We start from the raw sequence: 55549 nt of genomic DNA on the forward strand, positions 1-55549 counted from the left end.
AGCTTCGACCCCTGCCTCCCCTGCGGCGTCCACATGTACCTCGGCAACGGCAAAACCCTCACCACCACCCACACCCCCACCTACGGAACCGACCAAGGCTGAACGCGCCAAGGCACCGGGGGAGACGAGGAGCAGACCATGGGCACGATCAGAGTCGGCAGGCGTGACGTGAAGCCCGACACCCCCGGGCACGTCTCCGGACTGCACCAGGGCAACTGGGGCCCGTACGAGCGGCAGGCCGGGCACCACCGGGACGGCACCTCCGACGCCCGGCGGTCCACAGGCATCCACTGGAAGAAGCACGACACGATCATGAAGGCCATGCCGAACATCTCGCCCGGATGACGGGGCGTGCCATGGTCCGGGACCGATGTCAGGAGCGGGTCAGTCGGAAGGGAGGTACGGGGATGACGGCGAAACAGTTGCTGGCGGCGGAGGCCGCCCTGGTGGGCGGGCTGGTGGTCGCGGTGCTGATCAAGGAGATGCCGGGGCTGCTGCGCGAGATCAGGATCTGGCGGATGTCCGGCCGCGGCTCCGGTCACGCCCACTGAGGGCCGGGTCGGTAGGCTGGCTGTCCGCGGGCGCGCACCGCCTCTCCCCTGCGCGGGCCGCCGTGACGCCCGCGTCGGACGGAGGGAGGCGGACCGTGGACCGGGACGACGAGCGCCACTGGTACGGGATCTTCTACTGCGACCGCGACGATCCACGCGTGGTGGTCCCCAAGCGCTACGGCTGGGGCCGCACCCTGAACTACGGCCGTCCGATGGCCTGGGTCTGGACCTTCGGCGCGCCCGCGGCCGTCGCCGTTCTGACCCACCTCGGCCGGCGCTGAAGGAGCGGCGGCCCGCGGGCCGCCGCTCCGTCGTCGCTCCTGGTCCGTCACCAGTAGTGACGGCGACCCGCGACCGCGTGCCCCATCGCCCCGAGGACCCACAGGACCAGGCCGATCACGGCCAGGATGATGCCGATGGTCCACAGGATCGAGATCCCGGTGACGAAGCCGACGACGAGCAGAATGACGCCGAGGACGAGCATGACCGCCTCCGTAGGGAGAAGTGCCTCACTGAAGCGGGTACCCCGAAACGGCGCTGTATCGCGCCACCCCGGTCGGCTTGTCCGGCTCAGCGGGGCCAGGTGGGCAGCAGCGTCCGCCGGTGCGCGGCGTTGATCACCCCGGCCGCCGAGGCGTACCAGGCGACCAGCCCCGTCGCGATCCCGAACCAGCCGCCGATCTGCGTGGCGACCTGCGGTGCCGGACCACCCTGGAACTCGCCGATCGCCAGGAGGACGAAGGTGATCGTCAGCAGTACCAGCACCGCGAGGACGGCGAGACTGGTACGCAGCGCGGCCACCGCCATGTAGGCGGTGAAGATGGCCCACAGGAGCAGGAACAGACCGAGGCCGTTGTGCGCGTTGCCGACGACCGCCACCCGCGGCACCAGCCACCAGTACGTCAACCAGAACGCCCCGAAGGAACCGAACACGGTCGCGCCGAAGGTGTTGCCGCGGCGGAACTCGAAGAGCCCCGCGACGAACTGCGCCAGACCGCCGTAGAACGCGGCGAGCGCGAGCACCGGGAAGATCGCGCCGGGTTCCTTGAGCAGGTTGGTGTTGAGGATGGACAGCAGGACGGTGGTCATCGCGAACCCGGCCAGGCCCAGCGGGGCCGGATCCGCGTAGGCGACCGGCCGCGGGTCGGCCGGTCGGGCCTCTTCGCGCACGGAGTCGCTGGTGTCGTCAGTCATGACCGGAATCCCTTCGACCTGAGGTCGGCAGAACCAGCCAGAGCCCGACGAGCGCAGGCACAGGACGTCCACGGGGCCGAACCCGCGGGCAGCGCCGGCGCTGCCCGAGTCTTCAGCTGTATCTGTTCACCACACGCGTACCCGTTTGTCCCAAGATCAGTCGGCGGACGGCAGGTGCCGGGGCGCCCGCACTCCTGGCAGAATTCCGGACACCCGCACGACGAGACGGGCGTCGTGCGGTCGGAACACCGTCACAAGGGTCGGCCCTGGGGGGAACGCACCATGAGTACCGAGATCTACTTCAGCAACAACCACCGCGACCTGTGCCAGGAGCACGGAACCGGCGCCGGTTTCCAGTTCGAGTTCTACTGCTCACGCTGCTCCGACACCTGGCGCTCCCCCTTCGAGCCCTTCCGGGCGGGCCAGATGGCGGGCTGGCTGTCGCGGGGGGTGAACGCGGCCTGGTCGGTCATCGGCGGCGGCGCCGCCCAGGGCGTCTCCAACGCGGCCGACGGGCTGGCCGGCGCGAACTACGGGAGTCAGCGGGACGCGGCGTTCACCCGCGCCATCGCCAACGCCCAGGGCCACTTCGACCGTTGCCCCCGCTGCACCGCCTACGTCTGCGCCCGCTGCTGGAACCCGGGCCTCGGGCTCTGCCTCACCTGTTCGCCGGACACCGCGGCGGAGGCCCAGGCGGCCCAGCAGCGCGGTCTGAACGACATGGTGGCCCAGCGCGCCTACGACGCCGGTCAGCAGCGCGGCCAGGACTACGACGCCACCACGCCACGCCAGTTGGTCTGCCCGCAGTGCCACACCGAGACCAGGGGCGCGGCCTTCTGCCCCACCTGCGGACACCGCCTCGCCCAGACCGACAGCTGCGCCTCCTGCCACCAGGACCTGCCCGACGGCGCGGCCTTCTGCCCCTCCTGCGGCACCCGCAGGTGATCACCGGCCCGCTGCCCCTGGACTGAGCGCACACGGCGACCGCGTACCGCACGCACGACATGCGGTACGCGGTCCGCGAACGTGTCGCGATCCACGGTGCGGCGGAGCGCCGGGTTGGAGGATGATCATCCTTCAACGAGCCCGCCCTTCCAGCCCGGTCGGCCGGGCCACCGCATGTGAAGGAGCAAGGGCAGCAGATGCCGGAGCAGCACGATCAGAACCCCGACATCGCCTCACGGTCCTTGCGCGGAGAACTGGCCCGCCGCTGCCGGACCGTCACCGAGGCCCGCTGGTTCGCCCTCGGCGTCTTCGCGGTCATCCTCGTCAACGCCGGGCTGCTGGGCGTGGAGACGTACTCCGGTCTGGCGGCCGAGTGGCACCACTGGTTACGGCAGGCCGAACACATCTGCCTCGCCGCCTTCACGCTGGAGATCCTCGTCCGGCTGCTGGCCTACGCCGACCGCCCGCGGGAGTTCTGGAAGGACCCGTGGAACTCCTTCGACCTGATCGTCGTCCTGTGCGCCTTCGTGCCCGTCGTACGGGAGAACGCCACGGTGCTGCGGCTGCTGCGGCTGGCGCGCGTGCTGCGCACCGCCCGCTTCCTGCCGCAGGTGCGGATCGTGCTGGGCGCCGTGGTCCGCAGCCTGCCCGGCACCCTGAGCTTCCTCCTGGTCGGTGCCCTGCTGCTGTACGTGTACGCCATGGTCGGCTGGGTCTTCTTCGGCCGCCACGATCCCGAGCACTACGGCTCCATAGGCCGGGCCGTGCTGACCCTGTTCCTGCTGATGACCCTGGACGGCATCGGCGACGCGGTGCACAGCGGCCTCGAGGTGTCGCGCTGGAGCCTGATCTACTACGCCTCCTACGTTCTGCTGGCCTCCTTCGTCCTGGTCAACGTCCTCATCGGCGTGGTCATCACGTCCCTGGAGGAGGCCCGGGAGCTGGAGCGGGACCAGCCCGACGAAGCGGCGGACGCCGGTGGCTCCCCCGACGTCCAGCATCATCTCGCCGCCCGGATCGCGGCGGCCCGCAGAGCCCTCGACGAACTCGAACGCGACCTCGGCCGGCCGGCGCCGCCACGGCCCCGGCAGGCGGCCATGGTGGTCCCGGCGGTCGTGGCGCGCGCGGCGTCCGGCTCCGCGAGGGCCCGGCAGCGGGCGTCCCGACGACGCAGGTGAGACGGCCGCGGGGCCTTCGGTGAGGGGGCCGGGGAGCGGGTGGGTCTTCTCACAATTCGGGCCGAAACGGGTTCGCAGTGACGGCGGCCACTTCACCTGGCGCCCATCTTGTCTACCTTCCCAAGCAGTTTCCCCCGTTTACCGACCCCTTGCGGAGGCCTGTCCGATCATGTCCCATCCGCGTTCCCTGTCGCACGCGAAGACCTCGGCGGCCCCGGCCGGGCGCCGGGTCAGCCGCGCCGCCGCCTGTGCCGGTGCCCTCCTGGCCTCGGTGGCGACCCTCTTCTCCCTCGGCGCGCTGCACGCGGCACCCGCGGTCGCCGCGCCCGGCCCGGCGGGGCAGACCCAGGCCGCCGCGTCCGTCCGGGCGGCGCCGCACCCGCAGAGCAAGGCGCGGGTGACGGCGGCGGTGCTCGACCTCGACGGCGTGAGCAGGAAGCCCCGGCTGTACGGCCAGGACGCCCCGTACGACACCGCCAGCATCATCAAGGTCGACATTCTCGCGGCGCTGCTGCTTCAGGCCCAGGACGCGGGCCGGCATCTCACCGCCCAGGAGCGCGGCCTGGCCGAGCCGATGATCCGCAAGAGCGACAACGCGGCGGCGAACGCCCTGTGGCGCGAGATCGGACGGGCGCCGGGTCTGCAGGCCGCCAACAAGCGCCTGGGGCTGACCTCGACCAAGGGCGGTCCGGACGGCAGGTGGGGGCTGACGCGGACGACGGCGAGCGACCAGATCCGCCTTCTGCTGTCCGTGTTCGACAGCGCCGGGGCGTCGGGGACCGGCTCCCCGCTGAACAAGGAGTCCCGGACCTACATCCGGTCGCTGATGAGCCGGGTCGCGAGCGAGCAGTCCTGGGGTGTCTCGGCGGCCGCCGGCGCCGAGTACGCCCTGAAGAACGGCTGGCTCCAGCGGACCACCTCCGGGCTCTGGGACGTCAACAGCGTCGGCCGGATCACGCTGGGCGGACACCACTACCTCGTCGCGGTACTCTCCGACGGCAGTGCGTCGATGAGCGACGGCGTCGCCCTGGTGGAACGGGCGGCCCGGCAGGCCGTGACCGCGGCCGCCCGGACCTGACGGGCACCGGCGCCGGAAACCCGCGAGGCCCGGCGCCGCTCCCCGGCCACCCCGACCTCCATGGTTAGTTGCGTCATTGCGCAACTGTATAGTCGTGCCGGGTGTCACCGGGCCGGATACGGGAGTCCGGAGGAACGAGACGGGGGGAGCTGCCATGGGCAGTCGAGTCGCATCATCGGGCCCGGACGGGGATCCGGTCAGCCGCAACCGGGAACTGGCGCTGCTGCTGGGTGCCGTGCTCATCTGCGGCTTCGGCCACGTGGGCAGTTCCCTCGCGATGACGGGCGGCCTGCCGCCCGGCCTGGCGTTCCACATCGCCGTGCTGGCCCTGCTCCCGCTGCTGTGCCACCTGGCGGTACGGCGGTTCGCCCCGCACGCCGACCCGTTGATCCTGCCCGTGGCCACCCTGCTCACCGGCCTGGGCATCGTCCTGATCAACCGCCTCGACATCTCCTACCAGGCCCGGTACAACTCGCCCACGGCGGTCGGCGGGCAGATCATGTGGGCCGGTCTCGCCGTGATCGGATTCATCGCGGTCGTGATCGGACTCAAGGACCACCGCCGGCTCCAGCGCTATCCCTACGTGGCCGTCACCGTGGGCCTGGTGCTGCTGATGGCCCCGGCCTTCTATCCCGGCGACGTCTACGGCGCCAAGCGGTGGATCTTCCTCGGGCCGCTGTCCTTCCAGCCCGGCGAGTTCGTGAAGATCGTGATCGTGCTCTTCTTCGCCGGGTACCTGACGCTCCGCAAGGACGCCCTGGCGCTGGCCGGACGGCGCTTCATGGGCATGTACCTGCCCCGGGGGCGACAGCTCGGCCCGATCGCGGCCGTGTGGGTCATCAGCCTGCTCGTCCTGGTCCTCGAACGGGACCTCGGCACCTCGCTCATCTTCTTCGGCGCCTTCGTCATCATGCTGTACGTCGCGACCGAGCGGACCAGCTGGGTGGTGTTCGGCGTCGGCATGTTCGCCGTCGGAGCCTTCGTCGTCGGCTCCTTCGAACCGCACGTCCACGGCCGGGTGGTCGCCTGGCTGCACCCCATGGACATCTACCTCCCCCCGGACCAGCGGCCGGCCGGGCTGATCTCCGACCAGGCGGCCCAGGCGCTGTTCGGGTTCGGCTCCGGCGGGATGCTCGGCACCGGCATCGGCCAGGGCCACCCCGAGCTCATCGGCTTCGCCGGGCGCAGCGACTTCATCCTCACCACCGTCGGCGAGGAACTCGGCCTGGCCGGAGTGACGGCCGTGATCCTGCTGTACGCCCTGCTCGCCGAGCGCGGCCTGCGTACCGCGATCACCGTGACCGACCCCTTCGGCAAGCTGCTGGCCGCCGGCCTTGCGAGCACGCTGGTGCTCCAGGTGTTCGTCGTCGTCGGCGGTGTCACCGGGCTCATCCCGCTCACCGGAAAGGCCCTGCCGTTCCTGGCGCAGGGCGGCTCGGCGATGGTCGCCAACTGGCTGCTCGTCGCCCTCCTCCTCAAGGTCAGCGACACCGCCCGCCGCCCCGCGCCCGAACCGTCGGCGGACCTGGACGCCGCCGAGACCCAGCTGGTCCGCCGCTGACCCGGTCCCCGGGGGTACCGAGGGCGCCGGGTCCTCTTTCTCGTTCAGTGTTCGAGGAGTTTCCTGGCCACGCGAGCCGCCGCCTCGCTCTCGGCCGCGGGCGGCGACAGTTCGCTCAGGGTGTCGAGGTCGGTGTCCTGCTGGAGCTCCCTCTCCCAGGCGGCGGCCAGGCTCTCCTGGTCCTCGCGTGACAGGCCCTGGACGTGCTCCCGGTGGCGCGGGTCGAGGGCGGTCAGGAATCGCTCGACGGTTTCGATGGGCATGTCACTCTCCTTGATCAAGGCGTGCCGGCCCGGCGTGTACGCCGAGGTCGGTACACCGGGTTACTCCCCACGTCGGACGCCTTCCGCGCCACCGTCCGGCACCGTGTGGCGGGTGAGAACAAGCCGCCCCGCACGCCGTGCCTTCCTCGTGGTCCATGTGGTCGCCTCCGCCAGTTGGCTGGGCCTCTCCCTCGGACTGCTCGCCCTCGCGATCGCCGCGGTCACCACGCGGTCCGCGGTGACCGTGGAGACCTCCGTCCGCGCGATGAAACTCTTCGCCGACTGGCTCCTGCTCCCCGTCGCGTTCGCCACCCTGTTCAGTGGTCTCGTGCTGTCCCTGGGTACCCCGTGGGGGCTGGCCCGGCACCGGTGGGTCTGCACGAAGTTCTGGCTGACGCTGGCCACGACCGCCGCCACGGTCCTCGTGCTGCGCCCCGGGCTGACCGCGACGGTCCGGGCCGTCGCCGCGGGCGAGCCGCCGGCCGACTCCCGCGGGATATTGATGGGCCCCGTCGTCTCCCTGACCGCGTACGTCTTCATGACGGTGATCTCCGTACTCAAGCCCTGGGGCCTGACCCGCCGCGGCCGCCGCCACCGCACCGCCCAGCGCGCGGCCCAGACCGCCGCCCGCCGGGGCGCACCGGTCTGACCGGGTCGCGAAGCGCCCCCGCCAAGGTCACACCCGCGCACCCGCCCGCACCGTGGACGTTGACGGCCGCACCGGGGCCCGCCACGGCGTCCGGGTCGGTGTGGTCGTCGTCGGCCTGCTGGTGATCGTCGCAGGGGTTGTGGGCGCTCTGGTACAGCACAGGGTGTGGTGGGCGGGGTCCGGGGCCGTGCTGGGTGCCGTCACGCTGTTCCTGGGCACGGGGGGCAGACGCGAGGGAGCGGTTCGGCACCCCGCGCCTGTGACGTGCCACGTGGGTCCACGGTGCCGGGGACGCACCGGCGGTGGCGTGCTGCGGGTGCCCGGCCGGGCCCGCCGCACGCCCGTCGGGACTCAGCCCCGTCCGTGCTGCTTGTCCAGGACCTTCAGCACCGCACGCGCCATGGCCTCCTCGCCCTTGGCGTTGGGGTGGGCCGGGGCCGCGGGTGAGGCCGGTTGCAGCGGCTCGATCCAGCGGTCCGCCGGGGACTTGCACATGTCGTGGCCGACCGTGGGCCCGTAGGTGTCGACGTACTCCGCGCGGTTCCACGCGGCCACCAGGCGGAGCATCGTGTTCAGCCGCTTCTCGGTGTCCCGCAGATAGGGGAAGTCCCGCGCGGCGAACGGCACCGAGGGGAAGCAGCCGCTGCCGTCGTCGGGCAGCAGGTCCGGGTAGCCGACGACGAGCACCCGGGCGTGCGGCGCCCTGGCGTGCACGGCCCGCAGCACGCGGTCCACCTTCGGTGCCGTCCGCGCGATGTCGAGCGTCAGCCGGTCGATGCCGGACGAGGCGTAGTGGCGCCGGCAGGGGTCCGACTCCGGCTGCTGGAGTCCGAGTTGGGCGCAGGTGGCGATGATGGAGCCGAACCCGACGTCGTTGCCGCCGATCTGGACCGTCACCAGGTCGGTGTCCTTGCGCAGCGCGTCGAGTTGGGCGTCGTTGGAGCCCTGCGGCTTCCACATCTCCTCGGTCGTCGCCCCGCCGCAGCTCACGTCCGTGAAGGAGGCCGCCTTCCGCTCCGCCGCGACGAGCGACGGGTAATTGCTGTCCGAGCGACCACAGTCGGCGTCGACCTGCCGCGGGATTCCGGGGCCGGAGGTGTAGGAGTCCCCGAGCGACACGTAGTGCGCGGCACGGCCGGCCCCCGCGCCGGGACCGGGCCCGTGGGCCGAGGCGGGCGCCGTGGATGCGGCGACGAGGGCGCACGCACCGAGCGCCGCCCCCACCGCGGCGCTCGGCCACCGCAGTCCTCTGACACCTTCCTGTCGGGTCATCAATTCCTCCCCCTGAGGCGGGACTTCGCGCGCGGCGAGCACCGGGAGGCCGCCGTCGCACGTTCGACTGGGCTTGTATACCGTCCGGTAAGTCCCCGGGGCCAGAGGTGTGAAGCGGCGACGGCGATCTCACGCCGGGATGGACAGGGGCAGTTCGGCGGTGATCGTGGCGCCCTCGGGCGCGGTGCGAACGGTCAGGGTGCCGCCGATCTGCTCGACGCGCTCGTGCATGGACTGGATGCCGACGCCGGGTGTCCACGGCTCGGCACAGCGGCCGGAGTCGGCGACGGTCACCCGCAGCCGGTCGCTGCCGAGCAGTTCCAGGGTGAGCGTGGCGGTGGTCACGGCGGCATGCCGGGCGATGTTGGTCACGGCCTCCACCGCCACCCGGTAGGCGGCGACCTCCACGGCCGCGGGAAGCTGCGGCAACCGCTCCGGGGCGTCGACCGTCACCGTGAGGGGGCGGCCGTCGGCGACCCGCAGCGGTGCGGTGCGCTGGCGGATGGCCTCGACCAGGCCGAGTTCGTCCAGGGCGCGAGGGCGCAGCCCGTAGACGATCCGCCGGATCTCGGTGATCGTGTCGCCCACGTCGGCGCGCAGCGCGCGCAGGGTCTCGACCGCGTGCTCGGGGTCGGTGGCGATGAGGTTGACGACCGCGTCCGCCGTGTAGGCGATGCCGGTCAGAGTGGGGCCCAGGCCGTCGTGCAGATCGCGGCGCATACGGCGTCGCTCCTCCTCCAGCGCGGTCACCGTGCGGCCCCTGGACAGGCGCAGTTGCTCGCTGAGCCGGGCCGCGTGCAGGGCCTGTGCGAGCGGCGCCGCGACCAGGTCGAGCACCGCGGCGGCCGCGCGGGGCAGCCGCAGATGTCCCGGCGGCAGTCCGACCACGAGATCGCCGACCTTCTCGCCGTCCGCGCGCAGGGCGGTGACCTGGACGTGGTCGGCGTCGACGGTGCCCGCGGTGGCGACCACGGTGTCCTCCTGACGCAGTTCGATGCCGGGCACGCCGAGCGTCGTACGCAGGGTGTCCAGCCACAGCGGGGGAGGGGCACCGGCGGTCAGGTCCGTGCCGAGCCGGGTCAGCGTCTCCACCGCGTCGGCCGACCGGCCGAACAGCATCTCGTCCATCACCGCCTCGACATGACGCCGGACCGGCTGGTACCCGGCGGCGATCGCGGCCGCCAGCAGCGGAGGCACGCCCTTGCCCGGCCGGGCGCCCACCGCCATCTCCCAGACGGCGGCGATGCCCTCGTACACCGCCGCGCTCAGCGCGAGCATGACGATGAGGACGGCGGCGCCGCGCATCACCACCCGGACGTCCACCGCGCGGGGCGCGACCAGCGCGACGGTGACGGCGCCCGGCAGCAGCAGGGACACCGCGCCGACCGTCAGCACGCCGGCCGGGAAGCCGAGCGTGAGGGAGTTGTCCACCGCGAACAGCAGCATCCCGGCCAGCGTCGTCCCGGCGGCGCCCAGCACCAGCCACAGCACGCGGCGCCGGTCGTCGCCCGAGGTGAGCTCGAACAGCACCCAGGTGCCGGCGCACATCGCGGTCCCGGACGCCACCCCGGCCGCGATCAGGGCCGGTTCGCCGCCCGTCCGCGACGCGGCCGCGCAGCCCGCGCCGCACACGGCGATCGACGCCTCCGCCCAGCGCAGTGTCCGCGACACCGGCCGCGCCTCGACGACGCGGAGGGCGGCCAGCGGCACGGTGACCGTCGAGGCCAGCACCACCGGCACCACGGCGAGGTCCGGGACACCGGCCGCGGCCGCGAGCGGCGCGCTCAGCAGCGCCGCCGCGGACAGTCCGAGCAGCCGGGAGGCGGCCGAGGCTCCGCGCCGGGCGGAGACCACGGTGTACGACGCCGTCAGCCCGAGGCCGACCACGAGGGCCCACAGGACCCATCCCCGGGCCGGGGACGGCGGCGCCCACCACAGGGACGCGAGCGCCACGCCGGCGACCGGCGCGAGGGCCGCCCCGCGCAGGGCGGCCGACGGGCGCGCGGTCATGAGGCGGAGCCGGAGGTGCCGTCGCCCAGCCCCCGCTCGCGGGCGAGCAGGATGGCCTCGGTCCGGCCGCTCACCCCCAGCTTGGCGAAGACGGCGGACAGATGATTGGCGACGGTCTTGACGGCCAGTTCCAGCTCGGCCGCGACCCGGGCGTTGCCGTGGCCGCGCGCCACCCGGTCGAGGATCTCCCGTTCCCGCGCGGTCAGTTCGGGGAAGGGGTCGGCCGGCCGGGGCGGTGGCCCGACCTGGCCGAGCAGGCGGGCCGCGACGCCCGGCGCGATGACGAACTGTCCGGCCGCCACCGACCGGATGGTCGTCAGGATCTCCTCCTGCTGGGCGCCCTTGAGGAGATAGCCGCGGGCCCCGGCGCGCAGCGCCGACAGCACCGTCTCGTCGTCCTCGTACATGGTGACGACGAGCACCGCGACGTCGGGCAGCAGCGCGGTCAGCCGCCGGGTGGCCTCCACCCCGTCCATGGCCGGCATCCGGATGTCCATCACCACCACGTCCGGGCGGCTCAACTGTGCCTCGCGCAGCGCCTCTTCGCCCGTGGCCGCCTCCGCCACCACCTCCACCCCGGACAGCGAGGTCAGCAGGGCGCTCATCCCGCGCCGCACTACGGGATGGTCGTCGGCGATGAGCACCCGGATGGGACGGGCCGCGGAGGTCATGTCCCGATGATGGCCGAGACCGGTTCCCGTCGGGGAGGCTCTTCTCCCGGGACGTACGGGAAAACCTCCCTGCCGCCGGGGACGAACCACCGATGCGCGCCGGAACGCCGCCGCCGCATGCTCACCGCACCGGGTCGCCGCACCGGCGGCCCCGAACTCCCGGACCGAGGAGCCCAGATGAGCCGGACCAGCCCTTCCGGAACCGTTCCAGGCCTCACCCGCAAGAACAAGGTGGGCCTCGTCCTCGCGGGCCTGCTGGGCCTGCTCGACATGACCAACTTCGTCACGCTCCCGGAGCCCGACGCGGACACCCAGGGCCCGCCGATGGCCGTCGCCGTCGCCGACGGCGTGCTGGGCGTGATCACGGTGCTGGCGGTCCTCTACACCTGGCGCACGCTGAACCGGACCGGCTCCCGCGTCGTGGCGGCCTCCCGGATCGTGTCGGTGGTCTCGGCCCTGCCGGCGTTCTTCGTCAGCGGAGTCCCGGCCGCGGTGGTCGCCCTGGTCGCGGTGTTCACGATCCTCAGCGTCGTCGTCATCGCCCTCGTCCTGACCCGCCCGGCCCCCGAGGCAGGTACCGCCTGACCGGCGCCGGGCGCACCTCGTGCCGCTCGGACGCCGGGGACGCATCCGCCACCGCAGGGGAGCGGCGGATGCGTCCCCGTGCCGTTCCGGCCGGGTCGCCGAGGGACGCCGCGAAACGCCGTACGCGCCCGACACCAGGGGGGAGTCGGGCGCGTACGGGGCGAAACGGTTCAGCGCCGGGCCGCGGCCCGGCCCTGGCTGAGCTGCGCGGTGAGGAGATGCGCGTCGAGCAGCGCGACGTCGGCGGTGCGGTCCGCCCGCGCGTAGCCGGCGAGCATGCGCTTGGTGAGGGTCAGTGCCTCCGGCGCGCGCCGCACGAGGGGCCGGACCCAGGCGTCGACGGCCGCGTCCAGCTCCTCCACCGGGGCGACCTTGTGCAGCAGACCGAGCCGGTGGGCGGTGCCGGCGTCGAACGGCTCACAGGTGAGCATGAGTTCGCGGATCCTGGCGGACCCGCCCTCGGCGACCAGGCGCCCCATGGCGCCTCCCCAGGCGGGCGGCAGCCCCAGGGCGATCTCCGGCATGCGGAACCGGCAGGTGTCCGCCCCCGCGCGCAGGTCGCAGAAGGAGGCCAGCGCCAGTCCGGCGCCCACGACCTTGCCGTGGAGCCTGGCGATGGTCACCGCGTGCGAGTTCTCCAGGGCGTCGCACACCCGGTAGGCCTTGTCCACGATGCGCCGCATGGCGCCGCCGGCCGGGTCCTGCGCCAGTGCCGCCTGGAACTCGTCGCGGTCGGCGCCGAGACAGAAGTCGTCGCCCACCGCCGACAGCACCAGCACCCGGATGTCGGGCCGGTCGTGGAGGCTGTTGAGCAGCGAGACGAGGTCGTCGAGAGCGGCGACCGTCAGCGAGCTGTCCTGTGCCGGCGGGTCGAGCGCGACCCGGAGGACCGGCCCGTCCTGCTCGACCCGTATCGCCTTGTAGGGGAAGCTGTCGAAAGTATTGGTCATTTCCATCATATGAGAGCGACATCCAGGTTCAGCGGGCGCCGGAAGGCCACACGCGGCGCCCACGTCGGCTGGCGCACGAGCGTGAGCCGCGGGAAGCGCCTGACCACGTGGTGCAGGAGGGTCTGGGCCTCCATCCGGGCCAGGGGCGCGCCGAGGCAGTAGTGAATGCCGCCGCTGAAGGCCAGGTGCGCCGGTTTGCGGTGCAGGTTGAAGAGTTCGGCGTCCTCGTGCTTGGCGGGGTCGCGGTTGGCGGCCCCCACCATGAGGTGGACCATCTCGTCCTTGCGTACCTCGACACCGCCCAGCTCGGTGTCCCTGGAGGAGACACGGCTGATCACATGGGTGGGCGGGTCGTACCGCAACGACTCCTCCACGGCGGCCGGCACGAGGTCGGGGTGGATGGTCAGCCGGTCCCACTGCCGGCGGTGTTCGAGGACCAGCAGGGTCATGGTCGACAACAGCGTGGACGTCGTCTCGAGGGCCGCCAGCAGCACGAAGAGCGCCAGGAAGTAGACGGCCTCGTCCGCCTTGTCCTGGTCGCTCTCCATGGCGTCCCAGAGCGTGATCCAGCGCGACACGGGGTCGTTGCCCGGGCGGGCGCGCCGCTCGCGCACCAGGTTCAGGAAGTAGGCGCGCAGTTCGGCCGTGGCCGCGTCGGACAGCGCCAGCTGACTGGCCGAGGGCAGCAGCTCCTGGGTGAAGACCTGGTCGTGGGTCAGCTCGCGCAGCCGGGGGAAGTCGGCGCTCGGCAGGCCCAGCCAGTGCCCGATCGTGGCGACCGGAAGCTCCTCGCTGACCAGGGCGTTGAAATCGGCCTCACCGTCGCGCAGCCGGACGGCGAGGGAGTCCATGAGCCGGCCCGTGATGCGGCCGACCGTGCCACGTATCTCCTCCAGGGAGGTGCGGTCGAACATGCCGGCGGACCGGCGCACCCAGGTGTGTTCGGGGGGATTGAGGGCGGGCAGCGTCCTGCTCATCTCACGGGAGGAGGGAGCAGTCCAACGGGTGCCGTCGCCCTGCTGTTCTCGCCAGCGCGCGTCCGGTTCCAACCAGTCCCGGCTGCGCAGGACCTGATCACACAGGTCGAAGCGCGTGACGAGATGACCTCCCCATGGCGCTGCGACGACTCCGCCCCTCGACCGAAGCTCCGCGTAGATCGGAAAGGGGTTGGCCTGGCCCTTCGCTGTCCGAAGACGAGAGAAGAGAGAGACCGCAAAACGTCTGTCGGGGGGCGGAGTTACCGCTGTCTCCACGACGGCTCCTTTCTAGGCATCAGCCGCCATGCATACCCCAGCGGTGGCTTGAACATACGAAATGACTATGCGCGCCGGGGTTGCCTTCGTCACTCCCCTCGGGTCCATGCCAGGAAGCGGCTGAACATGCCCGCCTTGGGCTTCGCCGCGGACGTCGCCGCAGGCCGCGGCGCTGCGGCGGTGGCCATCGGCGTCGCGGGAGCGGCCGTCTGCGACGTCTGCGCCTGTGCGGGCGTCGGCGCCACGACCCGGGGCGTGAACCGGACAGGGAGGGTGACCAGCGAACGGCTCCACGGGGCCGGGACCCAGCTCAAGTCCTTGAACGGTACGCGGACTTCGACGTCCGGCAGCCGGTTGAGCAGGGACTCGACGGCCGTGACCGCGATCATGAACGCCGGGTCCTTGGCCGGGCAGGCGTGCGGGCCGGCACCGAAGGCCAGATGCGCCTTCGCGCTGAGCTGCTCACGGTGTTCGGCCAGCCGCGGATCGGTGTTGGCCGCTGCGAACGAGATGAGGACCGGGTCGTTCGCCCTGAGCGTCCTGCCGCCCAGCTCCACGTCGTGCGTCGGGTAGTGGGCCGCGTAGTTGGCGATCGGCGCGTAGTTCCACAGGACCCGGGTGACGGCGTCCTCGATCGGCAGCCCGGCCTGCCACTCCTCGTCGAGGATCAGCGCGCTGCTGGTGCCGATGGCCGCCGACAGGGGAGCGGTGCCGCCGGACAGCAGGGTCACCAGCTGGTGCAGCACCTCCTCGTCGGTCAGCGCCGCGCCGTGCTCCATCAGACGCGTGGTCAGGTCCTGACCCGGGCGGCGCCGCTTGAGGGCGATCAGCTCCGCGAGCGCCTCGCCCAGCACCTGGTCGGCGTTGGGAGTGCCGTCGAAGATGCCGCTGATGCCGACGATGACGCGGTCACCGATCTCCGGCGGACAGCCGAACAGGTCGCTGAAGACCAGCAGCGGCAGCGGCTGGGCGTAGTCGGCCATCAACTCGGCCTGACCGAGGCGGTCGGTGCTGAACCGGCTGATGAGGTAGTCGGCCGACTGCTGCGTCTGCCGCACCAGTTGCAGCTCGTTCACGCTGGCCAGGGAGTCCGTGACCGCCTGGCGCAGCCGGGCGTGCGCCGCGCCGTCACTGAACAGCGCGTTGGGCCGGTACCCCATCATCGGCAGCGCCGGGCTGTCCTCGGGGACCCGCCCCTGGTTCAGCGCGTTCCAGCGCCGGGAGTCCCGGACGAACGAGGCGGGGTTCTGCAGGATGTACAGCGCGGCGTCGTAGCTGGTGACCAGCTCGACCTGGACGTCCGGGGCGACGTCGACCGGCGCGCTCGGGCCGAGGGTGCGCAGGTACTCGTAGTGGCTGTCGGGGTCGGAGCCGAACTGAGGACCGTAGAAGGGGACGTTGGCGTGGGCGGGGCAGCCGGGCGGCGGCCCCTGTATGCCGGGACGCTGCTGCATGGGCGGTGCTCCTAAGAGATGAGGGACAGGAGGTGGTGCACGAGGGTGATGAGGGCCTGCGCCGCCGAGTTCTGGTCCCGTACGTCACAGGCGACGACGGGGGTCTCCGCGGACAGGTTCAGGGCCTCGCGCACCTCCGTGAGCGGGTAGTCGGTGGTGCCTTCGAAGTGGTTGACACCGATGGCGTAGGTCAGGCCGAAGCGTTCGACCAGGTCGAGGACCGGGAAGGACTCGGAGAGACGCTCGGGGTCGACCAGGACCAGGGCGCCGAGGGCACCCCGGGACAGTTCTTCCCACATCTCCTTGAAGCGTTCCTGACCGGGCGTTCCGAAGAGGTAGAGCACCACCTCGTCGCTGATGGTCAGTCGGCCGAAGTCCATGGCGACCGTCGTGGTCGTCTTGTCCGGAGTTCCCGACAGGTCGTCAAATCCCACACTCGCTTCGGTGATCTCCTCTTCGGTCCGCAAAGGCTCGATCTCGGAGATACTTCCGATGCACGTGGTCTTCCCGACTCCGAAGTGGCCCACCACAAGGATCTTGACCGCGGTGGAGACGGCTGAATCCAGGTACACGTATCACGCTCCGAATCGGGCTTTGAGGCCATCGAGTACCGCGCTGAGGATTTCTCGATCGACACGTTCGGCACGGGGGACGGGCTTCCTCGTGATGATGAGGCCGCCCTCTTCCAGCTCCGCCAGAAGAATCCGGACGATCCCCAGCGGCAGGTGCGTATGGCCGGCCACTTCCGCGACGGACAGAAAGCCGTCCGTGACCATCTCCAGAACCTGGCCCGCCTCCGGGGAAAGCATGCGGCCGGCGGCGGAGACGCCGTCCTCCGCGGACACCAGGGTGGTGCGCTCGTAGGCGTGGTCCGGGGGCAGGGAACGCCCGTTCGTGACCACGAACAGAGGCACTAAGGCCGAGGTCAGCTCGAGATCGGGCTCGTCGCTCACTTGCCGCTCACCGCCCCCTGTGGTGACAGATGCTCGCTCAGCCGGGGCACCACCTGGTGCAGCCGGGTCGTGAACTCCTCGATGTCGGCGTCGTGGTCGGCCGCCGCGGCCAGGAAGGCCCCCTGACCGGCCGAGATCAGGAAGATCCAGCCGTGCTGGAACTCGATCACCGTCTGCCGCCACCGGGCGTGCTCGTGCACTCCGGCGAACTGCGAGGTGGCGCGGCTGTAGGCATGGATGCCGGTCATGGCCGCCGAGATCGTGTCCGCCAGGTCCTGGCTCATGCCCGTGGTGGCGCCGCGGGGCAGACCGTCGGAGCCCAGCAGCACCGCGTGACGGGCGCCCCGCACCTGGCTGACCGCCTCGTCCAGGTCGGCGATCGGAACGCCGGTTCCCCGCCTGTCGCCCATCTGGCCACCGGCACGTTCGGAACGCTCCGCCGCGGCCTCCGCGTTGACCCTGGGAGGCGAGGTGAGGTTGTTGCCGAGCCTGGCGACGAGCCGGTGCATGCGGAAGGAGATCTGCTGCATGTCGACGTCGGGCGCCGCGGCCGCGGCGAGGTAGGCACCCTGCCCCGCCCCGATCAGGAAGATCCAGCCGTGGGAGAACTCGATGATCGTCTGGTTCCACTGCCTGTCCTCGCCCGGACCGGCGAAGTGGGAGGTCGCCCGGCTCAGTGCCTGCATGCCCGCCATGGCGGCGGATATGGTGCGCACGTCCTTCTCCGACATCCCGTCGGTAGCGCCGCGGGGAAGACCGTCTGCGGACAGCAGAACAGCGTGCCGCGCCTTCGGCACGTTGCTCACGATGTCCTCGAGCATCCACGACAGGTCGTTGGTCATGCGTTATCGGACCCTTCGTTCGGAGCCGCGGAGAGGTTCCGGCCCGAGAGCGTGCCGCGCTGGAAGGCCCCCAGGCTTCGGCCGGAGCGGCCGGCGTCGTCCGACGGCGCGGCGGGCTGCGCCGAGTCGTCGTCGGCGGGAACACGGTCGGGAGCGGCGTCGGGAACACTGGCTATGGGCACCTGGCGCGACCCGCGCTTGGGCAGCCCGTGCGCGGTACGGGTTCCGGCCTCGGACCGGCCCGTCGCGCTGCGGATCGGACTGACCTGGGAGACCTCGGCGGGCACGATCTCCTCCTCGGTCCACAGCTCCTCGGGGAGCAGGACGACCGCGCGGACGCCGCCGTAGCGGGAGATGCCGGTGACGTCCACCCGGAACCCGTACTGCTGGGCGAGCAGGCCGATGACGGGGAAACCGAACTTCGGCTGGTTGCCCAGGTGGGACAGCCGGGGACGGAACTCGCCGGACAGCAGGGTGGACGCCTTCTGCCGGTCCTCGTCGTTCATGCCGACACCGGCATCATCGATGACGATGCACAGGTTCTTCTGCACCCGCTGGAAGGTCACCTCGATCGGCGAACCCTGCTGGGAGAAGCTGGCCGCGTTGTCGAGGAGTTCCGCGACGGCGAGAGCGACCGGCGAGACCGCGGAAGCCTTCAACGCGAAACCGCTCTGCTGCATGATTTCGACACGGCGGAAGTTGCGAATTTGTCCCTGCGCGCTGCGCACCACGTCATAAACGCTCGCCGGCTTACTGCGGCGACCCAGCGGCGCACCGCACATCACCGCAATACCCTGAGCCTTCCGCGCCATTTGCGCATTGGCGTGGTTCACCTCCAGAAGGTCACCGAGCACGGCGTGGCCGCCGTACTTCCGCTGAATTTCCTCAAGAAGTGCCAACTGCTCGGCCGCAAGGCTCTGAAGAAAACGCGCGGAGCCCTTGAGGACCGCCTTGGTGCTTTCCTCGGCTCCTTCCTCGGCCTCGCGGATGGTCTGGTCGTGCTCGGCCTTGTGACGCTGCAATTCCTGCCACACCGTGGCAAGTTGCCCCTCGGCCTCGTTCAGCTTCTGCGTGTAGGCGGCCTCGGCCTGGCTCTTTTTCGTCGTGATGGCATTATTTCGACGATAGAGCACCAGGACCGCGGCGACGGCAAGCACCACCGCGGCAACCAGGCACCAAACAAGTGCGTCTCGATTCATGGAAACCTTTCCTGGCGTTTAGCCTGCAGCCGTCGGTGGGTGGCGCCTCGTGGAAGTCCGCGGCACAACCGCTCAGAACGACCCGACGGCTGTTGCGTTGAGAACAGGCCGACCTCAATGCAGTGCCCGAGCCGAGTGGACCAAGGTCACGGACGCGGGGATGCTATCACTCACTTAGGGCACCCTCCGCAAGTCCGGGAGGGCAAGTGCCCGACGCCGTTCGCCACTTGGTCGCGCCCTGATATGCGCGGGTCTCGCTTCCCGCGGCCCGCCCGTTAACCGTTATGAGTTCGCTACATAAGGCGGATTGCGCGATATCTACCATTTATACGGCCAAGTCCCCACGCCGGGGGGTCATCTGGCGGTCCGTCGCGTGAGCGGCGCACCACACGCTCACAACCCCGCACCGCTTTTTTCACAGACGACGCCGCACACACCCACGGGTCATTACGCATGGACGCCCCGCGGATGTTCAACGGTTCCCCTCGTGCGACACGGCCGGCGGATCGAAGGCGACCCGGGTGCGTGCGCCGTCGGCCCAGATCACGTCGACGCCCCTCTCGTCGGCGACGCACCGGGACACCGCATCCGCCAGGGGCACGGGATCCGGCTCGGCGGTCAGCGCGGCGAGCGCGACGTGCGCACAGGTGCCGTCGGCCGGTCCCGTGAGGCGCGGCACCTCGGCCCACCGGGTCCAGGCGGTGCCTCCGGGAGCGCGGACCGTGCCGGGGGAGGGGTCCCAGCCGTGCAGCCCGAACAGCGCCGAGACCACGTCCTGCTCCGGCCCGGTCGCCCAACCCGTCTGCGTGACAAGGGAATTGTCCGGGGCGCCGATCACCCGGTGCACCCGGAGCTCAAGCCGTCCATACGCCACCGTGACGCTCTCCACCCGCAGGCCCGGCACCATCGGGGGCCCGGTGACGAAGACGGGCCGGTGCCAGGACGCCGCCCAGCCCCAGCCGTCGCCGTGCCCCGCGCCCAGTGGGTGGATCCGGCGACGGGTGCTGGGCCGGCCGTCCACCTCCACCGACAGGTGGTTGTCCGCGACGTTCCCGGGCGCCGTCGGACCGGTCCGAGTCGAGTACGCCTGACGCCCGTAGTGCGGGTCGTCGCCGGCAAGGATCATGCCGGGCGTGTACTCGGCCACCGGGACGGCGTTGGCGGCCGCGGCGGAGGACACCTCGACGCCCCGCTCCCAGCAGGCCTCGGTGATGTGGCCGCGCACGCTGCCCGCCGTGTGCACGACGGCCCGCGGCCGGGGCGCCGCGGCCAGCGCGGCGGCGTCAAGGGGCGGGCAGCCCCAACCGGTGACCAGCAGGTCCACGTCGGCGAGCACGGAGCGGGCCCGCGCCGTGGTGAGGTCGTCGAGCACGGGCAGGGGCGCGAGGTCGCAGATCGCGCGGAACGCGTCGAGCGCCGCGGTGTCGAGGACCGCCGCGGCGGCGTCCGGCGACATCGCCGGCGCGGCCCGCGGCCGGAAACCGGGGCCAGGTCCGACGCCGGTCACCCGGCGGCTCCCGCCGTCGGGGCGTCGCGCCAGGGGAACTTGTGCCGCGAGAGGCCGAGGACGGGCGCGGGCAAGGCGAGTTGAAAGCCCATGATCACCACCGGGTAGGATTGCGGACGGGAAACGGGCGGAGCCGTTCCACGTCTACCGGACGAGGCTCCCCGGATACAGGTGCTCCTCGGCCAGCGTGACGACCGGGGCGCGGGATCCGGCCCGGGACCACAGGGACGCGTGCGTCGCGGCGGACACCATCCGGCCCGCGCACAGGACACCGGGCGCCATCCGCCCGAACCCGCGGGCCCTAGGGTCCGGACGGTCCCGTCAGTCGACCGGCCATGTGTGTCCAGGGGCGTTGAGATGCATGTAGTCGACGTACTGCTGCGTCATGCGGCGCAGGGCCTCGTGCCGGCCGCAGTGAGTGGTGGCGTCGATGTGGTGGAACATCTCCTTCTGCCAGATCGCGCCGTTGCGTCCGGTGACGCACCGCTGCTCGATGATGCCGAGCAGCGGCTCGCGCCAGGCGTCGTCCATACCGGACTGCTCCAGCCCCTGGTGGGCCAGCGGCAGCAGCCGCCGCAGCACGAGTTCGGGCACCGGCACCTCGCCCATGCCGGGCCAGTACAGCCGTGCCTCCATGCCGTGCCGCGCCGCGGTGTGCAGGTTCTCCTCGGCGGCCGAGAAGGACATCCGCGACCACACCGGGCGGTCCTCCTCCACCAGGGCGCGTGTGAGCCCGTAGTAGAAGGCGCCGTTGGCGAGCGTGTCGGCGACGGTCGGGCCGGCGGGCAGCACCCGGTTCTCCACCCGCACGTGCGGCTTGTCGTGGGAGATGGCGTAGACGGGGCGGTTCCAGCGGTAGATCGTGCCGTTGTGCAGGGTGAGTTCGCCCAGCTCCGGGACGTCGCCCCGGTCCAGGGTCTCCCCGGGGTCCTGCTCGTCGCACAGCGGCAGCAGCGCCGGGAAGTAGCGCAGGTTCTCCTCGAACAGGTCGAAGACGCTGTTGATCCACCGCTCGCCGAACCAGACCCGGGGCCGGACCCCCTGCACCTTGATCTCCTCCGGGCGGGTGTCGGTGGCCTGCTCGAACAGCGGGATTCGGGTCTCGTGCCACAGTTCCTTGCCGAACAGGAACGGCGAGTTGGCCGCCAGCGCGACCTGGACGCCGGCGATCGCCTGCGCCGCGTTCCAGTAGCCGGCGAACTCGTCGGGGGAGACCTGGAGATGGAACTGCGTACTGGTGCACGCGGCCTCGGGAGTGATCGTGTCGGCGTAGGTCCGCAACCGGTCCACGCCGTCCACCTCGATGTGCAGATCCTCGCCCCGGGCCGCGAAGACCTGGTCGTTGAGCAACCGGTAGCGGGGGTTCTCCGACAGCGCCGCCTCGCCGACGTCCTCCTGCCGCAGCGTGGGCAGGATGCCGACCATGATGAGATGCGCGCCGACGGAACCGGCGCGGTCCTCCGCGTGGTTCAGCGCGGCGCGGATCTCGGACTCCCAGGCGTCGGGACCGCCCTCGGTCAGCCGCCGGGGCGGGATGTTGATCTCCAGGTTGAACCGGCCCAGCTCGGTCGACCAGGCGGGATCGGCGATGGCCTCCAGCACGTCGCTGTTGCGCATCGCGGGTTCCGCCCCGTCGTCGCCCAGGTTCAGCTCGATCTCCAGCCCGACCTGGGGGCGCTCGGATTCGAACCGCGACTCGCGCAGCATCTGCGCGAACGCGTCGAGGCACTTCTGCATCTTGATCCGGTACCGGCGGCGGTCCTCACGGGTGAAGACCAGCGCCGGGACGTCACGTCCCATCGGCCCTCCCGGAACCCCCTCCTCGGACACCTCACCACCCCAGCGTCGCACCACCGGGCGACCCTGACCAGGCGAGAACGCAGGGGCCACCCACCGCGCACTCGAAGCGTCCCACCAGGGCCGCTCCGGCCTGCGCCGGTGTCCGGTCTGGCCGAGTGTCGGGCCTGCCCTCGTGTCGGGCCTGCGCCGGTGTCCGGTCTGGGCCGGTGTCGGGCCTGCCCCGGAGTCCGGGCTGCGCCGGTACCGGGCCTGCCCCCGGGGCTGGTCGGCCCCGATGTTGGGCCTGCCCCAGTGACCGGTCGGCCTCCGTGTCGGGTAGGCCCTTGTACGGGTCGCCCTGTGGCCGATCGACCCCGGTGTCGGGTCGCCCCGTGTCCGGTCGGCCCCAGTGTCGGGCCTGCCCCGGCTGTCCGGCTCGCCTCGGTGACTGGTCGGCCCCGGTGTCCGGTCGGCCCCCATGTCCGGGCCCACCCCCGTGGCCGATCGGCGCCGGTGTCCGGTCGCCCCATGCCCGGTCGCCCCGTGTGCGCGGGCGCCCCCTGTCCCGGTGGGCCGCTCGACCGGGGGCGTGGATCCGTTTCACGCCGAGCGGCGGCAGGGCTGACACGCGCGCCGAACCCTTGGGTCCTACCGCAGCCGCAGCCGCAGCCGCAGCCGCAGCCGCAGCCGCAGCCGCAGCCGTCGGCCTCGCGGACGCCGGGCCCGAGGCCCGACGGCCGGCAGCCCCCGAGGGCCGGCGGTCGCCGGACCCGCGGCCTCACGGCCGCCCGCGTCCGCGGAGCGCGCTCTCCGGCGGGCGCTCGCGCAGAGCGCCGTAGGCGAGGAAGTACGCGGGCAGGCGCCGGACCAGCCGGGATCCGGTGAGCAGGCCGGCGGTGCGCCGGGCCCGGTCGACGCTGCCGAGCGGCTGCCGCCCCCGCAGGACGGGTGCGATGAGCCCGGCGTGGGCGGCCCGTTGCAGCGCCTGCGTCACGACGGTGGTCGGACGGCGGCGCCGCTGCACGGCGCGTACGTCGCGCAGCCCCACGGTCCCTCGCCGCAGCGGTTCGACCAGATGCCGGGCGGCGGCGACGGCGTCCTCCACGGCGAGGTTGATGCCGATGCCGAAGACCGGGGACATCGCGTGCGCGGCGTCGCCGATGCACAGCAGCCCCGGACGGTGCCAGCGGCGCAGCCGGTCCAGCCGCACGTCCAGGAGCTTGACCTCGTCCCAGGAGCGCAGGGCGTGCGTGCGGTCCGCCGCCCAGGGCATGGCGGCGGCGAAGTCGGCCAGGAAGCGGTCGAGGCCGGCCGCGCGGCGCTCCGCGTCGGTGCCCTTGGGGATGAGCGCGGCGCACTGCCAGTACGACCCGCGGTCGATCATCGCGGTCAGGAAGCGGTCGCCCGCGCCGCCGACCAGACCGCTCGGGTCGCCCTCGTGCCGCGGCAGCCGGAACCACCAGGCGTCCATCGGGCAGTCGAAACGGCGCAGCGCCAGTTCCGGTCGCGAGCGGGCCAGCGATCCGCGGCCGTCGCAGGCGACCGTGAGGACCGCACGCAGTTCACCGGTGCGGCCCTCGGAGGTGCGGTAGCGCACCCCGGTGACCCGGCCGCGTTCGATCAGGAACGAGGTCGCCTCGGTGTTCATCCGCACATCGAAGGACGGCTCGCTGCGGGCCTCGTCCATGAGGAGGTCGAGCAGGTCCCACTGGGGCACCATCGCGACGTAGTCGTACGGGCCGGGAAGCACCCCGAGGTCCGCGACCGTCACCATCGAACCGCCGGGGCCGGCGGGGAGTTGGACGGTGCGAACCCGGCGCTGCGGCAGCCGCGCGAAGCGCTCGGCCAGACCCAGCTCGTCGAGCAGCGCCAGGGTCGAGGGGTGCACGGTGTCGCCGCGGAAGTCCCGCAGGAAGTCGCCGTGCTGCTCCAGCACGGTCACGGCGACGCCCGACCGGGCCAGCAGCAGCGCGAACACCATGCCCGCGGGGCCGCCTCCCACCACACAACACGTGGTCCGCTCCATCACGGCCCCGCCTCTCAGGAGAGCAGCAATTCATCGACTGATGAATATTATACTCCCCGCGGCGCGGGGAGTACCCCCTTCGTGCGACCCGGGACCGGAATCCGGAAGTGTGGCCATCGAGGCGCGAAGCCGGCCGAGAGCTCCCCGCAACCGCATTGTCGGCAGCGGAAGTTGAACGTGTCGGGCACTCATCTGCGCGGGCGCCCCCGCGACTTCGGGGACGCCTCGGCGCGCGGCATCCGGGTGCCGCCTCGCCGTCGCCGCCGTCGCCCCGAATGCGCGACTCGCGCGGGGCGGTGCACCGGCGCCGAGTCTTTGTGTGGTTCCATCACACTTTGTGTCCTCTTTGCATATTCAGTGCGCAGATTTACCAAAGGCGGATGGCGATTCGGCGCTGACAGCGGGTGATCACCGTTCGGCTGCGGGCCATACGGATGGCGGGCGCGGACCGCTGATCCCCGCCCGAGTTCGCCCGCCGCGCGGGCGGTTCGCCGACCGCTCAGGACACCCGGAAACCGGCTAGGACAAGGGGATTCGACCCCTCCTGACCGCGACGCGGGGAGCCGTGTCCGAGGCCGCGTCCGGTCCCCGGCGCGGACGTATGGAGGGGGTGTCAGTAGTCCGTTTGCGACGCTCAGGTGGTGGGGCGTCAGGATTCCGCTGAAGGTGATCACGTCGCCGCTGCGATTCCCGATTGAGTGGGCGTTGGGCCGGCTCTCGCAGTCGTGACGGAAGGAACCACCCATGCGTATCACCCGTACTCTGTTCACCTCCGCGGCTCTGGCCGCGGCCGTGACGATCTCCGCCCCTGCCGCGGGCGCGCTGACCGTGTCGGCGCTCCCCTCCGCGCAGCATCAGGCCGTCAAGGCCGACGGCGGCGCCCCCGGCGGGGACAACGGCGGCAACGACGAAGGCCGCGGTGGCCGCGACAACGGTGGCGGTGGCCGCGACAACGGTGGCGGTGGCCGTGACAAGGGCGGCGAAGGCCGTGACAAGGGCGGCGAGGGCCGCGGCAAGGGCGGCGAGGGCCGCGGTGAAGGCCGCGGTGAGGGCCGCGGTGAGGGCCGCGGTGAGGGCCGCGGTGAGGGCCGTGAGCACCGCGAGCACCGCGAGCACCGTGAGCACCGGCCGCACGGTGGCGTGCACGCCGGTGGCGGTGCCCTGGCCATGATGAACGCCGACAACGACCGCGGTGGCCGTGAAGAGGGCGACCGCGGTGACCGTGACGAGGGTCGCGGTGGCCGTGAGAAGGGCGGCAGGGGCGAGGGCCGTGAGCACCGTGAGGGTCGTGAGGGTCGCGAGGGTCGCGAGGGTCGCGAGGGCCATGAGGGTCGTGAGCGGCCGCACGGTGGTGTGCACGCCGGTGGCGGTGCCCTGGCCATGATGAACGCCGACAACGGCGGTGGCCGTGAAGAGGGCGACCACGGCGGTCGTGAGAAGGGCGGCAGGGGCGAGGGTCGCGGCGAGGGCCGTGACCACCGTGAGGGTCGCGAGGGTCACGAAGGCCGTGAGGGGCACGAGGGCCGTGAGGGTCGTGAGCACCGGCCGCACGGTGGCGTGCATGCCGGAGGCGGCGGCCTGGCCGAGTCCTCCAACGCCACCCTCGGCCTCGGGGCCGCGCTGCTGCTCGGCGGCCTGGGCGCCGGTGCGTACATGCTCCGCCGCCGTCAGGCGTCGGACCCTTCCGCGGCCTGATCGGGCTGCTCTTGCCTGTCGCTGGGCTGCCGCGGTCTGCGTCACCTCCCCAGGAGGGCAGCGCAGGCCGCGGCAGCGGCGGCCGACCCCAACCGTCGCCCGCGGCCAGTACCACCCCTTGAATGACGAAAGGCACCGTCATGGCTTCTCAGCAGCCGCCCCAGACGGAGCAGAGCGGGACCAAGCCCGCCACGCGTCGTTACCGGCTCCGCCTGCTGTGGCCCGCGGCAGCGGTCGGACTGGGCATCGCGCTCATCCACAACTCCCTGGTCGCCGCGCCCGTGGCGCACCCCAAGCACACCCACCGTCCGGCGGCCGTCGCCCCCCGGACGTCCGCGTCGGCCGCACCGAGCGCCGACGCCGGCAGCAGCTCCCCCTCCAGTGCCGGCTCCAACGCCGGCGCGGAAGCCGACGGCAAGTCACTGCCCCGCTCGCAGCCGACGCGGCTCTCGATCCCGGACATCGGGGTGGACGCCCCCTTCACCAACCTCACCGTCAACGCCTCGGGACAGCTGAACCCACCGCCGGCCGACGACACCAACATGGTCGGATGGTTCCAGGGCGGACCCTCGCCCGGTGAGCGCGGAGCGTCGGTCGTCGTGGGCCACCTGGACACCATGACCGGTCCCGCGGTCTTCGCCGAGCTGGACTCGCTCGAGCCCGGCGCCGCGGTGGACATCACCCGCGCGGACGGGACCGTCGCCCACTTCAAGGTCGACTCCCTCGACTCCTTCAGCAAGGCGGACTTCCCCGACGACAAGGTCTACTCGGACACGACGACTCCCCAGCTGCGGCTGATCACGTGCGGCGGAAACTTCAACCGCATCAGCAAGGACTACGAGGAGAACGTGGTCGTCTTCGCCCACCTCGACACGAGCTCCACCGGCTGAGGAACCGGGAAGGGTGCGTACCAGTGCGCGGCGCGCACCCACCCCGTCCCGCCCGGCTCGCCGCCCGGCGTGCGGGCGGGGACAATGGACTGCCGGGAGCGGTGAGGTGGTTGCGATGCCCGCATGGCACCTGCGCGACTATCACGACGACGATCTCGACCAGGCGATCCTCATCTGGGAGGAGAGCCGGCAGGCCGACGAGGTTCCGGTCTTCCCGGTCTCGGAGGTGATGGCCGAGGCCAGGGCCGGACAGAACGCCGTGGTCGCCGTCGTGGGTGACGAACTGGTCGGCATGGCCGCGGCCCGGGCGAGCGGGCAGCGCGGCTGGGTCCTCCTGGTGGCGCTCGCCGCCCGGTGGCGTCAGCGCGGCATCGGCAGCGCCCTCCTCACCGAACTGGAACGGCGCCTCAGGGCCGTGGGCGTACGCCGTATCAGCGCTCTGCTGCCCCCCGGTGCCGCCGGGACCGCGGCCCTGGAGCACTGCGGCTACCGGTTCCGGGACGACCTCGTCCTCTACGAGAAACTCGAACCGCAGGGACCCTCCGACGCCGGCGCCCTCATGGAGCTGGGCGGTCGCATGCTTCCCGGGGGACTCTGGGACGCCATGGCCGGCATGGAACGGGAGAAGCAGGTCGTGGAACGACGGGTGGTGCTCCCGCTGGCGGAACCGGCGCTCGCCGACCGCTACGGCGTCGCCCCGCCGAAGGGTGTCATCCTCTTCGGCCCGCCCGGCACCGGCAAGACCAGCTTCGCCAAGGCGGTGGCCTCGCGGCTCGCCTGGCCGTTCGTGGAGATCTTCCCGTCCCGGCTCGCCGCCGACACGAGCGAGGGCCTGGCCGCGGCGCTGCGCGGAGTGTTCGCGGACCTGGCGGAACTGGACTCGGTGCTGCTCTTCATCGACGAGGTCGAGGAGATCGCCGGTCTGCGGTCCGGCATGGCGGTGGACCCGGGCCACGGCGTCACCAACGAACTGCTGAAGCTCATCCCGGGTTTCCGCGAGCACGACTCCCGGCTGCTGGTCTGCGCCACGAACTCCGTGCGCTCCCTCGACCCGGCGTTCCTGCGACCGGGCCGGTTCGACTACGTCATCCCGATCGGACCGCCCGACGCGACGGCCCGCTCGGCGATCTGGGACCGCTACCTCCGGGCCGCCGGCTCGGTGGACGTGGCCCAACTGGTAGCCGCCAGCGAGCTGTTCACTCCTGCGGACATCGTGTTCGCCGCCCGCAAGGGCGCACAGGCCGCCTTCGAGCGGGAGGTCGCGCTGCGGCAGGGCCGTCCGGCCACCACCGAGGACTACCTCGACGCCATCGCCGACACCCGGCCCACGCTCACCGCACAGGCGATCGAGGAGTTCACCGAGGACATCGAAAAGTTCAGTCGCCTCTGAGACGGGCGACGTTGCCGGGCCGACGTGGACGACGAGGCCGACGTGGACGACGAGGCCGGCGCGCCGGCACGGACGGCACGGTCGGGCGGGAGGCAGGTGTGGCGAGGTCGCACAAGTGGGGGGCGCTGCGTCGGCGTGCGCGGCGCCGCGGTGCCGCGGCCGGTGCAGCGAGCGCCTCCCCAGCGCCCGGCACCTGGGCGCACACCGGCGAGCAACGGCAGCAGGCCCTGCGGAAACCGGCCGATCGGGCCGGCACGCCCGCGGCGGCCCCGCTCCGGCGGCTCCTGTGGTGGTGCGGGTCCGCCGTGTTCCTGGCCGGCATCGTGCTGCTGGGTACGGTGGCCGCCTCCGCCGTGGGATGGGCGGGCACCCCGGGCGTGTTCACGGCCCGGGAGTGCCATCCGGAGGGAGGCGGCAAGGGAGGCAAGGGCACGACCTGCTCCGGGCTGTTCGTCGCCGAGGACGGCAGCCTCATCGACACGGCCGCGGCCCTGCACTGGGCGGAGGGCAGGGCAGGAGGGCGGATCCGGGTCCGCAGCCTGGTCCTCGGCGGCTACCAGAGGGAGAGCGCGCTCGACGCGACGCTGGTCGCCGTCCTCATCACGCTGCTGGCCGCCCCGGCGGTCGGCTGCGCGTTCGCCGGCCTGTCCCGCCGCAACCAGGACCGGCTCGCCGCCCGGCTGCCCGGCCCGGTGTTCAAGTCCTATGTGCGCTGGAGGTCGTGACGGCGGTCGCGACCTCCTGCGAACGCACCCGCCCCGCCCTCCGTCAGGCGTGTGGCCGCCGTCCCTGCGCGATCATCCTGCGCCGCCCTCGGCGGGCGGCGGTTCGTACGGCCGACGCGGCGGCGGCCCGTGAGCCCCGGAGCACGGGACACGCGCGGCCACCCGTGGCCCGTGCGTCGCAGCCGTTGTTCATGACGGGTCGGCGCCGGTCGGCAGCTCCAGGAGGAGTTCGTAGCCCCCGTCGGCCGTGGGGCCGGAGGTCACCGTCCCGCCCAGGAGTCCGGCGCGCTGACGCAGGCCGGCCAGACCGTGCCGGGCGCTGGGCAGCGGGAGCGCCGGCCGGGTGGGGGCGGTGTTGGTGACCGTGGCGCGCAGGGTGCCGCCGCCGTGCTGGACGCGGACGGTCGCCCTGGCGCCGGGCGCGTGTTTGCGAATGTTGGTCAGCGCCTCCTGCACGGTGCGGTACACGGCGCGCTGGACCGGGGGAGGGAGGTCCTCGGGCAGGTCCGTCTTCAGTTCCGCCTCGATGCCGCTGCCGTCCACCAGCCGCCGCAGGTCGGCCAGGGACGGCTGCGGGGTGAGTTCGGTGGGGCGGCTGCCCGAGGCGCGCAGCACGCTGACCATGTGCCGCAGCTCGTCGAGCGTCTCCACACTCAGCCGCCGGATGGTCTCCGCGGCCTTCCGCGTCGCGGTGTCGGGACCGGCCACCTGGAGCGCCCCGGCCTGCACGGCGATCAGGCTGACCTGGTGGGCCACGACGTCGTGCATCTCCCTGGCGAGCTGAGCGCGTTCCTTCGCCAGGACGCTCTGGGCGGTCAGCAGCCGTTCGTACTCGCGGGCCTCGGAGATCTCGGCGAGCCGCAGCGACAGATCGCGCCGGGCCTGCACCAACTGGCCCAGGAAGACGGGGGCGGCGGCGGTGGCCAGCGTGTAGCTGAGGTGGAACAGGCTGCCGGTGCGGGTGAGTTCGGCGGCCTTCAGGGCCGACCACGGCCAGGGCAGGAAGTCCGTGGTCGCGTGGACCAAGGCGCAGCCGGCCAGGAGCGGGCGGTGGCGGCTGAGCGAGGAGAGCGTGTACAGCGCTGCCATCGGGGCGATGACCGCCTCGCTGACCAGGGTGGCCGGGAGCGTGAGCACGAACGTCGTGAGGGGCAGGCGACGGCGCAGGGTCAGGGCCAGGGCGGCGAGCAGCGCGCAGATCGTGGCCGCCCGCGGCTCGACGCGGATGTGGACCGCGGCGTCGGCCAGCGAGGCCAGGACCAGGGCGGCGTCCAGCAGAGCGGGCCGCGGCCGTCGGGGGCTCATCCGGTACGGCCGTCACGCGGCGGCGTGAGCAGGCCCGCGCGTTCGGCGACCAGCGCCGCCTCGACGCGGCTGCCGACCCCGAGCTTGCCGAGCACGGCGCTGACATGGCCCTTCACGGTGCCGGTGCTCAGGTGCAGCCGGGCGCCAATGTCGGTGTTGGCGAGCCCTTGGGCCATGAGGACGAGGACGGCGCGCTCCCGTTCGGTCAGCCGGGCCGTGAGCCGGACGGCGGACGGCTCGCGCACGCCGTTGTTGAGGTAGCCGTCCACCACCGTCCGGGTGACCGTGGCGGACAGCACCGTGCCGCCCTCGGCCAGGGCACGCACCAGGGACGGCAGTTGCTCGGGATCGGTGTCCTTGAGCAGGAAACCCGCGGCGCCCGAGCGCAGCGCGGTCGCCACGTACTCGTCGGTGTCGAACGTGGTGAGCATGGCGACCACCGGAGGGTCCGGCAGACGCCGTAGATCGGCCAGTACGGTGAGCCCGTCCACGTCCGGCATCCGGATGTCCAGCAGCACGACATCGGGGTGCGACTCGCGTACCGCCCGTACCGCCTCCCCGCCGTGCACGGCCGCCACGACCTCGATGCCGTCCGCCGCGTTGAGGATGTGCGTGAAGCCCCCGCGGACCAGGGCCTCGTCGTCGACCACCACCACCCGGATCACGTGCGCTCCGCTCGTCGCAGCCCTTCGCCCGATCTGTATCACGGAGAGCGCCCGCCTGCTTGCGGAGCGTGCGTACTCCCGTCCGCCGGCGGGACGGTGACGGCCGGTCGGCCGGGGCGGCTCCGGCCGACCGGCGGGGGCGCCTCCGGAAAGGTGGCATATGGGTTGTGGCGGGTATTTGGCACAGTCTGAGGACATGACCCAGAACACATCGGCTGCCGTGCCGTCACAGACACCGTCCGGGCCGGGCGCCGAGCCCGCCGCCACCCGCGCCGGGCCGCCGTCGACCGGACGGCTGATCGGCATCGACCTCGCCCGGGGACTCGCGGTCTTCGGCATGTACTCGGCGCACGTCGGACCCGACGTGACCGTGGGCGGACCCGTGGGGTTCCTGCTGGAGACGGCACGGGGCCGCTCCTCCGCGCTCTTCGCGGTGCTGGCCGGCTTCTCGCTGATCATCCTGACCGGCCGGCCGTGCCCCCGGACCGGACGGGCCGGCCGCCAGGCCATGGCCAGGGTCGTGATCCGCGCCCTCGTGCTCGTGGCGCTCGGCTACGCCCTGACCGCGCTCGGCACCGGCGTCGACGTGATCCTCAGCTTCTACGGACTGCTCTTCCTGGCCGTCCTGCCGCTGTACCGGCTGCGGGCCGGGGTCCTCGCGCTCATCGCCGCGGCGACAGCGCTGGTCCTGCCCCAGATCCTCTTCGTGGTGCGGAAGTCGATCGAGGACGGGCAGTGGGCGGACGCGGTCGTCGCCCGCGACCCGCTGGCCCGGATCACCGGCACGGACGGCGTCGTCGGACTGCTGTTCACCGGCGGGTATCCGGTCCTCGCCTGGATCCCGTTCCTGGTCGCCGGCATGGCCGTGGCCAGGCTCGACCTCGGCAGGCCCGGCGTCCGGTCCCGGCTCGCCGCCGCCGGCGGCGCCCTCGCCCTGCTCGGCTACGGCGGCTCCTGGCTGGCCCTGCGCCTGGTCCCGCGCGCCCTGACGACCGTCTCGGCCGCCACGGACGGCAGCTCGGCGAACTCGGCGTGGTGGTCCGACCGGGTCGGCGACACCGGGGACCACGTCCCGCCCGCCTGGCTGCTGGTGGCCGCACCGCACAGCGAGACGACGTTCTCCATCCTCGGCAACACGGGCGTGGCCCTGGTGGTGATGGCCGTGTGCCTGACCGTCGCCGACCGGCTGCCACGGCTCACGCGCGCGGCCGGACCCGTCGCCGCGGTCGGCATGATCGCGCTGACCGTGTACGTCCTGCACATCGTCGCCCTGTGGTTCCTCTCCGACGTCTGTCACGTGGCCGCGATCGACGACGACGGCATGTCCGGCCTTCCCGTGCTCCTCGCCTTCATCGCCGCAGCCGTGCTGCTGGCCACCGTATGGACCCGGCTGTTCCGGCGCGGCCCCCTGGAGTCCCTGCTCCACCTGGCCACCGGCCCGGCGCGGCACGTCCCGTAGCGCCGGGCACCGCCGGAGTGCCGCAACCGTGACGCCTCGTCCCCGCCGCGTCGTTACCATCCTCGGAACCGGGATACCGTTCTCCGCACTCCACCTCGAAGGAGCGTCCGTGAAGAAGCCGACGACGCGCGCCACCGCCTCATGACAGAGGAGCACGCGGCGCCCGCCCTGTCCCACCCGGACGGTGAACTCCTGCGGTACGGCCGCCCGCACCGTGTGCTCGCCGGGTCGCTGCACTACTTCCGGGTCCACCCCGACCAGTGGGCGGACCGGCTGGCACGACTCGCCGCCCTGGGTCTGAACACGGTCGACACCTATGTGCCGTGGAACTTCCACGAGCGGCACCCGGGCCGAGCGGGCTTCGACGGGTGGCGCGACGTCGAACGGTTCCTGCGCCTCGCGCAGCAGGCCGGGCTTGACGCGATCGTGCGGCCCGGCCCGTACATCTGCGCCGAATGGGACAACGGCGGGCTGCCCGCCTGGCTGACGGGCCTGCCGGGGATGCGGCCGCGTTCCTCCCACGGCCCCTTCCTGGATGCCGTGACGGACTGGTTCGACCGGTTGATCCCGCGTCTCGCCGCCCTTCAGGCCGCGCGGGGAGGGCCCGTCGTCGCGGTGCAGGTCGAGAACGAGTACGGCAGCTACGGCGACGACCACGTGTATCTGCGCCGGCTCCGCGACGCCCTGGTGGAGCGTGGCATCACCGAACTGCTCTTCACGGCCGACGGCCCGACCGAGCTGATGCTCGACGGCGGCACCCTGCCCGACCAGCTCGCGGCCGCGACGTTCGGCTCCCAGGCGGCCGAGGCCGCCGCCCTGCTGCGCAAGCGCCGCCGCGACGAGCCGTTCGTCTGCGCGGAGTTCTGGAACGGCTGGTTCGACCACTGGGGGGAGCGGCACCACGTCCGGTCACCACGCAGCGCGGCGGGGACGCTGGGCGACATCCTCGACGCCGGCGGCTCGGTCAGCCTCTACATGGCGCACGGCGGCACCAACTTCGGACTCTGGGCGGGCTCCAACCACGACGGCGAGTCCCTCCAGCCGACCGTGACCAGCTACGACTCGGACGCGCCGATCGCCGAACACGGCGGGCTCACGCCGAAGTTCCACGCCCTGCGCGACCAGCTCAACGCCCTGACCGGCCGCCCGGAGCAGCCACCGCCCGCCGACCCGGTGCTGCTGGCACCCCGCACCGTCCCGGTCGTCCGGGGCGCCGGACTGCTGGGCGGTCTCGAAGCCGTGTCCCGGCCGGTGGACTCACCCCACCCGCCGACCTTCGAGGAGCTGGGACAGGCCTCCGGCCTGGTGCTCCACCGCGCGCGGCCGAAACTCCCCGAAGGCGCCCTCGACCTGACCGTCAGCGGACTGCACGACCGCGCCCAGGTCTTCGTCGACGGCGTCCCGGCCGGGATCCTGGACCGGGAGACCGACTCGCTCACCCTCCACGGCACAGGCCGACCGGTGCGGCTGGAACTCCTCGTCGAGAACCAGGGACGGATCAACTACGGCCCGCTGCTCGGACAGGGCAAGGGCATCCTCGGCCATGTCCGGGTGGGACGCCGGATGGTGCACGGCTGGACGACGCACCCGCTGCCGCTGGACGAGTGGTCGGCCGAGGAGGTCGCCCGCGCGGCGGCCGCCGGCGACCCGCGGGGCACGGCCGGGTTCGCCACCGCGCGGTTCACGGTGGACGAACGGGCGGACACCTTCCTGGCCCTTCCCGGGTTCGCCAAGGGGTTCGTCTGGATCAACGGCTTCCTGCTCGGCCGGTATTGGGAGATCGGCCCCCAGACGACGCTCTACCTCCCGGCACCGCTCCTGGTACCGGGCGAGAACACCGTGACCGTGCTGGAACTGGAACGCCTGGGGGAGCACATCGAACTGCGCGACGCGCCGGAGCTGGGGGAGCCCGAGGAGTACATCGAGACCTTCTCCTCGTAGCGGCGCCGACAGGACGGCCGGGGTCCGCGTGGCGGAGGAGCCGGGGGAAATCAGGGTGCCGTGAACAAGTTCGGGAAGCGCGGCGCGAGCCAGGGTCTGCGGCCCCAGGCGATGACGTGCCCCCGGGCCATGGCCCGCCACAGGTTGAGGCGGCCCAGCGCGATGAGGAGGAAGGCGACCGGTTCGATCAGGATCGTGCAGTCGGGCCGGATCGCGGGCCCCGGGGTCACGTGCAGGGCACCGTCGTCGAGCGCGGCGCCGAACGCGGCGCCGCCGCGCAGACGGATGGCGTAACGCGCCGTCATGCCCGCGGCGGACGGCGCGGTGACCCTCGGCATGACCAGGAGCATGAACGGCATGCACAGCCCGGCACGGGCACGGTCAACCATGTGCGGGCGGCCCAGCGCCCGGGCCAGGTCGTAGCCGTGGCCCAGCATGTGCGTCAGGAGGTAGGACGCGAGCGTGGCCCTGTTCATGCGGCCCAGTGGCGTGACGAGCGCCGGGTCGTCCGCGGCGCTCTCGTCCGCGGCCCGGTCCACGGCGTCCAGGAACGCCTCGGCCTGTTCCACGATCAGCGCCGCGAGCGGCTCGGGCCGACGCTCCTCGAACGCGGCGAGGGCCCGCGCGTTGGCCGCGGCCAGACTCTGCGGTGTGCCGTCCCCGTAGGGGCGTTCCCGGCCGCGCGCGAGGTCGGCCATCAGCTCGTTGGCCAGCGCCAGATGGGCGGCCGCCTCGCCCACTGTCCATTCCGACCGCGGAACGGGAAGTGCCGGGTCGGCCGCGCCCCGCAGCAGCGCGGCGATGTCACCGGCGGTCTCACGTATCGCTTCCGCGAGCCCTTCGGGCAACGGCCGCCCGTTGCCTGGCCGCACTGTGGGATACACGCCTTGAACCCCTTTCTGTTCCGTGCACGCGCGGTCGAATTCCGTCGGCAGCGGGGGCCGAGCGTACCGGGTCGGGCAACGCGGCGGGTCGGTACCGCGACGGCTGCCCCACGATCCCGGCCGGACCCGCTCCCCGGGCGCCCGACGGCGGATCAGAAGACGACCCGCGCCCGCCGGACGGCCGCGAGCGCCGTGTCCGTTCCCCGGACCAGTTCCAGCGGCACGTCCGGGTCGCGCCCGGCCAGGGCGCGCAGACAGGCGACGGCGTCCGCGCGGACCACCGACGCCGGCTCGCCCGAGCCGAGCAGCCACGCGCCCCCGGCGGGCCCGGTCAGCTCCAGCGCGACGGGTGCCCCGGACCAGGCCAGGGCCAGATCACGGATCACCTGCTCGACGATGAGCCGGTCGTGCTCGCCCACCACGAGGGGCTGTCCCGTGGCCCGCGTCAGGTCGATGCGGTGCATCCACAGGTCGCGGTTGTAGATGGTGTCGAGCAGATGGCCGATCGGCATCCGGGGTGCTCCGGGCATGCCGCTGTCGATCCTGGCGCGCCGCATCAGACCCGGGCGGCGCCGGCGCGCTTGTACGGCGCGGGGCCACAGCAGCGCGAACCGCGCGGTCAACTCCGGTCCGGACGCGGTCGTGTGGTCGGCGACCTGCGCCGCCATGTGGGCGTCGACCGGGCCCATGCCGGGATGGCGCCGCCTGCCCGTGAGCTCCCTGCGCACCATGGTGGCCAGGGAGATGTTGTCCTCGCACTGGGCGACGAGGTGGGAGACCAGGGTGCGTACGTCCCACTCCACGCAGTCGGTGGGACGGTGCCAGTCCTCGTCGCCGAGCTTCTCCAGTACGGCCATGGCGGCCCGGCCTTCCGCCTCGGCGACCGCGGCCGACTCGTCACGGTCGGTCTGCGGCAGGCGTGCGGCCTCCCTGTAGGTCTGGGTCATCGCTCTCGCCCTCCTTGGGGGCGTAGAAGTGGAAGAACATGTCCACCGCCGTCCGGGTGAGGCGGGTGAAGCGGCCCTCCTCGACCCGTGCGGACGGCTCGTTGGCGAGCTGCTGGCTGATCACGCCCGCCACCAGCGCCGTGCAGAGGGCCACCCCCTCCTCGTCGGCGGCGGCGGGCGACAGCTGCCCGGCGCGCACCGCGGCCCGGAGGGCGTCCCGCAGGAGCTCCAGTTGCCGCACCGCGGGTTCGAAGGCCCGCGGGGTCGGTTCGAAACCGGGTACGGGCCGCCAGTACAGCAGTTGGGCCAGCACCGGATGGGCCATCGCCCAGGCCACGGTGGCCTGCTGGCCCGCCAGGAGGGCGCCGCGCGGATCGTGCGACAGCATGTCCCGGTACGGCTCCAGGACAGCGACCGTCTCCCGCATCCCTCGCTCGAACAGGGCGTCGTACACGGCAGTCCTGGACGGGAAGTACTGGTAGAGGGAGGGAGGCCGCATCCCCATCCGCCGGGCCACCTCGGACATGCTCAGCGCGGCGACGCCTTCCTCCGCCATCACCTCGAGCGCGGTGTCGAGGATCTCCCGCACGGTGTCGTTGCGCCGACGCAGCCTCCGGTCCTCCCTCATGCCCTTAAGAAACCCTAAGGGGTGTAGGGGAGTCAATACCCCGTCAGTTCCGTCATGTCCCGATCGTCCAGGACGCGCGGGAAGCGGAGACCTCAGCGCGCGTCGGCGGACAGGATCCGGTGCGTGACGATCTCGGCCGAGCGGACGGCGGCCTCGCTGTTTGGGCGGAGCATCACCCAGTCCCCGGCGTAGTCGACGCGGCGTACCGGGCGGTCCAGGAACGCCCGCCGCAGCCGCAGCGCGGCCGGGGTCGCCTCCGGCAGGCCCACCGGCCAGCGCACCACGTGCGTCTCACGCGTCGCCCCGGCCAGGCCCGGAAGATACCGCTCGGCGCGCCCGGCGACCGCGGACACGATCTCCTCGTCGGTCCGCTCCAGCAGGCCCGGGGAGGCGTACGGGGAGGCGAAGAGGCTGATCAGACCGCGGCCGGGCGGCACGCGGCCGGGGGCCTTGACGTGGTCGAGGATCGCGCCGGCGAACACCCGGTCGTCCAGGGCAGGGACCTCAAGTGCGTACGACGGCTGCCGGGTGGGGCTGGGCAGCGGACGGTCGAGCAGGCACAGCACCTTCAGCATCGGGCTGTAGGTGCTCGCCGCGAGATAGGGGCGCTCGTCGTCCGGAAGGTCGGCGTGGAGGCGGAGCGCCACCGGCGCGGGCACCGCGAGCACGACACGCCGGGCGGTCACGCTTCCGCCCCCGGTCAGGTCCAGGCGCACGGCGTGCGCCTCCGGCTTGACGGCGAGGACCTCCCGGCCGGTGACGACGTCGAGCCGCTCGGCCAGTTTCGTGGCGAGCGTGCCCATGCCGTCGCGGTACGCCACCCAGCGCGCACCGGCGCCGCCGACGGCGAGCAGCAGCGCGGCCATCGGCCCGATCGCCGAACGCTCCGGCCGCCAGCCGAAGAACCCGCCGGCCATCGGCTGCAACAGCCGGTCGTGCAGGTCGTGATGGTAGCGGCGCGCGTACGCGGTCACGGTCGCGTCACCCAGCGGGGTCGCCTCGGGGTGGTCCTGGTCGAAGGCGCCCCGCCGTCTCAGCAGCGCCCCGGTGAAGCGGAGCCAGGCCGGCCGCCCGCGCCACGACATGCCGGCGCCGGTCAGCAGCCCCGCCGGATGGCCCAGGTTGGCGTGGGCGCGGCCGTCGTGCCACACGGCGATCCGCCCTCCCACCGGAACGATGGCGTCCCGGTCCAGCCCGGTCGCCCGCAGCAGCCGCCAGGTGCTGTCGTAGCCGCGGACCGCGATGTGTTCGGCTCCCTCGTCGAGGACGTAGCCGTCGTGCCGGCGGCCGGCCATCCGCCCGCCCACCCTGCCCTCCGCCTCGAACACCCGAACGGAGCGGCCGGCTCGGGCCAGTTGGAAGGCGCAGGCCAGACCGGAGATCCCGGCTCCCACCACGGCGATGTCGATGTCGGTCTCGGCCATCGGAGGTCCCTTGTTTGTCGAGGTGTCATACGGGGGCGGCACGCGGGAGGTGGCACGAGGGAGCCGTCCCACGGCCCGGGCGCGGCGCGCGAACGCGGCCCGGGTGCGCGGCCCAGGCACGGATCAGGTCCACTGGCCGGTGCCGTACGGCTGCGCCCCGTCGAGCAGCCGGTCGCGCAGTTCCTGCCGTCTGACCTTGCCCGTAGCGGTGACCGGGAGCTGGTCGAGCGGCAGCACCGTCGGCTCACCGAGCGGCGGAAGGTCGGTCACGGACCGCCGCCACACGCCGAGGTCCAGCGTGCCGTCCTGGGTCACCAGCACCGGCTGCGGCTCTCCGCTCGCACGCCCGAGCACCACCGCCTCCACGACCTCCGGCAGCCGGTCGTGGAGCACGTCCTCGATCTCGACGCAGCTGCCGTCGGGGATCGTGTCCACCTCGCGGTCGAGCAGCAGCAGCCGGCCGGAGCGGGTGATGAGCCCGAGGTCCCCGGTGGTGAACCAGGGCCCGGACAACTTGGCGCGCATCCGCTCCGGTTCGCTGACGTATCCGGCGCACAGCGTACGGGTGCGGGCCTGCACCAGGCCTGCCCTGCCCCGCCCCAGCGGCTGGAGGGTCGCCGGGTCCACCACGCGCAGCCCGGTCCTGCCGGGCACGCTCCGCCCCAGGTCACGGGTGGTGGGATGACGTTCCCCTGTCGCGCGTACGGACCTGCGCGTCAGGCAGCGGAACGTGAGCGGCCCGGTCTCGGACTGCCCCCAGACCTGCACCCACAGCGGCAGTCGGCGCCGGGTCGCGGTCAGGAACGTCCGTACCGTGGGCGGGTGCACGGCGTCGAAGGTGTTGATGTAGAGCCGGACGTCGTGGAACGGGGTGTCCGTCTCCCTCGCCAGCGGTTGCCAGCGTACGAAGGCCGAGGGCGCGGCCTCCAGCACGGTCGGCGGATGGGCGCGGAGGACGGGTTCGGCGAGCCGGAGGTCGTAGCCGTCCAGGATCACCGCGGCGCGCGGGGCGAGCCACAGCACACTGATCGTCCAGGCGAGGCCCCGTCCGTGCGCGTACGACGCCGCCTGGGCGACGGTGTCGTCACGCCGGGTGGACACCAGGGGCAGGCGCCGTGCCTCGGCGGCGGCGATCCGGTGGATCAGCGTGGTGGCGGAGTGCCGGACCAGCTTGGGGATACCGGTGGTCCCCGAGGTGTGCATGATGGCCAGGGTCAGGTCGTCCGGGCGGGGACGGGGCGACGGTGTCCGGTGGCCGCGCACGTCCGCGAGCGGGATCGCACCCGGTGCCGGGGCGTCCAGGGTGAGGGTGCGGCGGGTGAAGGCGGTGAGGTCGGTCTCCGCGCCGCGCGCGGCCGCCAGCGTGACCGCGGTGGTGACCAGCGCGGTGGCGTCGAGGCGCTTGAGCAGCACCTGGAGCGTCTCCGCCGGAAGGCGGTCGGAGATCAGCGCGGGCACCGCGCCGATGCGGGCGGCGGCGCAGGCGAGCAGGACGTAGTCCCAGTGGTTGGGTTTGATCACCGCGACCCGGTCGCCCGGCGCCACGCCGAGTCCCTCCAGCCAGCCCGCGGCCTGGTTCACCAACTGGGCCAGGTCCGGGATGTCGTACGTGGTCCGGCCGTCGTCCGCGATGTCCAGCGGCCGGCTCAGATGGACCGCCGTCCCGGTGCCGCGGTCGGCCAGGACGTCGAAGAACCTTCCGGGGGCGGGGAGTTTCATCGGGTACCTCCGAGGAGTCCCGTCACACGCACGGGAGTTGAAGGAAGGTGAGGCGTGGCGCGGCGGTTCGGGCGGAGCGCGGAGGCCGGCCCCGGCCTCCGCGCCGCCCTTCCGGCTCAGGCGGAGCCGGCGACCATGAGGTTGACCGCCACCAGCGTGACGACCAGGATCCGGTGGACCCGGATGCCGAGCAGCCGGCCGCGCAGCATGTCTCCGCGCACCATGCCGACCGTGAACTGCCGGGCGCGGGCCGCCTTCAGCGGGACGAAGGCGATCGGGAACCACCACGGGGCGAGGCCCAGCAGCGGCGTCGTGACGATCACGGTGGTCTCGACCACCGAGAGCGCCCCGACGAACAGGCGGTTGCCGCGCGGGGACAGCACACACGCGGCGGTCGGCCGGCCCACCGCGCGGTCGCCTTCGGCGTCGTGGGTGTTGGAGTACACGCCGAACAGGAGCGGACCCAGCCCGAACAGGAACGCCTCCACGGCCGCGAGCCCGGTGACCTCCCCGGTGAGCAGACCGAACAGCGGCAGCACGAAGGCCCAGCCGACCGCGGCGAGGAACACCTCCTGGAAGCCCCGGTAGCTGAGCCGCAGGCCCCAGGAGTACTGCGGTACGACGACGGCGGCGGCCACGAGCGCGAGCACGGCCCACAACGGGCGGTGCGGCGCCCAGAACAGCGCCGCCGCCCAGCACAGCGCCCCGGCGACGACGGCGCACCCGGCGAAGCGGATCGCGGCCGTCTCGGTGAGCGTCCCGGTCAGCAGCGGCTTGCGGGCCAGTGCCCGCGCCGGTGCGTCCGGGCCGTAGTTGGCGGCGTCGCTCCCGTCTCGGGGGCCGGTGACGTCGTCGAACGCGACGGCCGCCGCCACCAGGCACACCTCGCCCAGCAGGAACGCCGCCGACGTCAGCAGCGACGCTCCGTCGAGCCCTTGCCGGGCGGTGGGGAGCAGTGACAGGACGACGGCCACGCTGAGGTAGTAGTCGACCATGCCGAGCCTGGCCGGCCGCAGGTAGGCGGACAGCCGGGCCCCCGGTCGCCGGCCGGGGCGGACGCCGGCCTCCCGGGGTGGCGGCTTCGCGGCGGTTCCGGTGTTGAGGTCACTGGTCATGGGCGCTCCCTGTGGTCGTGGCGTCGGGCGTCCGCGCGGCGCGGAGCGGCGGTGTCGCCCGGACGAAACCGGCCCCGGCGAGCGTGCTCCGCTCCGCGGCAGCCCGGACCGACGTCAGCGTGCTGCCCGTCCGCAACCCCGAAGCGCCGCAGTCGCCTGCCCTGCCCGGGACCCCATGGGCCGTCAGGGCACTGTCAGGACCGAACCGCCGGTTGGCGACAGCGGATCCGTGCATGAAATCTCCTCGGACGTCTCGGGCCCGCTGCCCGACGACACCCACAGCAGATCACACTGGGCAATTGTCATCTCGCTCTCCGTGTCGACCCCCTCCCTGGCGGCACTGCGGCGTCCCAGCCGTGCGGCCAGGGTTTCCCGCCGGGACGGCCGGTTCCGGGGGCGCACAGGTTTCACTGTGCGGAGTGACCCTGATCGCCCGGTCGGAGGCGCGCGCCCTGTCGGCCTCCGTGGCCCGCGGCGGCCCGGTGCGCGACGCAGGGTGGTGACGGCCGACGAGCCGCCGGACCCGCGCGGCCCCCGGGCCCCGGCGGGTGGGAAAGGCGCGGAGGTGTGCAAGGAGGTGCGGTTCGTTCCCGCCGACGCTCCCGCGGTGGCCGGGCCCCGCGAGCCGGACGGACGCGGTCAGCGGCCCCGAGGGGTTACCAGTCCGGACTCGTAGGCGAGTACGACGAGTTGGGCGCGGTCGCGGACATGGAGCTTGACCATGGCCCGGTTGACATGGGGCCTCGCGGTCATCGGGCTGATCAACATGCGGTCGGCGATCTGGTCGTTGGACAGTCCCTGCGCGACCAGCGCGACGGCCTCGCGCTCTCGGCTGGTCAACTCCTTGAGTCCCGGGCCGACTACACCGAACCGTCCTATGTCCATGGGCGCACCCTAGCCGGACGGCTCCGCGGGCGGGTCCCGCTCAGGGACGAGCGCCCGACTACCGCGCCCGTGGTAGAGGGGCGGCGTCCGCGGTATCCGCCGTGGCCGCGTGCGCCGTCGGCGGCAGCCCGAAGTGCCCGCGCCTGGGGGACGTCCGGCGGTGGGTGCGGCGGACATGATCGGGCGACGTCCAGTCGCAGGAGGAGAAGATGACGGCAACCGGCAACCCCCGTACGGAAGGAGCCCTGGCGGGACTGGCCCGGTTCTGCCACCGGCGCCGCCGCCTGGTGCTCCTGGCCTGGATCGCCGGCGTGATCGCCGTGGCGTGTCCTGTTCGCGGGCACGACCGTCGTGATCGCGCTCCTCGGCCTGATCGTCATGGGACAGCGGCTGATGACCGGCGTGGCCGTCGCCACGTCGGTGATCGTGCTGCTGACGATGATCGCCGCGGTGACCCTGCTGCCCGCGTTCCTCGGCTTCACCGGGCACCGCGTCAACGCGCTGCGCCTGCCCCGTCGCACGTTCCGCCGCAGCGGGGCCGAGGGTGTCCCGGCGCGGGAGCGCCGTACGCTCGCCGAGCGCTGGGCCGGCGTGGTGCGGCGCAGGCCGCTGGCCGCCGCCGTACTGGCGGGCGCGGTCCTGCTGGTGCTGGCCGCCCCCACGCTGTCGATGCGGCTCAGCAACCCCGACGCCAGTGTCCAGCCCCATGACAGGAGCAGCTACACCTCGTACCGGATCCTCTCCGAGGGCTTCGGGCCCGGCTACGCCGCTCCCCTGATCCTCGCCGCCGAGGCCGGCCCCGGCCACCGCGACCTGCGTCCCGTCGCCGAAGCGGTCGCCGGGACCGAGGGCATCGCCTACGCCGCGCCGCCCCAGGTCAGCAAGGACGGGCGGGCCGCGCTCCTCATGGTTTTCCCCAGGACCGGATACCAGGACAAGGCGACCGCGGACCTGGTCCACCGGCTGCGCGACGACGTGCTGCCGCAGGCGCCCGGCGGTGCGGCGGTCCACGTCGGCGGCCCGAACGCCGTCACGATCGACACGGCCGAGGACATCGGCTCGCGCCTGCCCCTGATGATCGCGGTCGTCATCGCGCTGTCCCTGGTGCTGCTGATCGCGCTGGTCCGGTCGGTCACCATCGCGCTCCAGGCCGCCGTGATGAACCTGCTGGCGATCGGCGCCGCCTACGGCGTGCTCGTCGCGGTCGTCCAGTGGGGATGGCTGGGTCCGGCCCTCGGTTTCCCCACCGCGATGCCGGTCACGACCTGGGTCCCGATGATGATCTTCCCGGTGCTGTTCGGTCTGTCGATGGACTACGAGGTCTTCCTGATCTCGCGGGTCCGCGAGGAGTACGAGCGCACCGGCGACACCCGTACGGCCGTAGCGCGCGGGATGGCACGGACCGCCAAGGTCATCACGGCCGCCGCCGCCATCATGGTCGCCGTCTTCACGACCTCCCTGCTCGGCCCCGACGTCGCCGTCAAACAGGGCGGCCTGGGCATGGCCGTCGCCGTCCTCCTCGACGCCACCGTCATCCGGCTGATCCTCGTTCCCGCGGTGATGGAACTGCGCGGCGACACCAACTGGTGGATGCCCGGCCGCCGGACGCGGAAGGCGACGGCGGCCGCGGACAGCCGGGTCGGAACAGGGGCCGGGGTCTGAACCGTCCCTCCGGACGGTGAGGTGAACCGGGTGCCCGTTGCCGAGGGGCACCCGGAGCCGGCCGTCCGGTACGGGCCCGTGGGATCCCCGCGCCCGTCACGGAAGCCGGTCGGAGGTGGTCACCGTGACCAGCGGGGCCAACTGCCCGAGCAGGTCCAGCGCCTGCTCGTGCAGGGCCGCCGTCGCGCCCGCGCAGGCGTCGGCCACGACGGTCACCCGGCGGCCGGCGTCCGCCGCGGCGAAGGCCGTGCCGAGGACGCAGCACTCGGTGGCCACACCGCACAGGACGAGCGGGGCGTCCCCTACGACGCCCTCCAGTTCGGGGCCCCACTTGGAGAAGGTCGGCAGGCTCACCACCGGGGCGCCGACGGGCACGGGCGTGGTCAGTGCCCAGGCCGGGTCCGTCTCGGGCAGCCGGAACTCGGGCCAGCGGTCGTAGTACTCCGACCACGCCCGGTCCTCGCCCGGGTCGCGTACGAACCTGGTCCACACCACATGGTCCCCGAACCGCCGGGCGAGGTCCGACACCAGCGGCTCGATCGAGGCGTAGCCGTCCGCCGCCCAGCCCGAGGCGGGATCACTGAAGGCCACCTGCATGTCGATCGCGACCAGCCAGGGCGCACGCGTGGTCACTTGGCCTCCACCATGTCCGGGGTCGGGTCCTGCGAGGTCCGGCGGCCGGTCCGCCAGAGCGACGGGAGCCGGTACGTGGCGAAGTAGACCACGGCGGCCGCCACGAAGCCGACGAGCATGCTCCAGTCACCACCGCCGAAGTCGTGTGCCAGCGGCCCGGTGTACAGCGAGGACTGCCAGAACGGCACCGAGGCCAGCACGCCCGCCGCCCAGGCGGCGAACCCCCACTCCAGGACGCGCGAGCGGTCGAAGAGTTCCGGGATCCGCGTCTTGTCCTTGCGTCCGCCTACCGCGTAGTCGACTACGCGCACGACGGCGAGATCTGGCAGTTCCCGACCTCCACCAGCGTGCCCAAGCCCGTCCAGCGGCCCACCCCGCCGATGTGGATCGCGGCCCGCGACCCGGCCTCGCACGAATTCGCCGTGGGCGCCGGCTGCAACGTCATGGTGACACCGCTGATGAAGGGGGACGAGGAAGTCGTCGACCTGAAGCGGAAGTTCGACGACGCCGTGGCCAACCATCCCGAGGTACCCCGGCCCGACCTCATGGTCCTGCGGCACACGCACGTGCACGCCGAGGACGACCCCGAGGGATGGCGCCCGGCCGCCGCCGCGATCTCGAAGTTCTACCGCACGTTCGACGCCTGGTTCGGCAACAGGACGCCACCCGTGGACGGCTTCCTGGAGCCCAGCCCCGAGTCCAAGTTCGCCGAACGCCCCGAGTTCGCACCCGAGTCGCTGCACCGGACCGCGATGATCGGCACACCGGGCGAGGTCGTCGAACGGCTGCGCCGCTACGAGGAACTCGGCGTGGACGAGTTCAGCTTCTGGTGCGACAACGGCCTGCCGCACGAGGAGAAGCGCAAGTCCCTCGAACTGTTCGTAAAGGAGGTCGTCCCGGCCTTCCGGTGACGACGCCCGCCACGCGGTCGCGGGGGGCCGTGGGCCGTGCGTGACGTAGCGTCCGGTCCCATGGAACCCTTGGAACCCATGGCTCACGCGCGGCCGGCACAGGGCGCCCGGCCCCGGGCGCGTGATCTCGGCCTCGACTTCGGGCGGGGCAGCACCGGCCCCCTCAACGCGATCACCGATGTGCCGGGCGTCCGGGTCGGGCACACCACCGTCCGGCGTCCTCCCGATGTGCACAGCGGGGTGACCGCCGTCGTCCCCGACGGCGTCGGTCCCCACGCGCCGCTGCCCGCGGGCGTGTTCACCGGCAACGGCTACGGCAAGCTCATCGGCACCACCCAGGTCACCGAACTCGGCGCGCTGGAGACGCCGGTGCTGCTCACCTCCACCCTGTCGGCGTTCCGGGTCGCCGACGCCCTCGTAGGGTGGATGCTCGAACAGCCCGGATGCGGCGAGGTGCGGAGCCTCAACCCGGTCGTGGGCGAGTGCAACGACGGCTTCCTGTCCGACATCCGCGCGCGCCCGGTGCACGAGGAGCACGTCCGGGCCGCGCTCGACGGGGCGTCCGGCGGTCCGGTGGCCGAGGGCTGCGTCGGCGCGGGCACCGGAACGGGCGCCCTGGGCTTCAAGGCGGGGATCGGAACCGCCTCGCGCACACCCCAGCTTGCGGGGAAGCCGTACACGGCCGGGGCCCTGGTGCAGGCGAACTTCGGCGGCACACTGCGGGTGCTCGGCCGCTGCGTCACCCCGCGGTCCCTGGGCCCGACCGGCGACCCGTCGCCGGCCGCGGAGACCGGCTCCTGCGTGATCGTGGTGGCCACGGACGCACCCGTCGACGCTCGGCAGCTCACCCGCGTCGCCCGGCGGGCCGTGTTCGCCCTGGCCCGCACAGGGGCGGCCTACAGTCACGGCAGCGGCGACTACGCCGTCGCCTTCGGCACGCGACCGGCGGCGGTACCGGTGGCGGACGACGAACTGGGACCCCTGTTCGAGGCCGTCCTCGACGCCGTCGAGGAGGCGGTGCTCAACTCCCTGCTGGCCGCGACCACGACCACGGGCTTCGGCGGCCACACCCTCCCGGCCCTGCCCGCGGACCGGCTGCTGGACGCCCTCAGGGACCCCGCCGCATCCCCTCGTCTCCGTGGATGATCCGCACACACGCTCCAAGCCAGGCGCGGGCCGCCGACGAAGGGACGTTCGGGGTCCGGGCGGGGACTGTTCGGCCTCAGCGGGACGGGAGCGCGTGCGGTGGACTGGGGGCGACAGGAAGGGCGCTGAGTGATGAGACGACGCAGCGTGGGCGAGTTGATGTGCCCCACCGCCGTGAGTGTGCGACCGGGCACGGCGTTCAAGGAGATCGCACGCGTCCTCGACGAGTACGACATCACCGCCGTCCCGGTGGTCGACGACGAGGACCGGCCGATCGGGGTGGTGTCCGAGGCGGACCTGCTGCGCAAGCAGACGTGCGGCGGCGCGGGCAGGAACGCGGGCGAGCTGATGACGAGCCCCGCCGCCGTCGCGGAGCCCGGCTGGCACGCCGTGCGTGCCGCGCGGGCCATGGAGCGGCACCGGGTCAAGCGCCTGCCGGTGGTGGACGGCGACGGCCGGCTGATCGGCGTGATCAGCCGCCGCGACCTCGTGCGGTTGTTCCTGCGCCGGGACCGCGCGATTCAGGAGGAGATCCTGGAGGACGTCATCGTCCGGACGCTGGGCCTGCGGCCTTCCGCGCTCGCGGTCGAGGTCGCCGAGGGCCGGGTCACGCTCAGCGGCACGGTGGAGCGCAGGAGCCTGATCCCGGTCACCGTGCGGCTGTGCGACAGCGTCGACGGCGTGGTGGAGGTGGTGAACCGGCTCGGCCACGACCGGGACGACACGCTCAACGCGCCCGCCGTACAAGGCGGTTCGGCCCGTCCGGAGGAGGGCGCGGGCGCGTCGCCGGGCGGTGGTCACGGCCTGTCGTCGGTGCTGTCACCGCCCCGGCTCCGCCTCGGACGCCGTCGGTGAGCCGGCCGGTCTTCCGCCCGAGCCGAGCCTGGTGGGGCCGGGTCCGTGAGGCCGCCGGTGAGTCGGCCGGACCTCCGTCCGAGCCGAGCCTGGTGGGGCCGGCGCCCGTGAGGCCGCCGGTGAGTCGGCCGGTCTTCCGCCCGAGCTGATCCCGGCGAGACCGACGCCCGTGACGCGGAGCCCCGTCGGCCGGCGGGCGAGACCGTCGAGGTGTGGCTGGCAGCCGGGCCGACGTCGTCGTCGCGGCCGCACGGCGCGAGCCCGACCTGTACGCAGCCCTCGTCGCCCGGACCGAGGCGGCTCGTGGCCCCCATGGAGACCGACGTTCCTCGACGGCCACCGGTGGCAGCCCCGGGGCACGTGCGATGACGGGCCCGGCGCCCCTGCCACCACCGTCGCGGGCGCGCCAGGGGGAGTGGTTCAGTGCCCGCGCCCGTGGAGCTCCAGATCCGCGACGACGGGCCGGTGGTCGGACGCCTCCGTGGCGATCTCCCGGGCGCCGGTCACGGTGATGCCGGGGGAGACGGTCACGAAGTCGATGCGCCTTTCCGGGCGGCCCGCCGGATATGTCCCGCCGCCGTCCGGATCGGCGTCCCTGAGCCGCTGCCACAGCGGCGCCAACTCCGGTGCGTTCGCCTCGGCGTTGAAGTCACCGAGCAGGATCTTCGGGCCGCGGTCGGCGGCCAGCACGTCGAGCATGTCCGCCACCTGGGCCCCGCGGACCGACGGGTCGCCCCGGTAGTCCAGGTGCGTGTCGTAGACGTGCACGTGCGCGCCCCGGACGTCGAGCGTCACCTCGGCGAAGCCGGGGGCCGGGGCGGGGACCGGATCGGGCGTCTGCGTGGAGAGCCGGGTGATCTCGTGGTTCTCGGCCTCCAGCACCGGGTGACGGCTCAGCACGGCGACGCCGAACCGGCGGCGCTCGGCACCCTGGGTGGCCGGGTCCATGTCGTAGATGGGCGCGAAGAACACCCGCATGCCCAGCGCCCGCGCCAACTCCCGGGCCTCGTCGGCGAAGTCGCTGCGCGCGCCCCAGTGGACGTCGACCTCCTGGAGCCCGACCACGTCGGCGTGCAGCTCGCGTATCGCCCGCGCGGTCCGGTCGAGATCGAAGACCTCGTCCTCACCCGCCCCGGCATGGATGTTGTACGTCGCCACCCGGAGCGGTACCGCCGGGGCGCGGGACCCGGCGGTACCCGTGTCCGCGGCCGTCGCCGGTGCCGCCACGGCGAGCGCGGCGGCCGCGGCCAGCACGGCGGCGAGTCCGCGCCGGACAGGACGTCGGAACGTGGGCTTCATGCCGTCGACCCCTTCACCGTATCCGTGGACAGTCGCACCGACTGTCGCCGTGGAGAGTGTGGTCGACGACGCCACCCGCGTCGAGACCGCGCAACTAGGGATGTTGACGGCGTATCAGCGCAACAAAGGCCGCAAGACGGAAGGGGTTCACGTCGGACGTCAGACGTCATATGATCCGCGACGGCGGCAGACGCCCTGCCGTTCTGAGCGATAGGACAGCGATGTCTCACTTCCGGCGAAGGTTCCGATGGGGAGCAGGACTGGTGGGGCTCACCACCGTCGTGGCACTGGCGGGCGGCGTGCCCGCGAGCGCGGCCCCCAAGCACGCAGGGGACTTCGATGCCAAGCCCCCGCAGGCCGGTAAGCCCTTCTACGAGGAGCAGCAACTCGCGACCAACGGCCAGGGCGGGTTCCCGAACTACCGCATCCCGGCACTGGCCGTCACCAACCGCGGCGACATCCTCGCCGCCTACGACGGGCGGCCCACCGCGATCGACGCCCCCGGTCCCAACTCCATCCTCCAGCGCCGCTCAACCGACGACGGCGCCACCTGGGGGGAGCAGACGGTCGTCCACGGAGGGAAGCGGGAGGCGCCGGTCGAGGGCTACTCCGACCCCAGCTACCTTGTCGACCGCTCCACCGGCGACATCTTCAACTTCCACGTGAAGTCCTTCGACCAGGGCTTCGGCGGGTCCCGGCCGGGCGTCGACCCCGAGGACCGCAACGTGCTCCAGGCCGAGGTCAGCGTCTCCCACGACGACGGCCGCACCTGGCAGCACCGGGTCATCACCTCGGACGTCACCGCCGACCTGGGCTGGCGCTCCCGGTTCGCGGCGTCGGGTCAGGGCATCCAGCTCAAGTACGGAAAGTTCGCCGGGCGGTTGCTCCAGCAGTACACGATCATCAACGGCGACGGTGTCTTCCAGGCCGTGTCCGTGTACTCCGACAACCACGGAAAGACCTGGAAGGCCGGCGAGCCGGTCGGCGCGGGGATGGACGAGAACAAGACCGTGGAACTCTCCGACGGCCGCGTCATGCTCAACTCCCGCGACTCGGGCCGCTCCGGCTACCGCAAGGTCGCGTACTCCACCGACGGCGGCGTCACCTACGGCGACGTGACCATCGACCGGGAACTGCCCGACCCGGCGAACAACGCCTCCATCGTCCGCGCCTTCCCCAACGCGCCGAAGGGCTCACCCCGCGCCAAGGTGCTCCTCTTCTCCAACGCGGGCTCCACCGGCCAACGCGTCAACGGCACGGTCCGGATGAGCTTCGACGACGGCGAGACCTGGCCGGTCGCGCGGGTCTTCCAGCCGGCCGGCATGGCCTACTCGACGCTGGCGACCCTGCCCGACGGCAAGGTCGGCCTGCTCTACGAGCCCGACGGCGGCAACGGAGGCATCCGCTTCGCCCGCTTCAACCTCGCCTGGCTCCAGGGCGTCGCCGCGCCGCTCACCGCCGAGAACCTCACGGCCGAACGCGGCGGCACGGCGGCCGACTCACGCAACTGCCGGTGGCGCGGCCTCGCGGCGCACGCCTCCTACACGTGCTCCTTCCCGTACCACGTCGTCTCGCAGGAGGACCTGGACTCAGGGCACTTCACACCGGTGACCGAGTGGACCTCGACCTCGGACAGCACCGTCAGCGTGGTCAGGCACACCGGCGAGCGCGTCGAACTGGGCTGACCCGCACCCTCGGCCCAGCGCCTCGCGGGTGAACTCCCGTGAGGCGGTGGGTCATTCCTGTCCGGCGACGGCCATCTCGCCCAGCAGCGACCAGCCGTCCTGCGCCAGGGTCGTGTTGACGATCCGGGGCGTCTCGGCCAGGTGGGGCGGCAGCGTCCGCTGCGCGGCCCTGAAGTGCTCCGACCGCACGTGCGCCGCCCCCGCCTCGTCGTCGCGGAAGGCCTCGACCAGGACGTACACCGTCGGGTCCTCGACGCTGCGGGACCAGTCGAACCACAGGCAGCCCGGCTCGGCCCGGGTGGCCGCGGTGAACTCGGCGGCGATGTCCGGCCACTGGTCGGCGTACTCGGGGCGGACACGGAACTTGGCGGTGATGAAGATCATCGGTCTCCCTCGAGAACACGGCCGTGGCCGTGACGGGCCGGACACGGCAGGCTGTGATGATCGTAGCCGACGGGGAACAAACCGCCCGGGGGGGTGCGGTGGCGCGCCGCCGGACGGGGGAGGGGGCGGAACCCGATGGGGATCGCGATGGTGGTGGCCCTGGCCGTCGTCGTGGCCGCGGTCGTCGTCACGGGCCCGGTGCGGGCCGGGCGGCGCGAGGCGGCGGCGGAGCGGGCCCGGCTCGCCGAAGAGGCACGGCGGCGGGCGCGCCGGTCGCTGGACGCGGTCTGGGCGATGGACGGCCGCCGGTTCGAGGAGTACGTCGCCGGACTGTGCCGCCGGGACGGCTGCACCGACGTCCGGCGGGTCGGCGGCGCGGGCGATCTGGGCGCGGACGTGACCGGCCGCCTGCCCGACGGGCGCCGCATCGTCATCCAGTGCAAGCGGTACGCCCGGCACCGCAGCGTCGGCAGCCGTGACCTCCAGACCTTCAACGGCACGGCACGCGCCGAGCACCGGGCCGACGTCCCGGTCTTCGTCGCCTCCTGCGTCTTCACCCGGCCGGCCCGCGAGTTCGCGGCCCGGCACCGGCTCTGCCTCATCGACGTCGATCTGCTCGGCTTCTGGAACAGCGGAACCGCGCTGACCTCGCTCCTGGACCTGGACATCGGCCGGTCCGGAACCAACCGCCGGCTCCGTCCGGACCACGACTGACGGGCACCCCGCGCGCCCGAGGCGCAGGGGGCGTCCCCGTCAGGTCGGGCGGTGGGCGGCGGAGCCGGTGCCTGGCACCCCCGGGCGTGTCGAAGCCGGGACCGGGTGCGTCATCCCAGTGGGACCAGGGACCATCCCTCGTGCTGACGGAGGGCCAGGTGCCACACGGCGGCCGGTACGACCCCTACGCCGGCCACGAGGGTGTCGGCGGTCAGGCCGCGCCCCGAAAGGCTGTCGGCGCAGGCGAGGACGCGCGCCCCGGCCTCCAGCAGCCGGCCGACCTGTTCGCCGGACTCCTCGCCCAGGACGAGGTCGAGTCCGGCGCCGTAGGCGACGACCTCCACCTCGACGGGCCGGTCCGCCGCCGCCACCAGGTTCTGCACCGCGCGCACCACGCGGTCCGGTTCGGGAGCCGCCACGACGGCACGTACGGGAGCGGGGAAACCGGCCCTGGCGGCCTGGGCGTTCTCGGCGTTCATGGGACCACCCTCGCATATCGGACAGTGTCCCGACGGGGCCCGCGCGCGGCGCGGCACGACGCGGCCGACGGGACGGCCCGCCCGGCCGAACCGGGCGTACCCCTCGTCGCCGCGCCGCCGTCGTGCGCGTCCGCCGTCAGCGGTCCTGGGACAGGCGGAGCAGGTCCGCGAAGACGCCGTTCGCCCGGACGAGTTCGTCGTACGGGCCCTGCTCGGTGATGCGGCCCTCCGCCATGACCACGACGTGGTCGGCGATCCTGGTGTTCTCCAGGCGGTGCGTCACGACGATGGTGATGCGTTCGCCGGCGATGGCCTTGATCCTCCCGAAGATCCCGTGCTCGCCCCGCGGGTCCATCTGCGAGGTCGGCTCGTCCAGGATCAGCAGCGGGGTCTGCCGGTAGAGCGCGCGTCCGCAGACCAGGCGCTGCCACTGGCCGCCGGACAGTTCTGCGCCGCCCCACAGCTCCTTGGCGAGCAGGGTGTCGAGTTGCCGGGGCAGTTTCTCGACCGCCTCCCGCATGCCCACGGCCTCGACCGCCTCCCAGACCGGTCCGTCGTCGTGGGTGCGGGGCTGGCCGAGGGTGATGTTCTCGCGGGTGCGCAGGGGCCAGCAGGCGAAGTTCTGCGGGACGAGGGCGGTGCGCTTCCACACGGCGTCGGGATCGGCGTCGGCGAGGTCGGTGCCGTCCCACAGGACGCGGCCCTTGTCGGCGAGGAGGATCCCGGTGATGAGCTTGGCCAGGGTGGACTTGCCCGAGCCGTTCTCACCGACGATCGCGAGGATCTGACCGCGCCGCAGGGTGAGCGACACCCCGTCGACCGCCGGTTCGTCCTTGCCGGGGTACCGGTAGACGACCTCGTCGAGCCGGATCTCGTCCACGCGTTCGGGGATGGTCAGTTCACCGCGCCTGGGGGCGCGGTCGCGGGCCATGTCGAGGAAGGACCGCATGTCGGCGAGGTAGAGCGAGGTGTGGAACATGGCGGCGCCGTTGACGACGAACTGCGACAGCGCGCCCAGCGTGGTCTGCACGGCGACCACGGCGGTGGCGGCGACCGGGAGGGCGACACGCCCGGTGGTGGCCAGCCAGGCGAGGGTGGCCCAGGTGCCGAGCAGGAACACGCCGCCCAGGGAGCTGGTCGCCAGCACGATGCGCAGCATGCGGGGCGCGGCGGTGAGGGTGCGCTGGTCGATGCGGTCGGACAGGGCGCGGTACCAGTAGATGAGGTAGCCGGTCATGCCGTTTGCGCGGACCTCGTCCCCGTAGCGCGAGTAGGTGGCCCACCAGCGCATCATGGAGCGGACGTTGCGGTCGCCGACGTTGAGGTAGTGGGTCTCGTAGTCGACGCGCGCGGACAGTACGGCGCCCACGCCGGCCGGGACGACGGCCAGCAGGAGCAGCGGCAGCATCAGCGGGTGCAGGGCGGTGATGACGCCGCTCGCGGCGATCATGCGGATGAGGGCGGCCGTGAACCGCTGGCTGTCCTGGACCATGAACCGGGTCCGGGTGACGCCGACCTCGGCGGCCTCCTGCCGGTCGGCGAAGCCGTCCTCGCCGTACGCCGACGCCTCGACCCGGCAGACGGCGGCGACGAGCGCGATGTCCGCCTCGGTCGTCAGGAGCGGTGTGATCCGCCCGTCGGCGTAGGAGGACAGGGCGCCGCTGATCCGGCCGACCGCCGCGGCGGTCATCACCACGGTCAGCGCGGGCAGCGCGCCGTGCAGGCGTTCGGAGACGGTGCCCGTCCCGAGGATGTGGGTCATGGCCCGCGCGGTGAACGCGAGGACGAGCGCGGCCGCGGCGCCGGTGAGGAGCTGGGAGGCCAGGAGGAGCAGCACGCCGGTCCTGTCGACGGACCAGGCCATGCGCGCGGTGTGCCCGAGCACGGAGGGAAGCCGGCGGCACATGGCGCCGAAACCGGCCTCCGCCAGCGGGTTCCTGCCGTACTTGCCCTCGAAGGTGATGGTGGCGGGCGGTGGAGGGGGAGGCGTCTCCCCGTTCACGGTCGAGGCGTCAGTCACAGTCACCTGCATCCCTCCTTGGGGCCAGTACCGCGCCTGGGTGGCTCGGCAGTGCCCGGTACAACGAGGTGCCGGGAGAATCGAACACGCTCGATTCCGGACGCGGTGGACCCCTTGAGCTGCAAGGGGTCGCCCGGGTGGCCGCCGCAGTGGAGCCGCCGCCGGGCGAGGGCGGGTTGGCCGAAACGCCGATGCCCGAGACACGTGGGGCGCATGGGTTTCGCAAGGCGCGGTCCCGGTCCGCACCGCCGGCCGATCCGCGTGCCCCCGGCCGGGCGCGTCCCCTGCCCGAGGGCGCGACGACCCGTTACCTTTCTCCGCGCCGGCACACCCTCGGCCCGGCCGAGGGGCACGTTCACGACCGGCTCCCGACCTGCCGTCAACCGCCGCTGGAGACCGCCACATGGGACGCAGCACACGACTTCGGCCGCCTGCCGGACGCCGCCTGCCCGCTGTCGCGGCCGGTACGGCGGCCGCCCTGCTCCTGACCCTGACCTCCTCGACGGCCTCGGGCACCGCACAGCCGCCGCAGCGCGCGGCGCACAGCCTGCCCGGCGGCTACCGGCACCTGGTCGTGATCTACGAGGAGAACCACTCCTTCGACAACCTCTACGGCACCTGGGGACCGGTCGGCGGCCACCGGGTCGAGGGCCTGAACGAGGCCACCGCCCGGCAGCGCACCCAACGCGCGCAGGACGGCACGCCGTATCGCTGCCTGCTCCAGAACGACGTGAACCTGACCAGCCCGCCCCTGGCGTCGACCTGCCGCGACGCCGCGCACGGGGTGGGGGCGAGCGCGTTCGCCAACGAGCCGTTCACCATCGACGACCACATCCGGCCGGGGGACCGCACCTGCCCGGCGCCCGGCGTCCAGGCGGACGGCGGCGTGGCCAAGGACTCTCCGGGTGCCCTGCCCGGCGGCTGCACCCGGGACCTGGTGCACCGCTTCTACCAGAACCGGTACGCCATCGACGGCGGCCGGCAGGACCGCTACGTCACCGCCTCCGACGCGGTCGGCCTCACCATGGGCCACTACGCCACCACGTCACTGCCGGTCCACCGCTACCTGCACGCCCCGGGCGCGCCGCGCTACGTCCTGGCCGACCACTTCTTCCAGGGCGCGTTCGGCGGCTCCTTCCTCAACCACCAGTACCTGATCGCCGCGCGGGCCCCGCGGGACACCAGCGGCGGCGCGTCCGGCGCGAAGAACACGGTCCTCGACGCCCACGGCATGCCCACGTCGTACCCGCTGTACAGGGCGACCGGCCCGGTGGTGGACGGCGCGCTGACCGCCGCCTGCCCGGACGGCGCCCCGGCCGACTACGCGCACGCGTGCGGCAGCCTGGCCGTCAACACGGTGCAGCCGTCCAGCGCGCCGCACGGCGGCGGCCCCAGGATCCCGCTGATCGACGACGCGAAGTACCCGAACATCGGCGACCGGCTCACCGCCGCCGGCATCTCCTGGAACTGGTACTCCGGCGGCTGGGACGACGCGGAGGCCGGGCACCCCGGGCCGCTCTTCCAGTACCACCACCAGCCGTTCAACTACTTCGCCGGCTACGCCCCCGGCACGCCGGGCCGCCGCCACCTGCGCGACGAGACGGAGTTCCTGCGCGCGGCCGCGACCGGCAGCCTGCCGGCCGTCAGCTTCGTCAAGCCCTACGGCGCCGAGAACGAGCACCCCGGCTACGCCGCCGAGGCGCACGGCAGCGACCACCTCGTCGACCTGCTGAAGGCGGTGACGCAGGGCCCGCAGGCCCGTGACACGCTCGTGGTCGTCACCTACGACGAGTTCGGCGGCCAGTGGGACCACCTGCCGCCCCCCGGGCCGGGCTCGCCCACGCGCGGCGCACACGACGCCTGGGGCCCCGGCACCCGCGTCCCCGCCCTGGTCGTCTCCCGCTCGCTGCCGCGCTCGGCCGTCGACCACACCGTCTACGACACCACCTCCATCCTCGCCACCATCGAACGGAGCTACGGCCTGAAGCCGGTCGCCACCCGGGACGCGGTCGTCAACGACCTGTCCCCGGCCGTCGCCGCCGGCGGCCGTGGGACCAGGTAGCGGCCCACGGCACCGGCGCTCCCGCCGCGGACGCCGCGCCGCGCCGCCGGAACGTGACGGCCTGCCAGACGGCCAGGAGCAGCAGCGTGCCGGCCTCGGCCAGGATG

54 protein-coding genes and 1 pseudogene (1 of these 55 cut by a window edge) are annotated in these 55549 nt (G+C 72.8%); 22 read left to right on the plus strand and 33 right to left on the minus strand.

Going from position 1 to position 55549, the window contains the following annotated elements; translation table 11 throughout:
* The first annotated feature begins 138 nt into the window (after window positions 1–138).
* From ACIP4X_RS33240 to ACIP4X_RS33250, 3 genes are all read left to right on the plus strand, one after another.
* The gene (locus ACIP4X_RS33240; RefSeq protein ID WP_391457448.1) at window positions 139–345 is read left to right on the plus strand and encodes a hypothetical protein; all 207 of its coding nucleotides are present in this window, start codon (window positions 139–141) and stop codon (window positions 343–345) included.
* Between the two features lie 62 nt (window positions 346–407).
* A complete protein-coding gene (locus ACIP4X_RS33245) occupies window positions 408–551 on the plus strand; it encodes a hypothetical protein (protein WP_358736866.1) in 144 nt (47 codons plus the stop codon).
* Between the two features lie 95 nt (window positions 552–646).
* Complete coding sequence (locus tag ACIP4X_RS33250) at window positions 647–832, plus strand: DUF5808 domain-containing protein (RefSeq protein WP_391457450.1); 186 nt, start codon at window positions 647–649, stop codon at window positions 830–832.
* Window positions 833–879: 47 nt separating this feature from the next.
* On the opposite strand, the gene ACIP4X_RS33255 is transcribed toward ACIP4X_RS33250, so the two are convergent.
* Both ACIP4X_RS33255 and ACIP4X_RS33260 read right to left on the minus strand, forming a co-directional pair.
* Window positions 880–1035 (minus strand): DUF6131 family protein, encoded by a 156-nt coding sequence (locus tag ACIP4X_RS33255; RefSeq protein WP_358736865.1) that lies wholly within the window; start codon window positions 1033–1035, stop codon window positions 880–882.
* Between the two features lie 86 nt (window positions 1036–1121).
* On the minus strand, window positions 1122–1745 hold the full coding sequence (locus tag ACIP4X_RS33260; RefSeq protein ID WP_358736863.1) for an acetate uptake transporter: 624 nt from the start codon (window positions 1743–1745) through the stop codon (window positions 1122–1124).
* 282 nt (window positions 1746–2027) lie between these two features.
* Between ACIP4X_RS33260 and ACIP4X_RS33265 the strand changes: the two genes are divergently transcribed.
* The 4 genes from ACIP4X_RS33265 to ACIP4X_RS33280 all read left to right on the plus strand — a co-directional run bounded on the left by ACIP4X_RS33265 (window position 2028) and on the right by ACIP4X_RS33280 (window position 6507).
* Window positions 2028–2690 (plus strand): zinc ribbon domain-containing protein, encoded by a 663-nt coding sequence (locus tag ACIP4X_RS33265; RefSeq protein WP_358736862.1) that lies wholly within the window; start codon window positions 2028–2030, stop codon window positions 2688–2690.
* A gap of 197 nt (window positions 2691–2887) precedes the next feature.
* Complete coding sequence (locus ACIP4X_RS33270) at window positions 2888–3868, plus strand: ion transporter (RefSeq protein ID WP_358736860.1); 981 nt, start codon at window positions 2888–2890, stop codon at window positions 3866–3868.
* Window positions 3869–4037: 169 nt separating this feature from the next.
* On the plus strand, window positions 4038–4946 hold the full coding sequence (locus tag ACIP4X_RS33275; protein ID WP_358736859.1) for a serine hydrolase: 909 nt from the start codon (window positions 4038–4040) through the stop codon (window positions 4944–4946).
* Between the two features lie 154 nt (window positions 4947–5100).
* On the plus strand, window positions 5101–6507 hold the full coding sequence (locus ACIP4X_RS33280) for an FtsW/RodA/SpoVE family cell cycle protein (RefSeq protein ID WP_358736857.1): 1407 nt from the start codon (window positions 5101–5103) through the stop codon (window positions 6505–6507).
* A gap of 44 nt (window positions 6508–6551) precedes the next feature.
* Here the strand turns inward: ACIP4X_RS33280 and ACIP4X_RS33285 are convergent, their stop codons facing one another.
* A complete protein-coding gene (locus ACIP4X_RS33285) occupies window positions 6552–6770 on the minus strand; it encodes a hypothetical protein (RefSeq protein ID WP_358736855.1) in 219 nt (72 codons plus the stop codon).
* 112 nt (window positions 6771–6882) lie between these two features.
* Here ACIP4X_RS33285 and ACIP4X_RS33290 point away from each other — a divergent pair, with 112 nt between their 5' ends.
* Window positions 6883–7419: a DUF2269 domain-containing protein gene (locus tag ACIP4X_RS33290; RefSeq protein WP_358736854.1), complete on the plus strand. Its 537-nt coding sequence runs from the start codon at window positions 6883–6885 to the stop codon at window positions 7417–7419.
* Between the two features lie 351 nt (window positions 7420–7770).
* On the opposite strand, the gene ACIP4X_RS33295 is transcribed toward ACIP4X_RS33290, so the two are convergent.
* The 3 genes from ACIP4X_RS33295 to ACIP4X_RS33305 form a co-directional block, all read right to left on the minus strand.
* Window positions 7771–8691, minus strand: coding sequence for an SGNH/GDSL hydrolase family protein (locus ACIP4X_RS33295; RefSeq protein WP_358736852.1), 921 nt, complete (start codon window positions 8689–8691; stop codon window positions 7771–7773).
* Between the two features lie 129 nt (window positions 8692–8820).
* Window positions 8821–10701, minus strand: coding sequence for a histidine kinase (locus ACIP4X_RS33300; RefSeq protein WP_358736851.1), 1881 nt, complete (start codon window positions 10699–10701; stop codon window positions 8821–8823).
* On the minus strand, window positions 10698–11372 hold the full coding sequence (locus tag ACIP4X_RS33305) for a response regulator transcription factor (protein ID WP_358736849.1): 675 nt from the start codon (window positions 11370–11372) through the stop codon (window positions 10698–10700). Before ACIP4X_RS33305 ends, ACIP4X_RS33300 begins: the two co-directional genes overlap by 4 nt.
* 177 nt (window positions 11373–11549) lie before the next feature.
* Between ACIP4X_RS33305 and ACIP4X_RS33310 the strand changes: the two genes are divergently transcribed.
* Window positions 11550–11957 carry a hypothetical protein gene (locus ACIP4X_RS33310; protein WP_358736847.1) on the plus strand — a complete coding sequence of 136 codons (408 nt, stop codon included), beginning with the start codon at window positions 11550–11552 and terminating at the stop codon, window positions 11955–11957.
* 170 nt (window positions 11958–12127) lie between these two features.
* On the opposite strand, the gene ACIP4X_RS33315 is transcribed toward ACIP4X_RS33310, so the two are convergent.
* The 11 genes from ACIP4X_RS33315 to ACIP4X_RS33365 all read right to left on the minus strand — a co-directional run bounded on the left by ACIP4X_RS33315 (window position 12128) and on the right by ACIP4X_RS33365 (window position 23920).
* Window positions 12128–12907, minus strand: a complete 780-nt coding sequence (locus tag ACIP4X_RS33315; RefSeq protein ID WP_391457457.1) for an enoyl-CoA hydratase-related protein — start codon at window positions 12905–12907, stop codon at window positions 12128–12130.
* A gap of 5 nt (window positions 12908–12912) precedes the next feature.
* Complete coding sequence (locus ACIP4X_RS33320) at window positions 12913–14160, minus strand: cytochrome P450 (RefSeq protein WP_358736843.1); 1248 nt, start codon at window positions 14158–14160, stop codon at window positions 12913–12915.
* A gap of 89 nt (window positions 14161–14249) precedes the next feature.
* A complete protein-coding gene (locus tag ACIP4X_RS33325; protein ID WP_358736841.1) occupies window positions 14250–15614 on the minus strand; it encodes a cytochrome P450 in 1365 nt (454 codons plus the stop codon).
* 11 nt (window positions 15615–15625) lie between these two features.
* Entirely contained in the window at window positions 15626–16186 is a 561-nt protein-coding gene (locus ACIP4X_RS33330) for an ATP/GTP-binding protein (RefSeq protein ID WP_100572491.1), read from the minus strand.
* Between the two features lie 3 nt (window positions 16187–16189).
* Window positions 16190–16567 (minus strand): DUF742 domain-containing protein, encoded by a 378-nt coding sequence (locus ACIP4X_RS33335; protein ID WP_358736839.1) that lies wholly within the window; start codon window positions 16565–16567, stop codon window positions 16190–16192.
* Entirely contained in the window at window positions 16564–17409 is an 846-nt protein-coding gene (locus ACIP4X_RS33340; protein WP_391457461.1) for a roadblock/LC7 domain-containing protein, read from the minus strand. The genes ACIP4X_RS33335 and ACIP4X_RS33340 overlap by 4 nt, the downstream gene beginning before the upstream one ends.
* Window positions 17406–18608 carry an ATP-binding protein gene (locus tag ACIP4X_RS33345; protein WP_358736835.1) on the minus strand — a complete coding sequence of 401 codons (1203 nt, stop codon included), beginning with the start codon at window positions 18606–18608 and terminating at the stop codon, window positions 17406–17408. Before ACIP4X_RS33345 ends, ACIP4X_RS33340 begins: the two co-directional genes overlap by 4 nt.
* A gap of 472 nt (window positions 18609–19080) precedes the next feature.
* The gene (locus tag ACIP4X_RS33350) at window positions 19081–20115 is read right to left on the minus strand and encodes a hypothetical protein (protein ID WP_391457463.1); all 1035 of its coding nucleotides are present in this window, start codon (window positions 20113–20115) and stop codon (window positions 19081–19083) included.
* A gap of 144 nt (window positions 20116–20259) precedes the next feature.
* Complete coding sequence (locus ACIP4X_RS33355) at window positions 20260–20397, minus strand: hypothetical protein (protein ID WP_358736831.1); 138 nt, start codon at window positions 20395–20397, stop codon at window positions 20260–20262.
* A 39-nt stretch (window positions 20398–20436) separates the two neighbouring features.
* Window positions 20437–21915: a glutamate-cysteine ligase family protein gene (locus tag ACIP4X_RS33360; protein WP_358736829.1), complete on the minus strand. Its 1479-nt coding sequence runs from the start codon at window positions 21913–21915 to the stop codon at window positions 20437–20439.
* Between the two features lie 757 nt (window positions 21916–22672).
* Complete coding sequence (locus ACIP4X_RS33365; protein ID WP_358736827.1) at window positions 22673–23920, minus strand: FAD-dependent oxidoreductase; 1248 nt, start codon at window positions 23918–23920, stop codon at window positions 22673–22675.
* Window positions 23921–24664: 744 nt separating this feature from the next.
* On the opposite strand from ACIP4X_RS33365, the gene ACIP4X_RS33370 reads away from it, so the two are divergent.
* The 4 genes from ACIP4X_RS33370 to ACIP4X_RS33385 all read left to right on the plus strand — a co-directional run bounded on the left by ACIP4X_RS33370 (window position 24665) and on the right by ACIP4X_RS33385 (window position 28620).
* A complete protein-coding gene (locus ACIP4X_RS33370) occupies window positions 24665–25615 on the plus strand; it encodes a hypothetical protein (protein ID WP_401352005.1) in 951 nt (316 codons plus the stop codon).
* Between the two features lie 140 nt (window positions 25616–25755).
* Window positions 25756–26505, plus strand: coding sequence for a class F sortase (locus ACIP4X_RS33375; RefSeq protein WP_358736823.1), 750 nt, complete (start codon window positions 25756–25758; stop codon window positions 26503–26505).
* A gap of 115 nt (window positions 26506–26620) precedes the next feature.
* A complete protein-coding gene (locus ACIP4X_RS33380) occupies window positions 26621–27895 on the plus strand; it encodes a GNAT family N-acetyltransferase (RefSeq protein ID WP_391457468.1) in 1275 nt (424 codons plus the stop codon).
* Window positions 27896–27993: 98 nt separating this feature from the next.
* Window positions 27994–28620: a hypothetical protein gene (locus ACIP4X_RS33385; protein WP_391457470.1), complete on the plus strand. Its 627-nt coding sequence runs from the start codon at window positions 27994–27996 to the stop codon at window positions 28618–28620.
* A 189-nt stretch (window positions 28621–28809) separates the two neighbouring features.
* On the opposite strand, the gene ACIP4X_RS33390 is transcribed toward ACIP4X_RS33385, so the two are convergent.
* Both ACIP4X_RS33390 and ACIP4X_RS33395 read right to left on the minus strand, forming a co-directional pair.
* Window positions 28810–29925 (minus strand): histidine kinase, encoded by a 1116-nt coding sequence (locus ACIP4X_RS33390; RefSeq protein ID WP_358736817.1) that lies wholly within the window; start codon window positions 29923–29925, stop codon window positions 28810–28812.
* Entirely contained in the window at window positions 29922–30590 is a 669-nt protein-coding gene (locus ACIP4X_RS33395) for a response regulator transcription factor (protein WP_358736815.1), read from the minus strand. The genes ACIP4X_RS33390 and ACIP4X_RS33395 overlap by 4 nt, the downstream gene beginning before the upstream one ends.
* Window positions 30591–30786: 196 nt before the next feature.
* Here ACIP4X_RS33395 and ACIP4X_RS33400 point away from each other — a divergent pair, with 196 nt between their 5' ends.
* Window positions 30787–32049, plus strand: coding sequence for a DUF418 domain-containing protein (locus ACIP4X_RS33400; RefSeq protein WP_391457473.1), 1263 nt, complete (start codon window positions 30787–30789; stop codon window positions 32047–32049).
* Window positions 32050–32190: 141 nt separating this feature from the next.
* Complete coding sequence (locus tag ACIP4X_RS33405; protein WP_391457475.1) at window positions 32191–33990, plus strand: beta-galactosidase; 1800 nt, start codon at window positions 32191–32193, stop codon at window positions 33988–33990.
* Window positions 33991–34040: 50 nt separating this feature from the next.
* Here ACIP4X_RS33405 and ACIP4X_RS33410 read toward each other — a convergent pair whose 3' ends face one another.
* The 7 genes and pseudogenes from ACIP4X_RS33410 to ACIP4X_RS33440 form a co-directional block, all read right to left on the minus strand.
* Window positions 34041–34874 carry a maleylpyruvate isomerase family mycothiol-dependent enzyme gene (locus ACIP4X_RS33410; protein WP_358736811.1) on the minus strand — a complete coding sequence of 278 codons (834 nt, stop codon included), beginning with the start codon at window positions 34872–34874 and terminating at the stop codon, window positions 34041–34043.
* 152 nt (window positions 34875–35026) lie between these two features.
* A complete protein-coding gene (locus ACIP4X_RS33415) occupies window positions 35027–35821 on the minus strand; it encodes a maleylpyruvate isomerase family mycothiol-dependent enzyme (RefSeq protein WP_391457477.1) in 795 nt (264 codons plus the stop codon).
* The gene (locus ACIP4X_RS33420) at window positions 35772–36449 is read right to left on the minus strand and encodes a TetR/AcrR family transcriptional regulator (protein WP_358736807.1); all 678 of its coding nucleotides are present in this window, start codon (window positions 36447–36449) and stop codon (window positions 35772–35774) included. The genes ACIP4X_RS33415 and ACIP4X_RS33420 overlap by 50 nt, the downstream gene beginning before the upstream one ends.
* A 92-nt stretch (window positions 36450–36541) precedes the next feature.
* Window positions 36542–37873: an FAD-dependent oxidoreductase gene (locus ACIP4X_RS33425; protein ID WP_391457479.1), complete on the minus strand. Its 1332-nt coding sequence runs from the start codon at window positions 37871–37873 to the stop codon at window positions 36542–36544.
* A 123-nt stretch (window positions 37874–37996) separates the two neighbouring features.
* The gene (locus tag ACIP4X_RS33430) at window positions 37997–39592 is read right to left on the minus strand and encodes a class I adenylate-forming enzyme family protein (protein ID WP_358736804.1); all 1596 of its coding nucleotides are present in this window, start codon (window positions 39590–39592) and stop codon (window positions 37997–37999) included.
* A gap of 116 nt (window positions 39593–39708) precedes the next feature.
* Complete coding sequence (locus ACIP4X_RS33435; protein WP_391457481.1) at window positions 39709–40707, minus strand: UbiA family prenyltransferase; 999 nt, start codon at window positions 40705–40707, stop codon at window positions 39709–39711.
* 639 nt (window positions 40708–41346) lie between these two features.
* Window positions 41347–41559 (minus strand): annotated as a pseudogene (locus ACIP4X_RS33440) (response regulator transcription factor); the annotation flags it as partial.
* A gap of 363 nt (window positions 41560–41922) precedes the next feature.
* On the opposite strand from ACIP4X_RS33440, the gene ACIP4X_RS33445 reads away from it, so the two are divergent.
* Window positions 41923–43254, plus strand: coding sequence for an MMPL family transporter (locus ACIP4X_RS33445; protein ID WP_391457809.1), 1332 nt, complete (start codon window positions 41923–41925; stop codon window positions 43252–43254).
* A gap of 96 nt (window positions 43255–43350) precedes the next feature.
* Here the strand turns inward: ACIP4X_RS33445 and ACIP4X_RS33450 are convergent, their stop codons facing one another.
* Entirely contained in the window at window positions 43351–43887 is a 537-nt protein-coding gene (locus ACIP4X_RS33450; RefSeq protein WP_391457483.1) for an isochorismatase family protein, read from the minus strand.
* Window positions 43884–44198: a hypothetical protein gene (locus ACIP4X_RS33455; protein ID WP_391457485.1), complete on the minus strand. Its 315-nt coding sequence runs from the start codon at window positions 44196–44198 to the stop codon at window positions 43884–43886. Before ACIP4X_RS33455 ends, ACIP4X_RS33450 begins: the two co-directional genes overlap by 4 nt.
* A gap of 36 nt (window positions 44199–44234) precedes the next feature.
* Between ACIP4X_RS33455 and ACIP4X_RS33460 the strand changes: the two genes are divergently transcribed.
* The 3 genes from ACIP4X_RS33460 to ACIP4X_RS33470 all read left to right on the plus strand — a co-directional run bounded on the left by ACIP4X_RS33460 (window position 44235) and on the right by ACIP4X_RS33470 (window position 46799).
* A complete protein-coding gene (locus ACIP4X_RS33460) occupies window positions 44235–44798 on the plus strand; it encodes an LLM class flavin-dependent oxidoreductase (RefSeq protein WP_358736796.1) in 564 nt (187 codons plus the stop codon).
* A gap of 60 nt (window positions 44799–44858) precedes the next feature.
* Window positions 44859–45944 carry a P1 family peptidase gene (locus ACIP4X_RS33465; protein WP_358736794.1) on the plus strand — a complete coding sequence of 362 codons (1086 nt, stop codon included), beginning with the start codon at window positions 44859–44861 and terminating at the stop codon, window positions 45942–45944.
* 132 nt (window positions 45945–46076) lie between these two features.
* Window positions 46077–46799, plus strand: coding sequence for a CBS domain-containing protein (locus ACIP4X_RS33470; protein ID WP_391457488.1), 723 nt, complete (start codon window positions 46077–46079; stop codon window positions 46797–46799).
* Between the two features lie 420 nt (window positions 46800–47219).
* On the opposite strand, the gene ACIP4X_RS33475 is transcribed toward ACIP4X_RS33470, so the two are convergent.
* Entirely contained in the window at window positions 47220–48098 is an 879-nt protein-coding gene (locus tag ACIP4X_RS33475) for an endonuclease/exonuclease/phosphatase family protein (RefSeq protein WP_391457490.1), read from the minus strand.
* 263 nt (window positions 48099–48361) lie between these two features.
* On the opposite strand from ACIP4X_RS33475, the gene ACIP4X_RS33480 reads away from it, so the two are divergent.
* Window positions 48362–49783: a sialidase family protein gene (locus tag ACIP4X_RS33480; protein ID WP_358736789.1), complete on the plus strand. Its 1422-nt coding sequence runs from the start codon at window positions 48362–48364 to the stop codon at window positions 49781–49783.
* Between the two features lie 51 nt (window positions 49784–49834).
* Here the strand turns inward: ACIP4X_RS33480 and ACIP4X_RS33485 are convergent, their stop codons facing one another.
* Window positions 49835–50167 carry an antibiotic biosynthesis monooxygenase gene (locus tag ACIP4X_RS33485; protein WP_391457492.1) on the minus strand — a complete coding sequence of 111 codons (333 nt, stop codon included), beginning with the start codon at window positions 50165–50167 and terminating at the stop codon, window positions 49835–49837.
* 135 nt (window positions 50168–50302) lie between these two features.
* Here ACIP4X_RS33485 and ACIP4X_RS33490 point away from each other — a divergent pair, with 135 nt between their 5' ends.
* Window positions 50303–50881, plus strand: a complete 579-nt coding sequence (locus ACIP4X_RS33490) for a restriction endonuclease (protein WP_401352020.1) — start codon at window positions 50303–50305, stop codon at window positions 50879–50881.
* 110 nt (window positions 50882–50991) lie between these two features.
* On the opposite strand, the gene ACIP4X_RS33495 is transcribed toward ACIP4X_RS33490, so the two are convergent.
* Both ACIP4X_RS33495 and ACIP4X_RS33500 read right to left on the minus strand, forming a co-directional pair.
* Entirely contained in the window at window positions 50992–51360 is a 369-nt protein-coding gene (locus ACIP4X_RS33495) for a DsrE family protein (RefSeq protein ID WP_358736783.1), read from the minus strand.
* 136 nt (window positions 51361–51496) lie between these two features.
* Window positions 51497–53392: an ATP-binding cassette domain-containing protein gene (locus ACIP4X_RS33500; RefSeq protein WP_391457497.1), complete on the minus strand. Its 1896-nt coding sequence runs from the start codon at window positions 53390–53392 to the stop codon at window positions 51497–51499.
* Between the two features lie 391 nt (window positions 53393–53783).
* Between ACIP4X_RS33500 and ACIP4X_RS33505 the strand changes: the two genes are divergently transcribed.
* Complete coding sequence (locus ACIP4X_RS33505) at window positions 53784–55442, plus strand: alkaline phosphatase family protein (protein ID WP_391457498.1); 1659 nt, start codon at window positions 53784–53786, stop codon at window positions 55440–55442.
* Here the strand turns inward: ACIP4X_RS33505 and ACIP4X_RS33510 are convergent.
* Window positions 55393–55549, minus strand: the 3' portion of a protein-coding gene (locus ACIP4X_RS33510) for a hypothetical protein (protein WP_391457500.1). The gene runs 317 nt beyond the window's last position; only the last 157 of its 474 coding nucleotides appear in the window; the start codon falls outside the window, past its right edge — the gene reads right to left on this strand; it ends in the stop codon at window positions 55393–55395. The two genes, ACIP4X_RS33505 and ACIP4X_RS33510, sit on opposite strands and share 50 nt — an antisense overlap.

It is taken from the genome of Streptomyces sp. NPDC088817 (assembly GCF_044750345.1).
Taxonomy (GTDB): Bacteria; Actinomycetota; Actinomycetes; order Streptomycetales; family Streptomycetaceae; genus Streptomyces.

Coding starts and splice junctions, on each gene's coding strand:
- ACIP4X_RS33240 (WP_391457448.1), top strand. CDS start 139: ATGGGCACGATCAGAGTCGGCAGGCGTGACGTGAAGCCCGACACCCCC.
- ACIP4X_RS33245 (WP_358736866.1), top strand. CDS start 408: ATGACGGCGAAACAGTTGCTGGCGGCGGAGGCCGCCCTGGTGGGCGGG.
- ACIP4X_RS33255 (WP_358736865.1), bottom strand. CDS start 1,035: ATGCTCGTCCTCGGCGTCATTCTGCTCGTCGTCGGCTTCGTCACCGGG.
- ACIP4X_RS33260 (WP_358736863.1), bottom strand. CDS start 1,745: ATGACTGACGACACCAGCGACTCCGTGCGCGAAGAGGCCCGACCGGCC.
- ACIP4X_RS33265 (WP_358736862.1), top strand. CDS start 2,028: ATGAGTACCGAGATCTACTTCAGCAACAACCACCGCGACCTGTGCCAG.
- ACIP4X_RS33270 (WP_358736860.1), top strand. CDS start 2,888: ATGCCGGAGCAGCACGATCAGAACCCCGACATCGCCTCACGGTCCTTG.
- ACIP4X_RS33275 (WP_358736859.1), top strand. CDS start 4,038: ATGTCCCATCCGCGTTCCCTGTCGCACGCGAAGACCTCGGCGGCCCCG.
- ACIP4X_RS33280 (WP_358736857.1), top strand. CDS start 5,101: ATGGGCAGTCGAGTCGCATCATCGGGCCCGGACGGGGATCCGGTCAGC.
- ACIP4X_RS33285 (WP_358736855.1), bottom strand. CDS start 6,770: ATGCCCATCGAAACCGTCGAGCGATTCCTGACCGCCCTCGACCCGCGC.
- ACIP4X_RS33295 (WP_358736852.1), bottom strand. CDS start 8,691: ATGACCCGACAGGAAGGTGTCAGAGGACTGCGGTGGCCGAGCGCCGCG.
- ACIP4X_RS33300 (WP_358736851.1), bottom strand. CDS start 10,701: ATGACCGCGCGCCCGTCGGCCGCCCTGCGCGGGGCGGCCCTCGCGCCG.
- ACIP4X_RS33305 (WP_358736849.1), bottom strand. CDS start 11,372: ATGACCTCCGCGGCCCGTCCCATCCGGGTGCTCATCGCCGACGACCAT.
- ACIP4X_RS33310 (WP_358736847.1), top strand. CDS start 11,550: ATGAGCCGGACCAGCCCTTCCGGAACCGTTCCAGGCCTCACCCGCAAG.
- ACIP4X_RS33315 (WP_391457457.1), bottom strand. CDS start 12,907: ATGACCAATACTTTCGACAGCTTCCCCTACAAGGCGATACGGGTCGAG.
- ACIP4X_RS33325 (WP_358736841.1), bottom strand. CDS start 15,614: ATGCAGCAGCGTCCCGGCATACAGGGGCCGCCGCCCGGCTGCCCCGCC.
- ACIP4X_RS33340 (WP_391457461.1), bottom strand. CDS start 17,409: ATGACCAACGACCTGTCGTGGATGCTCGAGGACATCGTGAGCAACGTG.
- ACIP4X_RS33345 (WP_358736835.1), bottom strand. CDS start 18,608: ATGAATCGAGACGCACTTGTTTGGTGCCTGGTTGCCGCGGTGGTGCTT.
- ACIP4X_RS33355 (WP_358736831.1), bottom strand. CDS start 20,397: ATGGCGCCCGGTGTCCTGTGCGCGGGCCGGATGGTGTCCGCCGCGACG.
- ACIP4X_RS33360 (WP_358736829.1), bottom strand. CDS start 21,915: ATGGGACGTGACGTCCCGGCGCTGGTCTTCACCCGTGAGGACCGCCGC.
- ACIP4X_RS33365 (WP_358736827.1), bottom strand. CDS start 23,920: ATGGAGCGGACCACGTGTTGTGTGGTGGGAGGCGGCCCCGCGGGCATG.
- ACIP4X_RS33370 (WP_401352005.1), top strand. CDS start 24,665: ATGCGTATCACCCGTACTCTGTTCACCTCCGCGGCTCTGGCCGCGGCC.
- ACIP4X_RS33375 (WP_358736823.1), top strand. CDS start 25,756: ATGGCTTCTCAGCAGCCGCCCCAGACGGAGCAGAGCGGGACCAAGCCC.
- ACIP4X_RS33380 (WP_391457468.1), top strand. CDS start 26,621: ATGCCCGCATGGCACCTGCGCGACTATCACGACGACGATCTCGACCAG.
- ACIP4X_RS33390 (WP_358736817.1), bottom strand. CDS start 29,925: ATGAGCCCCCGACGGCCGCGGCCCGCTCTGCTGGACGCCGCCCTGGTC.
- ACIP4X_RS33400 (WP_391457473.1), top strand. CDS start 30,787: ATGACCCAGAACACATCGGCTGCCGTGCCGTCACAGACACCGTCCGGG.
- ACIP4X_RS33405 (WP_391457475.1), top strand. CDS start 32,191: ATGACAGAGGAGCACGCGGCGCCCGCCCTGTCCCACCCGGACGGTGAA.
- ACIP4X_RS33415 (WP_391457477.1), bottom strand. CDS start 35,821: ATGACCCAGACCTACAGGGAGGCCGCACGCCTGCCGCAGACCGACCGT.
- ACIP4X_RS33420 (WP_358736807.1), bottom strand. CDS start 36,449: ATGAGGGAGGACCGGAGGCTGCGTCGGCGCAACGACACCGTGCGGGAG.
- ACIP4X_RS33425 (WP_391457479.1), bottom strand. CDS start 37,873: ATGGCCGAGACCGACATCGACATCGCCGTGGTGGGAGCCGGGATCTCC.
- ACIP4X_RS33430 (WP_358736804.1), bottom strand. CDS start 39,592: ATGAAACTCCCCGCCCCCGGAAGGTTCTTCGACGTCCTGGCCGACCGC.
- ACIP4X_RS33435 (WP_391457481.1), bottom strand. CDS start 40,707: ATGACCAGTGACCTCAACACCGGAACCGCCGCGAAGCCGCCACCCCGG.
- ACIP4X_RS33465 (WP_358736794.1), top strand. CDS start 44,859: ATGGAACCCTTGGAACCCATGGCTCACGCGCGGCCGGCACAGGGCGCC.
- ACIP4X_RS33470 (WP_391457488.1), top strand. CDS start 46,077: ATGAGACGACGCAGCGTGGGCGAGTTGATGTGCCCCACCGCCGTGAGT.
- ACIP4X_RS33475 (WP_391457490.1), bottom strand. CDS start 48,098: ATGAAGCCCACGTTCCGACGTCCTGTCCGGCGCGGACTCGCCGCCGTG.
- ACIP4X_RS33485 (WP_391457492.1), bottom strand. CDS start 50,167: ATGATCTTCATCACCGCCAAGTTCCGTGTCCGCCCCGAGTACGCCGAC.
- ACIP4X_RS33490 (WP_401352020.1), top strand. CDS start 50,303: ATGGGGATCGCGATGGTGGTGGCCCTGGCCGTCGTCGTGGCCGCGGTC.
- ACIP4X_RS33495 (WP_358736783.1), bottom strand. CDS start 51,360: ATGAACGCCGAGAACGCCCAGGCCGCCAGGGCCGGTTTCCCCGCTCCC.
- ACIP4X_RS33500 (WP_391457497.1), bottom strand. CDS start 53,392: ATGCAGGTGACTGTGACTGACGCCTCGACCGTGAACGGGGAGACGCCT.
- ACIP4X_RS33505 (WP_391457498.1), top strand. CDS start 53,784: ATGGGACGCAGCACACGACTTCGGCCGCCTGCCGGACGCCGCCTGCCC.